This is a genomic window from Dehalococcoidia bacterium, from assembly GCA_022449765.1.
GTDB lineage: Bacteria > Chloroflexota > Dehalococcoidia > Lucifugimonadales > Australimonadaceae > UBA2963.
Genome location: JAKUPZ010000013.1, coordinates 1 through 49,743 on the forward strand (window position 1 = coordinate 1; position 49,743 = coordinate 49,743).

Here is a 49,743-nt window from a genome sequence, read left to right on the forward strand (position 1 = left end):
TTGACACCCACTATCTCAACTTCATCTCCTGGATGAATGGTTCCTCGCTCTACACGTCCAGTAACAACAGTACCTCGACCCTTGATTGAGAAAACGTCCTCAACAGGCATCAAGAAATCACCATCGCGTGGGCGTTCAGGAACCTCAATATATTCGTCAATTTGCTTTACTAATTCGAGAACACCAGCGTATTCAGGAGCGGAAGCATCTGTACTGGTTGACTCAAGAGCACCAAGTGCGCTCAACCGAACAATCGGAGTGTCATCTCCAGGGAAATTATACTTGCTCAGAAGCTCACGTATTTCTAATTCAACCAGCTCAAGCAACTCTTCATCGTCCATCATGTCACACTTATTTAGTGCTACGACGATCTTAGGCACTTCAACCTGTCGAGCAAGCAATATGTGCTCACGAGTCTGAGGCATTGGACCATCTGGGGCAGAAACTACAAGTATCGCACCATCCATCTGTGCAGCACCTGTAATCATATTTTTAATATAGTCAGCGTGACCAGGGCAATCCACGTGAGCATAATGTCGAGTTTCCGATTCATACTCAACATGAGAAATATTAATTGTTACACCACGTGCTTTTTCTTCAGGTGCGCTGTCGATCGAATCGAACGCACGAAAAGAACCTGTCCCCGCTGTGGCAAGCACCTTAGTGATAGCAGCGGTCAATGTCGTTTTCCCATGGTCGACGTGACCAATAGTACCTACATTAAGGTGGGGCTTATTCCGTTCAAACTTTTGCTTCGCCATCTAACTTTCTCCTCTATCGTTGCGACTTCATGAGTCTTTATCAACAATCTACTTATCTTTCCTACACTGCCTCTATATCATCGAATGGAGCCCACAATCGGACTTGAACCGATGACCTCGTTCTTACCAAGAACGTGCTCTACCGTCTGAGCTATGTGGGCTAATCGCCAGCCTGCCAACACCATGGTGTGGTGGAGGGAACAGGATTCGAACCTGTGTAGCCCGAAGGCGTCAGTTTTACAGACTGATGGATTTAGCCACTCTCCCATCCCTCCGCAAGGCCATTGCCTAGTTTATCACCCCAATCTCGTTCCAGACAAAGCCTGGAGCCCGAGGAGGGAATCGAACCCACAACCTGCCGATTACAAATCGGCTGCGCTAGCCGTTGCGCCACTCGGGCTAGGACGGCACTCGCAGAATTAAAAAGACGGCCCGAAGGCCATCCGTTGAATTATAATTTTTGGCACGCCACTCAGTCAATATTTACCTTTGTTTTAATATTTGAAAAAGTAGTAAAAGCATTTATATTGCCCAAAGACAAGGAGTAGCTATGAGACCAAGCCTCATTTTTCTAGGGCTATTTTCGATCTTAATGCTTATTTATTTCGCTCTATCAACTTTTGTACAAGCAAGCCATATTTTCCTATTACAATTAGCACTAATATTAGTGCTGTTAGTCATCACTCGATGGTTTCGGCATCGTAATCATTAAAATTAAAAATCGACATTTAAGGTGGTAACAACCTGATTAGTTACATCTAAGACGCGCACGGCATTATTCTTTGTATCAGCAACAAATATTTTATCTCCTGCTATCGATATCCCTCTCGGCTCGTTAAATCTTGCATCAGCAAAATTACCATCCCTAAATCCTTTTTGTTTCACCCCTGCAATTGTGCTCACTCCTTCAGTGGTTAAACCAATGCGCCTAATCTTGTGATTGTGAGTATCCGAAATGTAGAGTACTCCTCCATTTTCAGTAACTCCCTGAGGCATTCTTAACCTTGCCTCCGGCATCGCACCGTCAATGTCCCCCGAATCGAATTTAGCATTGCCCAATATTGTCCAAACTGCATGAGATGTGGTCAGATCAGCGCAACGAACTGCACTAGCAACGGTATCTAAGAAATAAATCACTCCATCTTCGTCTGAGGCAATTGCACTAGGGTCTAGAAGCAATGCTTCTTCTGGCGCACCATCCTTAAATCCTTGTACTCCTTGTCCTACAACTGCCTGAATCACACCGCTGTCTAGGCTATATGTCCAAATTTGGGACCTCCCATTCATTGAAATGTACAAATCTCTACCTATCAAAGTCATGTCCCATGGTGATTCCAAGTCGATCTCTAATGCTGGGCCGCCATCAACCCTTCCTCCCGCTGGAAAGCCAGTTCCCGCTATTGTGTCCACATTCGAAAATTCAAGATCGATCATACGGATCAAATGATTAGTTGTATCAGCCGCAAAAAGAATTTCTCCAAGCTGGACAAGTCCTTGTGGTTGACTGAATTGTGCTGTCTCAAAAGAACCATCAGACATTCCTTCAATTCCGTTCCCAATGAGTGTCTGGATCTCACCATCAAGGCTAGCTACAATTATTCGGTTATGCCCTGTGTCAGAAATAAACAATCGATCATTATCGAAGTCTGTTAACACATGTGTGGGAAATCGAAGATTCTGGTTATATTGCATATGGATTTCTCATTTGTTTTAAACCTACAGTCACCTTTCTAATTCTAATGTATATAATTAGCTAATGATTACCTATGAACCCGTCATTGGCCTTGAGGTCCATGCACAATTGAAAACCGCGAGCAAGATGTATTGTTCATGTGGCTCTGATTATCAAAATGCTGAACCAAACAGCAGGGTATGTCCTGTGTGCCTCGGTCTCCCAGGTGCTCTCCCTGTTATAAATCGTGAGGCAATTAAGTCCATTATTATGATTGGGCTGGCATTAAATTGCGATATCTCAGAACACAGTAAATTTGACCGAAAAAATTATACGTACCCAGATTTAATGAAAGGTTATCAAGTCTCTCAATATGACCTTCCTGTTTGTTTAGATGGATACATGGATATCAATGTTGATGGTATTGAGCGGCGTGTTGGAATCGAAAGAGTACACATGGAAGAGGACGTAGCAAAACTTAGCCACCATCTGGACTCTTCTACTGGAAAAGGCTATTCACTTGTAGATGTCAATCGTTCAGGTGTCCCTTTAGTCGAAATGGTTAGTAGGCCCGACATTAGATCAGCCGAAGAAGCGCGACAATACTTAATTAATTACCAATCCATATTAAGGTATTTAAATGTATCGACAGCAAATATGGATGAGGGTTCATTCCGTTGTGATGCAAATGTAAGTATAAGACCGAAGGGCGAAGAAAAATTTGGTACAAAAGTTGAAATAAAAAACATGAATAGCTTTAGATCTGTATTTCGAGCAATCGAATATGAATTAGTACGACAGGCAGAGCTTTTAAACGCTGGAGAAAGAATCAAGCAAGAAACTCGTGGGTGGCTAGAAGACAAAGGAGTCACTATTTCATTGCGTAGTAAAGAAGAAGCCAACGATTATCGGTATTTCCCCGAACCAGATCTTCCGCCCTTAAATATATCGAAAACTTGGGTAAGCGAAATTGCTAAAATCTTGCCAGAACTACCTGCTGAAAGAAAAGCCCGTTTTACGAGGCAGTACGAACTATCTGAATACGACTCTAACCTGCTAATTAGCACACCCATGCTTGCAGATTATTTCGAAGAATCTGTTGCTGCAGCAAAAGCCAATTTCGGATTAGGAAAAGGTTCTGCAAAATCCATTGCAAACTGGACAATTACTGAACTCTCTAAGCTTTCTAATGAATTCAATACAGAAATTTATGAATCTCTAGTCATTCCAAATCACCTCGCTGAATTAATTTCTTTAATCGATAATGGCACTATAGGGACGCCACAAGCAAAAATTGTTTTAGCTGAGATTTATTCATCCGGTGAAAAACCGACTGCTATAGTAGAAAAATTAGGGCTAGTTCAGATTTCAGATTCGTCAGAATTAGACTCGGTAGTTGATATTGTTATATCTGAAAATCCACAAGCAGTGGCAGACTACAATGCAGGTAAGGAAACCGCAGCAAAATTCCTTGTAGGTCAAGTAATGAAAGCTACTAAAGGAAAAGCAAACCCTGGTGTTGTGTCTAAAATAATAGTCGAACACTTAGAATCAATAAAAAATTAGATGGAGAACAATGAGTACTTATATTAGCTTTGCAGTAATTGTTGTCGTAGCCTTACTAATTGCAAGCATTTTGCTTCAAGTACGTGGAGCTGGCGGGGGCCTTTTTGGAGGAGGATCCATTGAGTCATTTCGTACTCGCCGAGGGTTAGAGAAAACCTTATTTCAGTTCACAATAGGACTTGCAGTAGTATTCGTAATACTTGCCTTATTACAATTAACCTACGCCTAAGTAAAATTTTCGTAATAGTCAGCTAAGCTGTTGATACCCCACTGCGGGGCAATCATGTCTGTAGCACTCAAAGCCAATCGATATGAATCGACATCAAATCCATGAGAACTCCTAAGCCGGCGCATTCCAACTTTTAATTGCTCTCTCCAAGTTAATGAGAATTTTATCGGGACATCCCCTAATTTTTCACTAGCAATTTCTGCTATTTCACCATATGAAAATATGTCAGGCCCACCGATATCAATGTCTTTTTGATCCCCAAGTAGAGTGTCCACTAAACACCTTGCAACATCAAACTCATCAATGGGGTTCGTCCTAGCTAGCCCCGTACCTACTATAGATATTTTATTTGAGTTTTCGCCTTTCTCAATAAGAGAACGGAGGCTGGCAAAAGTCGTAGTAGATCGAACTGTGAATGAATTAATTTTCGAATCGTTCAGTGCAGCAGCAAATGATTCGTGCGCTCTGATATATTCCAGTTTTCCTAAAAATCTACCGCCAAAAACGGAAATGTAACCAAATTTTTTCACGTTAGATTTTGTCGCTTCGTTGAGCAAATTTAGATTGCCCATCTCATCCACTGTTCGAAATGTTTCCCCTTTTGAAGACAATCTATTTGCAAAATTAAGAGGAGCTCCAGCACATGAAATAACATAATTTATTCCAGCGCAGGAACCTTCTATCCCATTAGCGTTTTGAATATTCCCTACAAAAATTTCCTCAGGACAAGAAGTCAACTGAGCAGGGTTCCTTACAAGTGCTCTCACTCTAATACCCTGATCTTGTAGTTGACGAACAACATGGTTTCCGATATTACCGGATGCACCCGCAACTAATGCTAAGGGAGGCGCTAATTTCTTCGCCATGTCGTCCCTTCAGCAGTATCGGTAATTTCTATACCTAGAGACATGATCTGATCGCGTACATTATCAGCCTCTGCGTACTTGCCAAGTGATCGTAATTCAGTTCTTTCCTGTATCAAGTTTTGAACAGTTACAGTAATTTCATCATCTACATCGCTTAAATTTTCTTCCAAGGTAAAGCCTAGAATGAGAGCTAATTCTTTAAGGATGCTCTGAGCGTTTGATAGTTTCTTTTCGCCTGATGATGACTCTCTATTAATCTCTCTCGCAAGATCAAACAATGCTGCAAGTGCCTGTGGGGTATTTAAATCATCATCCATTGCAGAGATAAAACGAAGTCGGTACTCAGTAGCATCTAAATCAGTTGAACTGTTTTCGTTTGATGAAAGAGAAATTGAATAACGTATCCGGGCTATAGCTTTCTCAGAAGCACTCAAAGACTGGTCAGAATAATACCCAGGGCTTCGATAATGAGCATTCAAAACAGAAAGACGAATTGCATCTGAAGAAAATTTCTGCAACGCCTCTCGTATCGTAACTAGGTTTCCTAAGGACTTGCTCATTTTTTCAGAATCTAAATTTAATAACCCGTTATGAAGCCAAAAATTTGCAAATGGGCTGGAATTTGTAAACGATTCGCTTTGGGCTATCTCATTTTCATGGTGAGGGAAAATAAGATCTTGACCTCCGCCATGTATATCAATTGAATTACCAAGGTATTTCAACGCCATTGCAGAACATTCAATATGCCAACCCGGTCTCCCGTTCCCCCAAGGGCTATCCCAAAATGGTTCATTAGGTTTCGCAGATTTCCATAAGGCAAAGTCCATCGGATGTTCTTTTTCGGTTTCTGAATCAACCCGGGCTCCTGCTCTCATTGTTTCAAGTGATCGATGGCTAAGTTTCCCGTAATCGAGGCTTTTACGTACTCTGAAGTAAACATCCCCATTAGATTCGTATGCCATGCCCGAGCTGACTAGTCCTTGTATGAGCTCAATAATCTTAGGAATTTCTTGCGTAGCAAGAGGGTAAATATCTGCAGGAATAATGTTTAAGTTCGACATGTCTTCCATATATTCCTGTATATGCAATTGACTCAGCTGCTCAACAGATATTCCCCGTTCGTTAGCTCGCGTAATTAATTTGTCATCTATATCAGTAAAATTCTGGACTCGTTGGACAGTAAATTCTTTAAATTCTAAGTAACGGTGTAAAACATCAAAAACTATATAGCTCATAGCATGGCCGACGTGCGCAGAAGAGTAAGGAGTTACTCCGCACACATAGATACGTACCACATCGCCATTTGGCTTAAATTCTCTTTTTTCTCCAGTCAAAGTATCCGAAAGTTTCAACATTTTTCATCTGTTATTGCAGCAATCGCAATCGAAAAAATTCCATCTCCTGATCCTGTATACCCAAGACCGTCTTCAGTCGTAGCTTTGATATTCACCTGCGAGACATCTATAAAAATAGATTCCGCTATGGCAATGCGCATTGCATTAAAAAATGGCTGAAGTTTTGGCAATTGAAGTGCAATTGTAGCATCGACATTCACAACCCTCCATCCAGAATCATGAAGCATTCTCAAGCTTCGGTTGAGCAATTCCATACTTGATATACCCTTCGGAACCGAGGACGAAGATTCAGAGAAGTGCATTCCTATGTCTCCCAGGCCTGCCGCGCCAAGCAAAGCGTCAATAATCGCATGGGCTAAGACATCTCCGTCACTATGGCCCTTAGGCCCTTTTTCAAATGGGATTTTTACCCCTGCTAAATAAAAATCTTCCCCTTGAACCAATTGATGTGCATCATATCCAATTCCGAAACGTGTGGTCATAAATATTTGCCCTTCGCTATTGCATTGGCAGCCACTAAATCATCGTCCGAAGTAATTTTAAAATTCCATCTGCTTCCTTCGAAAATTCGTACGCGCAAACCCAATCGTTCAACCATTGATGCATCGTCAGTTACGTCATCTGCAATCTGATAATGGGCATTCAAAAGTAAATTTTGCTTAAAAATTTGAGGAGTCTGGGTGTGATATAAGTTCTCTCTTTGAAGAGTGGATGATACAAATCCATTTCCATCAATAATTTTTGTAGTATCCACTGCGGGAAACGCCGCAACTGCAGAGCCCTCAGACTGTGCCAAAGTAATTCCCCTTTTTATCATGTCAATCGTTACAAAAGGCCTTGCCCCATCATGCACAATAACCCAATCGCATTCTTCAAGAACTTCCAAGCCATTTAAAACGCTATCCTGCCTCCGCTGTCCTCCGGGGATTATCTGTGTAACTTTATTCCATTTCATTTGTAATGCGATTTCATTTATTTCGGTTATATTCAAATCAGATGCCACAATGAGGATTGAATCTACCAATTCACATTTTTCAAAAACATCAACTGAATGCACGATCAATGGCAAGCCATTCAAATCGGCAAGAATTTTGTCGTTATTGCTCATTCGACTACTTCTACCAGCAGCAACAATTATTACTCGAACAGCGCCTATATTACTTTCGGTAGGATCGGTGGTCATTTCCATCGATTAATGCCAACTCCATCATTTTGAAGATTTAGAAAATTCCAATACATGATCATTTGCATCGACCCGAACAGTATCACCATCAGAATATTCGCCTGCAATAATTCTCTTAGCGATTTCATTTTCTACATGTCTTTCTACTGCACGAAGCAAAGGTCTAGCACCGTATACTGGATCGAATCCTTCTTCAACAAGCCAATCCTTTGCAGAGTCTGAAAGTTCAATACTTAGCAAGCGTTCTTCTAAACGAGTTTTCACCTTATCAACCATTAGTTCTACAATCTGATGTAAATGTTCACGACCAAGTGGGTGGAAAACAATAAAGTCTCCTATCCTATTTAAAAATTCAGGCTTAAAAGATTTTTTTAAAGCCTCCATTACCGTCTGCCGCTGTCTCTCTTCTTCAGAGGCTTTTTGCGCAGAGAGAAACCCCAATCCAGCTTTGTTGAATTCGGCGGTCCCAAGATTGCTTGTCAAAATAATAATTGTATTACTAAAGTCTACAAGCCGACCTTGGCCGTCAGTTAATCTGCCATCATCCAATAATTGCAGCAAAACATTAAAAACGTCCGGATGCGCTTTCTCAATTTCGTCAAATAAAACTACTCGATATGGGCGCCTACGAACTGCTTCAGTCAATTGACCTGCTTCTTCAAATCCGATGTAGCCCGGGGGTGCACCTATTAGGCGTGAAACTGTATGCCGCTCGCCATATTCAGACATGTCAATACGAACCATATTTTCTTCATCATCGAAAAGGTACTCGGCTAAGGATCTAGCAAGCTCAGTCTTACCGACACCTGTAGGTCCTAAGAACATGAATGAACCAACTGGTCTTTTGTTGTCCTTAAGCCCAGCGCGAGCACGACGAATTGCATCTGCTACTGCAATTACAGCGTTTTCTTGGCCAATTAGTCGCCTGTGCAGTCTATCCTCTAAGTGCAATAAACGATTTGTCTCTGCCTCCATTAACCGATCAGCAGGAATCCCTGTCCAAGTTGCAATTAATGCAGCGATATCATTTTCCCTTACAACCATGTCGGTGTGATCCCTGCCTAAAAATTCATTCTTCTTCCTAATAAACTCAGACTCTAAATTGACACGTTCCATTTTTATTTTTGCAGCTGCTTCATAATCTCCCCTTTGAGCAGCAGACTCTTCTTTCTCAAGCATGCTACGCAAATCTAAAGATTGGGTATTCAAATCAGGGGGCAAACTTTCGACATCTAATCGAAGTTTTGCTGCAGCCTCATCAATTAAATCGACAGCCTTATCTGGCAAAAGCCTTTCTGATATGTATCTTGAACTTAATTTTGCTGCAGCCACGATTGCTGAATCATCCAAAGAAACTTTGTGGTGTGCTTCATACCTTGGCTTTAATCCTCGAAGAATTTCAATTGCTTCATCCAATGCTGGTTCTTCAAGCCATATAGTCTGAAAACGTCTCGCAAGTGCAGAATCTTTTTCAATATATTTACGAAATTCTTCTGGAGTAGTTGCACCTATAACTTGTAGCTCTCCACGTGCCAACGCAGGTTTCATAATATTAGCTGCATCAATTCCCCCTTCGGATCCTCCAGCTCCCACCATTGTGTGTAATTCGTCAATAAAAAGGATTACATCTCTTTGGGCGTGCTTCATTTCATCAATTACAGCCTTTAGGCGCTCTTCAAATTCTCCTCTGAATTTTGCACCTGCAACGATCCCAGGCATATCTAAAGCAAATACTTTCTTACCTCGTAATGATTCCGGCACGTCCTTAGAAACAATTTGCTGTGCCAAACCTTCAGCAATCGCGGTTTTACCAATACCCGCTCCTCCTATAACCACAGGGTTATTCTTTGTTCGCCGGGTAAGCGTCTGCATCACACGCCTTATTTCCTTTTCTCGACCAATAACAGGATCTAATTTACCTTCTAAAGCCAATGCGGTTAGATCGATAGAGTATCTTTCTAAGGTTTGGTAATTACTATCTGCGCGAGGATCATTCAATCTGTGCCCTCCCCTAACTTGTTGTAATGCTTGATATGCAAGTTCTTTATCTACACCGATTTTCTTAAGTAGTCTCGCGGATTCACCTTTTTCATCCGACAAAACAGCAATAAATAGATGCTCCGTCCCTATGTATTGATCTCGAAATCTTTCAGCCTCCATTTTTGCATTGTCTAGCAACTCTTTTACTCTTGGTGTCGGATAAATTTGTGCTGCTTCTTTAGACAAGCTAGGAGTTCTCTCTAATAGTGAAGTAATTTCTAACTCTAATTCTTGAGTATTAATCTTTAGATAATTCAACATTTGTACTGGAACCCCTTCAGGGTATTCCAATAATGCCAAAACCAAATGCTCGACATCCCATTCTTGATGCTTACAACGACGAACAATTTCGAAACTGGAAGCAATAACCATTTGTGCTTGTTCTGTAAAATCTTCTTGCTTAAAAACCATCTTGTTCACCCAAATTGTGATTACTGGCTAGATACCATGTACTCAAGTTCACGAACCCTATATTCCAAGTTTGCTATATATTCCTGCATCCGAATAATCACCTCGACACCAGCAAGATTAATTCCCAAATCGTTGATTAATGATTTTATCCACCTGGCCCTGCGGATATCCCAAGGCGAAAACATCCTTATATTCCCTCTAGATCTTGCCGGATCAATTAATCCTATTCGTTCGTAATATCGAAGTGTCTGTGCGTGCACTCCAATCATCCTTGCAGCCACACTAATGACATAGCAGGGTTCATCCTCCTTAATTGATTCAATATTTACAAAATACCTTGTGCTTCTATTCAAAATATCTCCCTCGGCAGCAGATTAAAGTGCCCTAGCTTAACTGATCCAATTGCTCAAATAATTGCCTTTGCTCATCTGTAATATTTTGAGGCAAAACAACTTGAACACTAACCATTTGATCGCCAAATTCTGAAGGCTTAGACTTTATTGGCATACCTTTACCTTTTAATTTAAAGACTTGGCCATTTGGGGTTTCAGGGGGGATTCTAAGAGCTATTTTCTTCCCGCTAATTACCGGCACAAAGATTTCCCCTCCCAGAACAGCCTGTAAAAGGGTCATTTCCGTTTGAATCTTGAGGTTGTTACCAACCCGCGTGAAAAACCTATGCGCCTTTATTTGAATTTTGCAGTTTAAAAATTGCTGATTTTTTTGTGAACCAATTGCCAATTTGATTTTCTCTCCAGGCTTAATACCGGGAGGGATTTTCAATTCGTAGCGATTTGAAGAAATGTTAGAAAAAGGAGGGGTTTCTACAAGTTTTGTGGTGCCGTTATATGCTTCTTCCAGAGTGACTGAAATGTCTATTTCTTTTACTGAACGAGATGATGCTGGCCCACGAGTGTAGCCAGCATTAAAGGCTTGGCTGAATACGCTGTCGATAGAATCAAACGGATTAATATTAGATTGGTTTCTAGTCGTCCTAGCATCATTAAACCAAGTAAAAGGAGATTTCGACGATCGTGCTCTTGTAATGTATTCTGCCTGTCTCCAATTGTCCCCAAATTGATCATATTTGTGGCGAGACGCCGGGTCAGACAAAACTTGATATGCCTCATTTATTTCTTTAAATTTTGATTCTGCCTCGGAAGTATTCTTCGGGTTTACATCAGGATGGTATTGACGGGCTAATCGTCGATAAGCCGCCCTAAGCTCTTTTGCAGAGGCATCCTTACCTATTCCTAAAGTATCATAAAAATTTTCTGGCATAATTAAGCATTATATAACTTGAGTGTCTGACACTCAAGTTATATTAATTTACTTTTAAATTTTATGAAAAAAATATTTATTATTGATAGTACATCGCTCAACTTATATATTTTCTGAACTCTGTATTTTCCTTAAATTGGTGATCACTTTATCAATTTTTTATGTACCTTCCATTCATAACCCGGTGCTGTCTTTATTGACGATAGAAGTGGGGGCTGTTACGATTTTCGCATCCAAATGATGCCTTTTGACGCCAGTGCGAAGTAGGCGAACCGTCGCACTAGGTTGGTATTGGAATAGGGGGTTGCCATGGCGAATATCGCCGCATTACGTTGCAAAGAATGCTCACGTGAGTATCCCGTTGGTGCTTTCAATGTCTGTGATTTCTGTTTCGGACCATTAGAAGTGGTCTATGACATGGATGCTATTGCACAAGTAGCTAGTCGAGAACGAATCAAATCCGGACCTTTAAGCCTGTGGCGATACGCTGACTTCTTACCTGCTGATTACAATCCAAATATTGATATAAACGCAGGGTTTACTCCATTAATCAGGTCAAACGGATTAGCGAAAAAATTAGGCTTGGATGAACTCTGGATTAAGAATGATAGCGTTAATCCCTCCTATTCATTTAAAGACAGAGTTGTAGCTGTAGCTACAGCAAAAGCTCTAGAGCTTGGATTTGATACTATCGCATGTGCATCTACTGGAAATCTTGCGTGCTCCGTTGCAGCCCACGCCGCTCGTGCGGGAATAAAAGCTTATGTATTCATCCCTTCTGATCTTGAAAAAGGGAAGGTTCTTGGAGCTGCAATATACAACCCTACCATGATCGCAATCGATGGTAGCTACGATGACGTAAATCGACTCTGTAGTGAATTAGCTGATCAGTATCCATGGGCGTTTGTAAACATCAATGTACGTCCATTTTATGCTGATGGGAGTAAGACTCTTGGATTCGAAGTTGCAGAGCAATTAGGTTGGAAGGCTCCAATGCATGCTGTTGCTCCTTCAGCCTCTGGAGCTATGTTTACCAAAATCTACCAAGGGCTCAAAGAATTTGAGCAAGTTGGTATTATTGATAATGTCGAAACAAAAATGCATTGTGCCCAAGCTCGCGGTTGCGCACCTATTGCCACAGCTTACGAGGAAGGCAGGCTTGTAATACGCCCTGTCAAACCTGCGACAATAGCAAAATCTCTTGGAATTGGAAATCCTGCGGACGGATATTATGCTCTCAAGACAATTGAAGCGTCAGCCGGCTCAGCAGTTATCGCCGAAGAGGCTGAAGTTGCCGATGGTATAAAATTGCTGGCTGAAACTGAAGGCATCTTTACCGAGGGAGCTGGTGGGGTAGCCATCGCTGGATTAAAACGCCTTGTTGAACGGGGAGAGATCAAAAAAAATGAATCTACAGTCGTCTATATAACTGGAAATGGACTGAAAACAACTGAAATTGTTGAAGATGTAGTTAATCCTATTCACATAAACCCAACAGTCTCGGCTTTTGAAGAATCTGTAGGTCTTAAGGCATAGTATGAGTCCATTAAAGCGCGTACGTTTTACTTTCTTAGACAGGCTAATCAAAGAGCCCGTAATTTATCGCATGGGTCATGATTACAATATTATTACTAATATTAGACGTGCAGATGTGCAGGAAGGTGTTGGCTGGGTAATTTTAGAAATTGAAGGCGATGTAAGTGAAATTGAACGTAGCCTAGAATGGGTACGCTCACTTGGAGTGAGAGTAGACCCTGCTCTGGGCGATTTAGTCGAACCTTAGAGGAAAGAAAGTAGGTAAAATGAGCGTTATTGTTCGAATTCCAGGTCCGCTTCGAAAAATTACTGATGGAGCAGATAAGGTGGATGTAACTGCCGACAATTTGAAGGGATTGATACATGAATTGGATAAGCAATACCCTGGAATAAAAGACCGAATTTTAGATGAAAACGAAGATTTAAGATATTTCGTCAATCTTTATCTCAATAATGAAGACGTGCGTTTCTTGGATGGTTTATCCACTTCAGTCAAATCTGGTGATGAGGTCAGTATAGTACCTGCAGTTGCAGGAGGCTGTTAGACACCTAGGGTTACTATTTCAATGAGCCTCAACGAAAGCGATCCTGAATACAATGAGCGTGAGCTCGCCGAAATTGAAGAGTTAAATCGCCTAAGCGACCACAACCCCGAGATTACTAAAAGCAAGCTTTGGAGACGCTTAACTATTTTTGTAGCGGTAGTAATAGTTTGCTCACTTTTGCTTCCAATTGCAGCGCTGATATTTAATAGTAGCAATAGCACGACCAGCGGTCGGGATGAAGTTAGAACCTCGACCAATATTCCTACTCCAAATTTTGAACTCATTGATACCAATGGTCATTCGATCAAATTATCAACGGAACTTGAGAACAATCCCGTAGTAATTCTTATATTTTACCGAGGCTTTTTCTGAGGAGTTTGCCAAAGCCAACTCGTAGAGCTGGAAAAATACAAAGCACCCATCAAGGAAGCGGGAGGTCGACTACTTGCAATAAGTGTTGATGACTTATCGCAGGCTAAGGCTATGCAAAAAGCAACTTCTGCATCTTTCCCAATTTTATCTGATGCAGAAAAGAAAGTATCAAACGCCTACGGAGTTTATAATTTACTTGGTGATGGGGTAGCTGCCCCTTCAATATTTTTAATTTCAAAAGATAAGCTTATTGGTTACTACGTAGGCTCGCATATCAGCGATCGAATTGAAACAAGTGAATTATTAAAGATTTTGGAAGAGCATACTTTAAAAGGCCGTGACGCCTAGGTCTTGCTCAATTCTTTTAGCACCTGCAATACAATAGCCTGATCTACACCCTTATATGTCATCGCATGCCCAACAGCATCAAGAAGTACCCAGGAAATTTCTCCTGATAACATTTTTTTGTCTCTAGACATCGCAGCCTGAATGTCATCAATTGAAACATCCGTGTAGTTAACAGGGAGATCAAATCTTGTAATCAATTCGATAAGCCTATTGACTACCTCTATAGGAGTAACTGACAGGATTTCGCCAAGTTTTGCAGCCCCTATCATACCTATAGAGACAGCCTCTCCGTGTAAATAACGATCATAGCCTGCGGCCGCTTCCACACCGTGTCCTATTGTATGACCATAATTTAACAGTTGACGCAGTCCATATACTTCACGCTCATCGTTAGTTACTACATCGGATTTGATCTTAATATTCTTAGAAATAACGCTTGTAGTAACTTCGGGATCTAAACCAAGTAGCATCTCTAATTCATTTTCGTATATTTCAACTAATGTCTCGTCAAATGCAAAACCATGTTTTATAGCTTCAGCCCAACCTTCTTTCAAAACTCTTTGGGGCAATGTTTTTAAAGCAGCCACATCTGCTAATACCATAATAGGCTGATGAAAAGCCCCTATCAAATTCTTTCCAACTGGCAAATCTACACCAGTTTTTCCACCAATACTTGAATCAACCATCGCGGTTAAAGAAGTCGGTACATGTATGAGTTTTATTCCCCGCAGAATTGTTGATGCAACATACCCTGCTACATCACCTACCACGCCTCCGCCAACCGCAATCACAACGTCCCCGCGTTCAACGCGCTTACTTGCAAGCCATTCATAGATCGTCTCAACAGTCTTTAAATTTTTGCTTGCTTCACCAGCCGGGAATGTAAACAAAGTCATCTCTATACCGGCATTATGTAAGGATCTTTGAGCAGATCTTCCATATGGATGAACTACATTACTATCGCAGATAATATGAGCTCGGCCTTTTATTCCTAAACCATGGACATGGCTGCCTAATTGTTCTTCCAATATATTCCAGCCAACCACTACGGGGTACGAACCTGATTCGGCATTTACGACAGAAACGACATTAGGGGAGCCAGTCAGATTAAAGTAGTTACCATTTTTCCGCCATGCTCTTACTGCTTCGTTTGCAACCTGCCCCGTACTCATCTGATCTGTATGAATAGTCCAATGAGCTGACATATATAGAAATTGCCTCTCTGATTTTAATCCTCTGATCCGATTAATCGGATCAGAGGAACTGAGCAAGGGCCTAACCATTGCTTCAGCTCCATTTACTTCATGGATATTAGATAAGCGTTGATAAATAAGTTCGGGGCTGGCCTCAAGATTTATTACAAATCCTGTACTTTTCAGCAATTCAAGCGTACTTTCAGAGGTAACTGCTCCGGCTCCAGTAGAAATAACAATAGAATTAGTTTCATTGGATAATTCATTTATAACAAGGACTTCTTGATCTCGAAAAACTGATTCTCCATCTTCAGAAAATATCTTCTCTATTGATTTCCCTAATCGTAGAGAGATTAATTCGTCCACGTCCTTAAATTCCCAACCTAAGATATTTGCAATTACACGACCTGCAGAGCTTTTCCCTGTCCCTGAAAATCCAATAAGGAATATCCGTTTTTTATCGGTTGATACAGTCATGTGATCCTTATGAAGCTAAGAATTTATTTAGGCCCCACAGTTGCAATATACCCATGGTAATTTCGCATAGTCTCAGATAAATGATCGCCGCCAAATTTTTCCAAAAATGCCTCTGCTAAAACGAACATCAGCATACTTTCTGCGATGACACCACATGTTGGTACAAACGTGATATCACTCCGTTCGTAGTGCGCTTGAACCAAATCACCAGTTATTAGATCAACAGAAGGCAGAGGATTAATCATTGTAGCTATTGGCTTAACCACAGCCCTTACCACTAATGGTTCTCCTGTCGTCATTCCGCCTTCAAGACCCCCAGCATTATTAGTACGACGAGGCCAAGGTTTAACCCAGTTTCCTTGCGAATCTGATTCCCATTCCTTAAGCGGTTTTATAACGTCATGAACCTTCGAACCTCTTAAATCCGCCAGCTCAAAACCCTCACCAATTTCGACACCTTTGACAGCATTCACGCTTCCAATTGCTGCCATAATCTTGGTACTTAATTTTGTATCCCACTGAATGTGAGAACCTAAACCAACCGGAAGGCCTGTAGCTACAACCTCAATAACTCCGCCCAAGCTATCCCCTGCCTCTTGAGCATTATCAATCTCATCTATCATTTGTTTTTCTGCTTCAGGGTCTGAGCATCTTACAGGAGATTTCTCTACATTCGCCCAATTAATTACATTAGGCTTTCTAGCCTGTATTCCTCCTATATTAGTTACATGGCTATGAACTTCAACACCAAATTCTAATAAAAAAGCACGACAAATTGCGCCTATTGCAACTCTAGAAGTTGACTCGCGAGCCGAAGAACGTTCAAGAATATTCCTTGCGTCATTTTGTAAATATTTACTAATCCCCGGAGTGTCGGCATGACCTGGTCTCAACCTATGAATCGGGGTGACTTCTTCCTCCACTGCCTCTTTCGACATAGTAATAGTCCAAGGTTTACCATCTGGCCCGTTACCAGATAGATGGTCCTTATTCTCAATTAAGAGCGAAATAGGTGCTCCAGTCGTGGCACCATGCCTTACCCCTGACTGTACTACCGCGTAGTCAGTTTCTATTTTCATACGTCCCCCGCGGCCATAGCCTGCCTGTCGACGGGCCAGATCCAGACGAATGTCTGCCTCAGAAATTTTTATTCCTGCAGGCAAGCCCTCTAGTAAAGCGACAAGCCCAGGGCCATGTGACTCACCGCCAGTAAGAAATCGAAGCAATGTAGCTACCTCCAATAACAAGGTATATTCTATGATGAAAATGGTCGAGACGCCAAAGTTAATTTATGCGAGAATATTTGAATCGTTTCTTGCACGGAGGGTAAACAAATGTTGTCCACTACTGATAATCAAATTCTCACAAGGGTAAGCGCTGGTACGGTAATGGGTGATTTAATGCGGAGATATTGGATACCCGCAGTTTTTTCCAGTGAAATTGCGAAAGATGGCGTACCTCACCGAACCAGACTATTAGGTGAAGATTTATTAGTACTCCGCTTGACTAGTGGCAAAGTTGCTACTATGTCTCCATCGTGCCCCCACCGAGGAGCTTCCTTGTTCTTTGGTCGAAATGAAGAGGAAGGGCTACGTTGCGTCTATCATGGATGGAAATTTGACGAATTAGGCCAATGCATTGATATGCCTAGTGAACCTCCTGAAAGTAACTTCAAAGGAAAAGTCCGCCACGTTGCATACCGCACAATTGAGCGCAACGGCTTAATCTGGATATATATGGGACCAGAGCAAGATAACCCTCCTTCTCTTCCTGATCTTGAATGGAACCTAGTACCAGAAAATCAATGCTTCATGACCAAAAGAATTGCACAAAACAACTATTTCCAAACACTAGAAGGAGAAATTGATTCAAGTCATAGTGGATTCCTTCATTCAAGTTTTACTGATCCTTTCAGATTAACAACAAAACAAGAACAAGGCATGATCTATAAAATGAGGGATCGGCACCCACGATTTGAAGCCTTAGATACGGACTATGGCGTTTTGATTGGAGCAAGAAGGAATGCTGAGGTAGATTCATATTACTGGCGTATAACCCAATTCTTATTCCCCTTTCATACAATCATTCCTCCTTACGGGAATGACCCTTTATTCAGCGGGCATGCATGGGTTCCGATGGATGACGAAAATGTCATCGCCCTCTGCTTTACTTATAATCCAGTTAGGCCTTTAACAGAATCAGAATTGGATTACTTGCACCACGGTCGTCATGATGGCTTGCAAACTCTGCATCCTACTGTGGATGCTTTTTTGCCGGAAATACCAAACCGGCCGGAAGGAGCTTGGTGGCCAAAGCACCACATTGATAACGACTTCGACATCAATTGGGATTTACAAAAAACTACTTTTTATACTGGGCTACCTGGTACATGGGTGCAAGATTCAGGAATGCAGGAAACAATGGGACGGGTAGTTAATCGCGCTAACGAACACTTGGGAGTAAGCGATACAGCAATTATTCGCGCCAGAAGGGCCCTCTTAAAAGCCTCTAAGCTACTAAACGAGCAAGGTATAGAGCCAACATCAGTTAATGATCCTACTGTTTACAACATTAGATCGGCTGCAGTAGTAATACCAAAAGATGTAGATTGGGTCACTGCATCTGAAAAATATCGATCAGCAAATCCAACGAAAAATTTCGCTGCGATTTAAACGGGAGCTACTTCTTCTATATCATTATGAATTTCACCAGAAGATAGGGTTGGCATGACTATGTACCCTTCTCTGATAATGGAGTTTAATTCATCCATTTCAGGCGCTGTGCCTTCAATAGAACTTTCTCCTATCCAAAATTTATATGCTACCCATGCAGCTAATGTGGCATCTAGCTGGTCATTAGTAGGCAAGTCACTTGAGGCGAATTTGACTCCAAGCTGCGTCAGTAATTCTGCTCTCCTATACCTACCAGATACAGTACGCTTAGCTGGCAAGTTACCTTTTGATAAAATTTTCCATGCACCGCCAGGATAGACTTCAATAAGCGTTGTATCAGAGACCGGAACTCCATCTAATCCAAGAAGGCGAAATCGGCTACCACTAGTCACCAATTTATGAAATAAATTAACTGAACCCTGAATTAACCCCTGATAAGGCTTACCTTCTAGCTTAAGAAAATATGGAGTGCGACCGGGTGCATTCACAAGTTTTTCAGAAATTCGAACATTCGCATCTGGTTCGCCCGCCAAGCCTTGTGGACCATCAATGGCTAAGATAAAAGAACGGCCTAACGCAGGTTGAGGAATAATACTAGCTCCGTCTACGTTATAATCCCAAAGACCAAAATTGCAATTTAGGTCAGTATCAAGAATTGCATAATCACAGGGTCTTGAGCTAGAAGCATAAGGGTCGGTCAAATCTAATCCAATGAATACCTGGCCGCCGCCCAAATCTCTTATCCCTTCACCACGACGCATATACCTTCGCTTTCTCCATTTTGCAACATATCGAGTAGCTACAGCTGCAGCAATTATTGATGCGCCTGCAGCGGCATATACTCGAGGATTATTCCTAATACTCATGCCCATAGTCTATACAACGCAATTTATATTCATTAGTGGTTTCATGGGGGATTTTAATTGATCGTACGAGAGTCCATCCATGATTGGAGTATCACTGCTGCTGAAGATGAATCTACTTCATCAGTCTTAATAGCAAATTTTTTCTTTCGTGTTCGTTTTTTGTTTAATCGCTGTTCAACAATTTTATGCACGATAGAGGTGCTTAATCTTTCGTCTACCATCTCTACAGGCAAGCGCGTTTGAGATCGTAATATTTCAATAAATGAAATGACTAATTCCGCTTGAGGACCTACTTTTCCTGACATTGAATAAGGAACACCTACGACAATTACTTGCGCGTTAGTTTCTTCGGCTTTCCCAATAATGTAGCCTGCTGCGTCTGATGTAGAGTGGTTAATATATACATCTTGCGGAATTGCTAGGCCTATTCCTGTATCACCAATCGCAATACCAATACGCTTATCCCCAAAATCAATGCCTATTACTTGCAATTGGCAATTTGTCGCTTTGCAATATTTTCTGCTTCTGCCATGGCATCTTTCAATCTGGCTATATCTTTACCGCCAGCCTGAGCAAGCTTCGCTTGGCCTCCGCCACCGCCGCCCATAATTGGTGCAGCTCCTTTAACGATTAAGGAGGCATCGACGCCGAATGCAATTAAATCACCCGAAACCATCGAAATGAGAAATGGCTTTTTTTGGAAAACAGTACCCAGAATAATCACGGCAGAGCCTAACTTGTCACGAAGCCAATCTCCAGTTTCTCGCATCAAATCAGGCGTAGAAGAGTCTATTTCCGTAACAAGTAATGAGACATTTTCAATTTCATGCGCGAGCTGCAATAAATCTTCTGCTTCTTTTTTCAAATTCTCTTTGCGCTTCGAACTAGAAAATCTCTTAGCATCTTCGACTTGATCAAGCAGAGAATCTAAGCGAGGCAGCAAATTTGCTGATGTGGTACGGAGCTTGATCAAAACTTCATCAAGCACTTTCAATTGCGAATTCATCCATTCGTGACTAGCCTCCCCGGTAAGTGCTTCAATACGACGAATACCTGAACCTATGCTACTTTCTCCAATAATTTTCATGACCCCAATTTGGCCCACATAGTTGATGTGGGTCCCTCCGCACAGCTCAAAACTTACTGGGTTGCCAGATCCAATTTGGATTGTCCTTACGGTGTCTCCATAACGCTCATCAAAAAAAGCCAATGCTCCTTTTTGTGTTGCCTCATTGAAACTTGATTCACTCTTTATTACTTCTAAATCATTACGAATATTGCTGTTCACCGCATCCTCAATCAAAATTAATTCTTCAGGAGATACCGCAGCGATATGGGTAAAATCAAAACGCAACCTATCTTCAGCTACAAGAGACCCCGCTTGCCTAACGTGATTACCTAAAATATTTCGCAATGCCGAATGTAATAGATGTGTAGCAGTGTGGTTACGCGCAATACTTAATCTACGTTCAGGAATCACAGTAGCCTTTGTAATATCACCTAGTGCTACTTTCCCTTGGGAAACAATACCAACATGGGTAATGCGATCGGCATAAACACGTTGGGTATCTTTTATCTCGACGTTGAAACCTTCACCTTGGATAAAACCTATGTCACCAACTTGGCCACCACCTTCGGGGTAAAATGGCGTCTGGTCCAAAAAAAGTTCAATTTCATCTCCCTCAGAGGCTACTTCTGCAGAATTATCACCAATAAGAATTGCAACAACAGTAGCATTTATCTCAGTTGCGTTATAACCAAGAAACTGAGTAGAAGCAATATCTAAGCTTTCGTATATTTTTGACCTATCTTCAATACCCGAAAACTGAGAAGACGCTCGGCCACGCTGCCTCTGAGATTCCATCTCAGCATGAAATGCGTCAACATCAACAAAAATTCCATGTTCTTTTGCTATTTCTATTGTAAGGTCAAGAGGGAATCCATAAGTGTCATAAAACAAAAATGCATCCCTACCAGTTATAGATTCTCCCAAGCTTATTTTTCCCTCAAGCAGTGTCATCCCTGTAGCTAAAGTTTGGTCAAAGCGTAGTTCTTCAGCCTCGAGAGTATTGAGAAGAAACGCTTTATTTTGCAATAACTCAGGGTATATATTCCCAAAACGCTCGATTACCTCTACTGCAATTGACGACATAAATGGAGAATGAAGATTAAGCTTTCGAGCGTACCTAATCCCTCTCCTAATTAATCGACGTAATACATAACCCCTACCCTCATTTGAGGGTACTACTCCATCGGAAATCAAAAAAGCAACGCTACGAGTGTGCTCAGTGACGACTCTAATAGCGAAGTCTATTTCATCGTCCAATCCATAAGACTTTGCGGAAAGTTCTTCAACCTTCTGGCGTATGGGAAGAAGTAAATCTGTTTCATAAGCGGACGCCACACCTTGCATAATTGCAGCAACTCTTTCTAATCCCATTCCGGTATCGATACCGGGAGCAGGCAGCTTTACTCTCTCTCCGCTACTATTTTGGTAAAATTGAGGAAATACTAGATTCCAGATCTCTATGAATCGTTCAGTATCGTCTCCTGGCTTTAGGCCAGGCCCTTTATTTTCACCTATATCATAATGAAGTTCACTCGATGGTCCGCACGCACCTTCGTCTCCTGCCGGTCCCCAGAAATTATCTTCGTCTCCTAAAGTGACAATGCGGTCTTGAGGAATTCCAATTTTTTCGTTCCAAATATTGCCCGCTTCTTGATCACTGTAGTGAATGGTGACCCAAATTTTTTCGGGATCCAATTTAAGGACCTCAGTGACAAATTCCCATGCCCACTCTATTGCCTCTGATTTAAAGTAATCACCAATACTGAAATTACCAAGCATTTCAAACATAGTGTGATGAGTAAAATCACCAACTATGTCGATATCTGTAGTTCGAAAGCATTTCTGCGCAGAGGTTAGTCGAGGGCTTGGAGGATCTTGTTCACCTGAGTAATAGGGCTTAAAAGGAACCATGCCTGCAGAAGTTAACAACAAAGTCGGATCCCCCGCAGGAATGAGAGAGGAGCTTGGCATTTTTAAATGGCCGCGTTCCTGGAAGAAATCTAGGTACGCTTCACGTATTTGATCACCTGTAAGAGGTATCACCTCAGTCCAACTCCCTCTTTACTATCATTAAATTGCAGTTCATCAAGTCAAAATTTCTACTGATTTGAATATTTATTATACGTGAAACCGAAAAGTCCATAAATTAGGCGAGTTGCTAAATTGCAGGCTTAGGGCCTTCTAGGTTAGCGAGGTCTAGGTCCCCTGAAATAATTTTCCTTACAGGGTAGTTGATCTCAATTGCTTCCTGTGCAAAACGCGCATGGAGGCTTTTAATCAAATCGCTAGTCAGCATAAATGATCCAATTCTGTCGCGAGCTTGCAGATAAATCCAAAACTCTACATTAGAATCACCAAATTTATCGTAACCAAACCATGGAGCCTCTGTCTTCACTGCAAAATTACTTGAGTTGATGACATCGTGAGCAACTTCTAATGCAATACGATTTACTTCTTCTAAATCTGAATCATAACTTACGCCGCAAGTGACAATAGTATTAATCTTTGGGTCGGGACCGCTATAGTTCGTCAGAATAGTATCTGACATTTTTGAGTTAGGAATAAGTACATAATTATTAAGCCATGTTCTTATACGAGTACTTCTCCAGCCAATGTTGACAACGTACCCAGCCGGTCCCCCTTGAAGCTCAATATAATCACCGACAGAAATCATCCCTTCCGAAAGAACGTATGCCCCCGAAAAGAAATTACTCAAAGTCGGCTGTAATGCTAACGCCACAGCTAGTCCGGTAATTCCTAAACCACCAAGCAAAGGACTGATACTGATGCCTAAGGTATCAAGGATAATCAATCCACCTATAAGATAAATAGCGACTGACAAAAATCTTCGAATTATCGGTAAAATCGTGTCATCAAATTTCGAAGTCGTCCTAGGCGCAACGTTCAAAACATACCAACTAATGCTTACAGAGAGAACATTGGTCAATACCCTGGCACCAATGATCAGAAATGCAATCGTTGCAATTTTCCTATATTCATTCTGCCATTCTTTAGTATCAATATCTGGAAGTGCAGTTAACGCCAATAATAAGCCTAAGACTACGAAGAATAGCGCTCCTGAATATGAGATGGATTTAATAATCTCCGCCGCCAGTTTATGGGCCTTGCTTGAACCTAACCGCCTGCTCAAAAATTTAGTTACTAATAGGAAAACAATCGATATTAGAAGGAATGCAATTAATATTCCAGCACCTATTAGGCGCTGCGCCATAGAACTGTCGATAATCGAATCCAAAGACATGCCTGCTCCCAGCCCCACTGTACAGAGTAGAGTTCAAGGCGGGGAGGTCCTATGCGTGCAAGAAAAATCAATTACCAACACTTTATTATCTGAATATTATTGCCGCCCAAATTTCCATGTAGTAGCGTAATATATGGATGTAAGAATTTTCATGGAGTTGAAATCAATGTCCCTTTTAAACGCTTCTCCGAATAACGCTCGTTCGATTTACACTTTTCTCATTGTATTAGGGATTGTTGCTGCATTACTTGGTACTTGGAACATGGGGCGAATTTCATACGAGTATTACCTACATTTAAAGGATGTTGAATCACATCAATTAACCGGCTCCTCGAGTGACTCGCATCACTAGCACCGCTACACTCTATGTGTTCGCTGATGCGGTAAATATGTGTATTTTTGTACGAACTGGTTCAGGAAGCTATGGGCGATCAGCTTAAAAATCGAATAGCTATCGTAACCGGGGGTAGCCAAGGCATTGGAAAAGCAATCAGCACTAGCCTTGCCAATGCCGGAGCCACGGTTATTATTGCTAATATTCCATCCAAGCGTTCTGATGTCGAACAACTGGTATCTGACTTGAATGGCTCTGGCTTCCAAGCATTTGGGCATGAATTGGATGTTACCAATGTTCAAGATATTCATCGTGCCTTTGAAGAAATTGTTAGCACCCATAAAAAGATTGATATTTTAATAAACAACGCCGGTATACGGGCTTCATCCAGCGTACTAGAAGCTACGGAGGATTTATGGGACGCGGTTCAAGCTGTAAATCTTAAAGGTGTCTTCTTTGCATCACAGGCTGCCGCCAAGTACATGATTCGCCAAAACCATGGACGCATTATCAACATAGCTTCACAACTCGCAGTCACAGCTGCTCCCAATCGCTCAATCTATATTGCATCTAAAGGCGGCGTCATAGCAATGACTAAATCAATGGCACTTGAATGGGCGTCAAATGGAATAACTGTAAACGCTATAGGGCCAGGCCCTACAAATACTCCAATGACTTCTACACCTGATCCGAATAGAAGTGATGCCGATTTTCTAAAAAGATCACCTATAGGTCGAAGGCTTGAGCCAGAAGAAATTGCTGAAGCTGCAGTATTTCTAGCAAGTGATGATGCAAAGGCAATCAATGGGCATCATTTACTAGTTGATGCGGGCTGGAGTATCGGCTAGTAGCAAAGTCGATTTTTTTGTAAATGAAAGAAAAAGTATTCACTAATTTCGATAAAATTATTGCCGATATCCCTAATGGTAGCGTGATAATGATTTCAGGATTTGCCGGCCCAGGCACTCCTAGGAATTTAATTAATGCCTTAGCAAAAACAACCATTAAGGACTTAACTATTGTTTGTAATACCCCTGGGCGATGGGGCGATAGCAGAATGGATGCCGGCGCGCTAATACTTAATGGCCAAGTGTCTAAAGTCCTAACCGCTTTTACTTCTTCTCCTCATCCTTCTATCACATCTCCTTTCAATGACTTGTACCAGAAAGGAAAAATTGAAGCAGAATTAATAGCCCAAGGCACTCTCGCTGAGCGAATACGAGCTGCAGGCGCAGGAATACCAGCTTTTTATACGCCGACAGGCGTAGGTACTGAAATTGCCGTAGGGAAAGAAACTCGCTTTTTTGGAAGCCAAGAATATGTTATGGAAACCGCCCTCTGCGCTGACTATGCACTCATACGTTCTCGATATTCAGACGTCATGGGAAATACTCAATTCCACAGAACCCAAAGAAATTTTGGCCCCATTATGGCAAAGGCTGCCAAAACCACAATTATCGAAGTCGATGAGCCCATTCTAAATGCAGGTGAAATTGATCCTGACTTTGTTCATTTGCCAGGAATATTCGTGGATAGAGTAATCCATGTCGGAAAAGACGGGATTGCAGAAAGGCCGCCAGGAAATGAGTGAAAAGCGACCTTTAACTAGGCAAGAAATGGCAAATCGAATCGCAATGGAATTCCAAGATGGGAATGTCGTTAATCTTGGAATAGGCATACCGACTTTATGCTCAAATTATGTGCACCATAATAAAACTATTTTCTATCAATCTGAAAATGGACTGGTTAATTATGGACCTATTGCATTCCCAGGAGAAGAAAATCCTGAATTAGTCAACGCAGGCGGGCAATACGTTATAGAACTCCCTGGCATGGCTATTTTGGATCATGCAGATTCTTTTGGGTTAATTCGATCGGGGTATGTAGACATTACTGTACTAGGAGCATATGAAGTTGCCTCCAACGGTGACTTTGCTAATTGGAAACTTGCTAACGCTAAGGGAGGCAGCATTGGAGGTGCAATGGACCTTGCAGTAGGTGCAAAAAAAGTATTTCTTATACTTGAGCATACTACTAAAGAGGGGCAATCAAGACTAGTCGAGAAATGTACACTTCCAGTGACTGCTGTGGGTGTAGTAGGTTTAGTAGCAACTAATCTGGGCCTCTTCCAAATATCCGAGAACGGATTCGAGCTTATAGAAATTGCGCCCGGCTACACTATCAATGACGTCCAAGATCAAACCGAAGCAAATTTACTTATTTCTCCTAACCTGAAGTCTTTCTGCACACAGCTTGATTAGCGTTATCTGAAAACTTTACGAAGCAAAAACGGAGTTGAGAAAATCCGTAATAAGTGATACTCCTCTAATATCGATGCTATGGCCTAAATCAGGAAGTATATGTAATTCAGATTTAATCCCCACTTCCTGAAGAAAAGCAGCAGCTTGTTTAGAATTAGAACAATCCACAACCAAATCATTTGCTCCATGAATTAACACTGAAGGTGGAAAACTTTCCATTTCCGTTGCCAATGTATCCCCAGTGATCAAAGCCCCACTAATACAGACTATGCCTCCAAGTTGTTCCTTTCGCCTAGGGCCTAAGTGCATAGCCATCATGGATCCTTGAGAAAAACCGATTACGACACAGCGATCAGATCTTAAGCCATGGAACAGCAGCAACTGATCTATATACTGATTTATTAAATTTTCTGACTCCTTAATTTCCGTAATTTCACCTGAATTTAAATCGTTTATATCAAACCATTGAAACCCCAGGCCTCCAAGCTTATAAGGAGTAGGAGCGTCTGGAGAATAAAATGCGGTATTAGGAAATTGTCCCATTAAAAAGTCTGCAAGGCTGATCAAATCATTCCCGTCAGCGCCAAGTCCATGTAAAAAAACCACTATTGAGTCAACGGGGACTCCATTATTAGGTAACTTAAAATTTCCACTTAGTTTATTCATTGCCACATTTATTGCAGAAATTTTGTAGGAAGTACATTAAATCATGCATAATAGGGATATGTCAGAACCATTACAAAAGAATCAGTCACCGAGAATAACCCAAACAGCTGAAAATTACCTGCTTTCCATTGCCGTACTTCACGAAGATGGTGTGAATCCACATATCAGTGAATTAGCGGCCTATCTACGCCGGATACCAAAGGGCGAAGAAGTAGGCACAACATTAGCCTCAGTATCAGGAATGATCCAGCGTATGACAAAGGACGGCCTTTTAGAGATCACGAAGGATAAGCGTATTTTGCTAAGCCCAATGGGGATGAATTATGCAAAAAATGTTGTACGACGGCACCGTCTTTCCGAACGACTATTGGTTGATCTGCTAGATATACCCTTAGAGAGAGCGGAATCAGAAGCGCATAGTTTAGAACACGGAATTTCAGAAGAATTACTTTCAAAAATAGAGGAAAAACTCAATTTCCCTGAAACTTGCCCCTATGGTAGGCCAATTTACCGGCCTGAAGACATGGAAATTTCTACAACTGATGCAAACTCCATCAAATTAAGTGACGCTGTACAGGGAGACACCTACTCCATCGTTCGAATACCGGACGAAGATTACCCGCTACTCTCGTTCTTGGTTAGTAATAAAATCCTGCCAGGGCAGCAAATTCGGGTTGAGGAAAGAGCTGTCTATCGAGGGGTCATTGACATAACCCATAGTGAATCTAGCTTGTCTTTGGGAATGGATGTTGCAGGTCGTATCAGGGTAAGAGCAATCTAGTCAACTAAATCACTTTTAGCCTCAACAAAACGTATCGATAAAGAATTCACACAGTGCCGAGCATTAGTCTCAGTGAAGCCTTCCCCTAAAAAAACATGCCCCAAGTGACCGTCACAATTGCTACAAGTTATTTCAATTCTAAAGCCATCTGGGTCAGGTAACATTCGAACTGAATCTTCAATCTCTCGGTCGAATGCAGGCCATCCACATCCTGCATCAAATTTATAAGTGGATTGAAAAAGCTTTGCATTGCATCGCCTACAAATATAAGTACCATCTTTGTAAAAATTATCGTATTCACCAGTAAAAGGGCGCTCAGTCCCTTTATTTAAAATCACGAAGGCTTCCTCGTTCGTCAGGTCGTTATACATTTCAAACCTCAATCCTTAAATTCTGGTAATACCTGTTTTGCAAACCTATCCCATTGTTCATTTTGATTCCATGAGGCAAAGCGAATGATAACCGTATCTGCTCCAGCATCTGAGTACTCTTTAATTCTAGAAACAATATCTTGGGCTTTCCCCCAGGGGCCCCATGAGTTACCCCAATGATTAACATTGTAGTAGCTCATGAGAAAATCACGTGCCTCAGCCTCGCCAAAGGCTACATCGTCGCATAAATTTACAGTCATATAATAGACGTGCTGGAAAGTATCTAGTGTTTTCTTTTGCGCCAAAACTGCCTGGTCAACCTTGGCGCATACGGTTTGAAATTCTTCGGGCGAGTCTGTTATCCCAATTATACCGTCACCATGTAACGCTGCTCGCAGTATCTGTGCATCAGAACCCGTTTTGTTATGTGTTGCCAATAGGACAGGAATTCCGTCGTTTCTAGCAGGCTTGGGATCTAACGTGACGTCTTGCAAAGAAAAATGACTGCCGCTGTATGAAACATGATCTTCGGTCCAAAGACGTTTCAGTATTTCTACTGTCTCAGTAAATCTTTTTGCTCTCTTTGATGGATCTACATCCACTGAAGTCCAGTCTTTTTTTTGATCTGCATTAAATGCTCCACCGACTCCTGCTCCTATTACTACTCTGCCTCTTGAAAGAATATCTAAAGTTGCCAATGAATGCGCAAGGGTAACTGGGTTTCTTAATGCCGGTAATAAAACAGAAGTTCCTAATTTCACGCTAGACGTTCTAGCGGCTAAATACGACAAAGCGGTGATAGGTTCAAATCTAGGTTTTGAGACTAGGCTATCCCCGACCCAAATTGAGTCAAGGCCAGAATTTTCTGCTTCCTCTGCTAGTCTGAGCATCAAATCAGGAGCGGGGACTGTATTATCCCTTTGGGAAGACATCACTATTCCACGAGTACCAATTAGCAATCCAATTTTGGGTTTAGCCATACAATTCCTTTTGCGATAAAAGCCACAATTCCCAGGATTTTAAATCTCGATCCCATCCATGAATATTACTTGATGCCCATTCGTAATCAACTTTATTATCCAGATCGAAACCTACTCCATCTCTTTCCACAACCGCAAATTTTTTTCCTAAAGATTTAATAAACTCCCGATGCTTATTGAAGCTGCCTAATCCCATCATCGGCTTAATTGCACCTTCAACAGGTTGAAAAAAAGCATTAGTCCCACCTTCGCTCGACGCTGGAGAGCAAACGTGGCTACAGTAGTTATCGCTCGCTCGAACAATTTCTAATATATCCTCAGCCATCAATAATGGTAGATCTGCAGGCAAAATTAGTGTAGCTGAAAACCCTTTTCTTTGAGCGTCACGAATCGCAACCCATAGTGAGTCATTCAAATTCGTTGCTGCATCTTTCTCTAATTCAAGTTGATGTTCCCGAACTATCTTCTCTATGATTTTATCTCCTCCTAAAACGGTACATGAGCTTGGGCCTAAGGCATCTTTTGAAGCCTTTATTACTTGGTTCAACATCATCAAAACAAGAGACTCACGAGTGTGGCTCTCTAGAACGGAAACAAGCCGACTCTTTGCTTTGTGCAAAGGTTTTATGGGGATAATTATCTGTAGCATAAGAAAAGTAACGTTGGATTACTTGTATTCGTCCAAGATTTTTAAGATTTCTTGCGCGAGAGCTACCTTCTCACTTTCAGAATTCATAATTGTTGGCAAAGCAATAGCAGAGATGCCTAAGGCCTCGATATCATCAATATCTTCCGCATCAGCCTCATCAATAATCAGCGTATCGCAAACTTTTTCGTACAACATAGCAAGTCCTCTGTTCGATGATTCCAGTCCCAATTCTTTCATCATTTTAGAGGCAGGACCGCGCACAGCATTTCCTCCAATAATTGGACTTACTGCAACCCTCGGACCATTAAAATTTTCTATCATGTTACGGATAGATTGGATTGCCAATATTGGTCCAATACTTAATAAAGGGTTAGAAGGGCAAAAAATAATTGCATCTGCCACATTGAAAAAGGAAATTAACCTGTCAGGAGGTACAGCAAGTTCAGTTCCTGCAAAACTTATTTCCTTTGTTATAGGTTCACACCTATTCTTCACAAAATATTCCTGGAATGAAAGCTCGCCAATATCCGTATGAAGCTTGGTTTGTATGCGACTGTCCGACATAGGGATAATTTGATGTTTGACGCCAAATTTAGAAGCGATAGCAGTAGTTATTTCTGACAATTTCATCCCTGATTGAAGAGATGCAGTCCTCCATATATGCAAACCAAGATCTTTATCACCGAGGTTAAACCACGTATCTGAGCCTAATTTACCCAAGACACTTAGAGCCTGAAATGTATCTCCTTCTAAACCCCATCCTTTGCTTTTATTAATTAAACCTGCCAACGAATAAGTCATAGTGTCAATATCAGGGGATATATAAAGTCCATGAAAAAATTCATCGTCTGCAGTATTAACTAAAATACATAAATTTTCTGGGGGCAATATTTTTGAGAGGCCTAATGCTAATTTTGATCCTCCTACACCTCCAGCTAATGCAACTATCTTAGGCATGATTTCTCAATTACCCTACTTCGTGCCAATAATTTCAGGTAAAGTCGGCCCCATGAGCGACGGTGAACGTTGGCCTTCATAGCGGAACTCCGCAAGCTTAACAAGTTCCAAATAGGAGCCAAATTTCTCTGGATTATTTGCAGCTAAATCCAGAGGCTCCGCTTCATCAGGCTCTTCCTCATAAACCTGTATTGGCTTATATAAAGTGTTACGTTGTACAGGGGTTTTCCCGATATCTCTAATTAATCTTCTTAATTCTGATGGAGGGATCAGTTGTCCGTACGCTGCGCCCGCAGCAGTTGAAATACTTTCATTAATCAACGTTCCACCTAAATCATTACACCCTGATTGCAGCAAAATTTGAGAAAGTTTTGGTCCTTCCTTAACCCAAGAGCATTGAATATTATCAATCCAGCCATTGAGCATTAAACGAGCGATTGCATGCATACGCACAACTTCTGCTCCGGTAGCACCTGGCCTCAGGTCATTATTCATTTTTTTTGCAAACATTGGTGCTTCTTCGTGTACAAAACTTAATGGGACAAACTCTGTAAACCCCCCTGTGGATTTTTGGATGTCTCGCAAAGTGGACAAATGCTGCGCACGATGATCGTTAGTTTCTATGTGCCCAAACATTATTGTACTTGTAGTAGGTATCCCTACTGAATGGGCAGATGTTATAACCTCAATCCATTGCTTAACTGTTATACGACCAGGCGCAATTTTATCCCTGATTGGTTGCACAAGTATCTCTGCTGAAGTACCCGGAAGCGAGCCAACTCCGGCATCTTTTAATCTAATTAAATATTCTTTTATAGAACATTTAGAGCGTATCGCTCCATACATAACTTCTTCAGGAGAAAAGCCATGAATATGCAAATCTGGGAAATCATTTTTGATCGATGCCGCTAAGTCCGAGTACAAAGATCCATCCATTTTTGGTGGCAAGCCTGCTTGGATGCATACCTCAGAGGCTCCTAATTCAACAGCCTCTTGGACTCTACGAAGAATTTCATTTAAAGGAAGAAAATATCCTTCTTCCTGCCTGAAATCTCTGCTAAAAGCACAAAATCCGCACCTTTTGATACAGACGTTAGTGAAATTAATATTCCTATTTATTACATATGTAACTTGGTCTCCATTTACTGATCCGCGTATCTCATCAGCTGTCATCATCAGAGCTGAAAGCGCAGGGCCTTCTGCTTCGAATAGCCTAGATCCTTCAGGAATTGAAATCTCTTTACCAGTAAGTGCGTTATCTAAAATACGTGCTATATCCAAAGGTATTTTGCTAAGCATTGTTTCTGTGCTTAACCGAAGATTGGGGAAATCTCCATCCGAGGGAATATTTACTAACATATTTCCATTTCCTTTTTTATATAGCCTTCTTCATCAATAAGTTGTTTGATTCTCTGATGCATAGGCCCTGATCTACTATACCGCGAGTTAAAAATGTACTCAGGATAAAGAGCCGTACGTTCTCGTAGAGTAAATTCAGCTCGTGAGGTAATTTCTCTTAATTCGTTTATTTGAGGCCATGCGGCTTCCGGATTAATAAAATCTATTGTCAGAGGAGATACTCCGCCCCAGTCGTTAATACCGCAATCTAAATATGATCCATAATCTTTCAGGTTTAAATTAGGAGGAGCTTGGATATTCATTTCAGGCCCTAAAATTAAACGAGCTACCGCCAGTGTCTTCAGCATATCTACAGTATCTGGTTCGACTGATTTGCCCATACGAGTAGATTTTTTTGCACGGAAATTTTGAATTATGACTTCCTGAATATTGCCCAGTCTTTTCTGTGTATCTCTTATTAGAATTAAGGAATCTATTCTTTCCAATAGAGTTTCTCCGATACCTAACAAAATTCCCGTAGTCATTGCCATGCCGATTTTAGAGGCAACTTCGATGGTATTAATTCTCATACCAGGATCTTTAGAAGATGTTTGATAATGAGCTTCACCGAAGTCGTGCAATCTAAGGCTAGTACTTTCAAGCATGATACCCATGCTGGCGTTCCATTCTGCGATTGGAGCCATTTCATCTTCGCTTAATATGCCGCAATTTGTATGTGGGAGAAGCCCTGTTTCTTCAAAGACTAATTTTGACATTGCTGCAACATATTGTGGAGTAGAGGCAAAACCCATTTGATTAAGAGTCTCAAGCATCTCGGGGTGTCGATATTCTGGATGATCACCTAAGCTAATAAGCGCTTCTTTACATCCTAAATCTGCAGCTTTGCTTGCAATTGAAACTACTTCAGTGGCAGACATAGTGTGTGCGCCTTTTTGGTTAGGACCTTTGACAAAAATACAATATCCGCAACGGTCTCTACACAAATTTGTTAAAGGGAGAAAAACTTTCGGCGAAAAAGTAACCTGTCGTTTAGGCCTTGAAGAATCATTTACCTTAGTAGCAAGCTCTAATAAAAGATGAAGTTCATCGTTTTTACACGATATAAGCCTAAGTAATTCATCACGAGTGAACGAGTAATCAGTTACTACACGTGAAACAATAGGGTAAATTGAGTCCAGATCCTGAGACACACTCGCTCCTCTCTACGTGGGATTTCCATGCAGGATGAGACACGATGGGTCTCGACAAACAGATATTACTATCATTAACCAAACAATCAAATATGGTGATGAAAATTAATTTTGCAATATTTCTCAAATTTATAGCTTTAAGCATCCTAGGATATTCGTGCCTCTCGTCTATCAAATATTTATCTGGAGAAATAAACGATACTTCAACGCTTCTTTGGGTTCTAACAACAATGGTTATCCCATGGTTCACTGGCTTAATCTTTCCTGTAAGTCTTCATGTATTTACTCAACGCATAATGGGGGTATTAATCGGGGCATTTACGGCGATAATTCCAATTTTCTTTACTGGAATCAATTTAGTTCCCGAGGCTCAATTTTTTCCGCTAATGGGTGTCATGGGTGGAATAAATGGGTATATCTGCCTACCTGTTGGACAAAGCCTTAAAAAAACAAAAAAATAGAATAAATATTGACGACCGCTCTTGTACCCGCTAGCCTCAATTTAAATAAGGGTACGGGGGGAACCTATGACCAGCATTCTTTCAGCTTCAAATCAGGTTATTGATCTATCTGGCGAAGTCTTAATTTCGGCTGATTCGCACGTAATGGAAGAACCTGACCTTTGGGATTTAAATCTACCAGATAGCTTGAAAAGTGATGTTCCGTCGTTCCCTCCTAGACCCAAGACTGGTACCGCAATGGCTGACCAGCGACCAGGAGGTTATGACCCTAAGGAAAGAATCGCTGAAATGGAAACTGACGGAGTATCAGCTGAGGTTCTATACCCTACTTTGGGCCTTAGGCTTTTTAGCCTCGATAGTCCAGAGGCGCAAGAGGCGTGCTTTCGAATATATAACGATTGGCTGATCAATTATTGCGCTACTTCTCCAAAACGACTAGTCGGTATCCCTTGTATTTCTACCTACAACATAGACAACGCTATACGGGAATTACATAGAACCCATGAAGCAGGTCTATATGGCGCATTAGTATGGCAAGTCCCGCATCCTGATATCCCTTTCACGGGGGAGCATTATGATCGGTTTTGGGCTGCTGCTCAAGAATTAAACGTACCAATACATCTGCATATCCTAACTGGATTTGATTATAGTTCTGAATCAAATTTTGCTTCGCGGCAAGCTGATCCATTATTAGGTCATCGTGGCTCCGTAAATTTAAAATTACAAAGCGTTACGAACTCACTTTTCGATTTGATTTTCACTGGTGTTTTTGAAAGATTCCCAAAGCTAAAAGCTGTCATAGTAGAAAGCGAAATTGGATGGATACCTTTTGTTTTGCAGCAATGGGATTATTACTACAAAAGATTCCTCGGTCAAAGAATTGTTCCGATAACGATGCCACCAAGTGAGTATTTTTATAGAAATATATTTGCAACTTTCTTCAATGATGCGGTCGGAGGTCAATTGCTCTCGTGGTGGGGGCAAGATAATTGCATGTGGTCTACAGATTACCCACATCCAAATTCACCGTGGCCAAACTCCCGAAAAGTTCTTGAAGAAAATTTAGGGCACTTGCCGTTAGAAACTCTAAGAAAACTAGTTAATACAAACGTACGAAAAATTTATCCGATTGGGTAAATGCAGAGCCATGAATCGGTTAGATTTCAGGAATTATCCCACGAGTAATTTCTTCATGTTGTAGAGTGCTTGAGGCTTTAGCCCGAAATGACCTCACTCTGTATTTGTCACCCCGATTGATAATGACTGGGATCGTCCCTTCCATTAGGTCAACGGCTGCTTGCATTAATTTCTTTCGCGCATTTTCTACTGCAGCATCATTTGAACTAAGCATTTCATGAGTTCGATCAACAATTGATCCCATGCTTTCCTGACATGCTATTGCCATTTCAAATGAAGTCGAAAATCTAGATGCAAATTCGTTGGTCCGCTGCTGGTTGGGAGCTAGGAAACCATTGCTTCGATTGAGCTCTCGCTTATAAGAATTTTTCATTAATTTTGGATGGATCCGCTTACCTTGCCTTATTTCCGTAAGCAATTTTTTACTTAAAGGTTTCCGAGGACTATAAGTTACTGGAAATGCCATTGTATTTTCATTATCTACAGGAACCCATGCCACTCCTTCATAGATGCCCGTCCTATCAACGACTGAAGTTGTGTAGAACGGCATCATCCATTGGGTAATATGTAACGCGGCATTACTCTTTTCTGACTCCAAACCTGTTCCCACTAACAATCCATATTCAGTACTTTGAATCTTTACATCATGCGCAACTTCTTCACCCATGGGATCTTCAGGGCCAATTGCACCAGATTCTTTCAAGGCTTGAACACGAGCTGCGTCCAACCCACCTTCCATGGCCTGCATGTAATTACATTCAACCAAAAAACGAGAGAGAAATCGATGCTCTTGAGGTACGCGGGTCCATTCAAACTCTGGAAGCTCAGGAGTATTTTTTGCAGACCCGATATAAGCCCATAGAAGCCCGCCATATTCAACTAACTTATGAGCTGAGGCTTTTACTTCATTCCAAATTGGACTGTCATCAGGTTCCAGAGGCAAGTCCAAAATATTTCCTTCAACATCAAATTTCCAATAGCAACGTGCACAACGAATTCCGCCTTCCTCGACAACACCAAATGCAAGATCTGCCCCTCTGTGAGGGCAGCCAGCATCAAGCAGGCCTAATCGACCATCGGAATCTCGAAACGCGACTAAATATTCTCCGAGGGCACGAACTCGAATCGGAGGCGAGTCCGGTACCGGCAATTCATCACTTAACAGCACAGGAAACCAAAAGCATCTAAACAAATCTCCCATTGGTGATCCAGCTTGGACCAGAGTTAGTAAATCGTTGTCTTCTTTTGATAGTGCCATTTTATTATTATAAAGGAGGAGTTACTTGCCGGGACCGGATCCTACTAAATCTTCCCCAGAAAGATGTTCAACAGTCACCCCCGTCTCAGCAAAAGTGCGAGTTACTGTTGTCGTTGCATAAATCCACATTATTTTCATTGTCCCTTTTCCGGTATTGCGAAAACAATGGACAATATTTTTTGGGATAAATGTTGTGTCCCATAATTTGACAGATCTCACAATGCCATCTATCTCACACTCTCCTGATCCTTGAAGAACAGTAACCATCTCTTCCACATTATGAGAATGCAAAGGTACTTCCAATCCTTCGGGGAAACTACTAATTCCAGCTGTAAAAGAGTCAGTCCCATCCATTTTGCCAACCAATGGAAATGATTCGGCTCCATTCCCACGTGATACAGGGATTTGCTTTGCAAAATCTATAAATTTTACTTCTGCCATAGTATTACCTATCTCCTAACTCTGTTATGACATCTACAACGGCGAGCTTGCCATTGTTAATAACTTCGCTTACAGCCCGCTCCAAAGCGCTTCGAAGTTGCGAGGGGTCGTCAATTGGGCCTTCTGCCCATGCTCCAAAAGACCTAGCCATTGCAGCAAAATCTACGTAAGGATCATCAATATCTATCCCTATGTTCTTATTCTCATCTGGTCTACCTCTTACTTCCGCCATCAGTCCCTGGTGACCTAAATCATTGCCATAGGTACGATTGTTGTACATTACCACTAGCATGGGGATTTTATGATGCACGCCAGTCCAAACAGCAGAGGGAGTAAAGAGGAAGTCACCATCAGATTGAATATTTATTGTCAGTCGATTTTTCCCCTTATTCGCTAACGCAACTCCTAAGGCATGGCCAAATCCCATACCCAGGCCGCCTCCCCCTCTCGAATCGATCACTTGATATGGCTCTTTATAGTCCCATAACCTTTCCGTCCATCCTCGCAAATTCCCATTACCTAAAACCCAATCTTTATCTTTAATTACTTCCCAAAGCTCTGAGGCAAGAAATGGTAATGCTATTGGAGATTCCGCAGATCTATTTTTAACGATTTCTCTGAAAGACTCATGCGATAAATTATGCATTGATTCGATAATTTGAAAGCGTTCATGAAATTCACCAGAGCGATCAACCCCATCATCTAAACGCCTTTCAACCAATTCGACCATTAATGGAAGTGCGACTTTAATATCAGCTTGAACCGAAAGTGATGTTGGGTATAAGCCTCCATAATCGTGAGTCCAACTCCTTATGGAAAGTTGGCGCAATGAGATATCAATCAAGCTCGCGTCTGGTTTAAGCAAGTGTTCTAGGCTTCTTGACCGATAATCCTGACCAGTAAGAGATTGCTGTAAATCGTAAACATCTAGGGCAAGAACCACATCGGCTTCTTGAAGCAATTGCTTCTTTGAGTAAGTCGCATTCAATGGGTGATTAGTCGGGAAATTATATAAATCTCCTCCTGAAATAACTGGTATTGATAGCAATTCTGCCAATTTAATCAGGCTTTTTGCAGCTTCGGGAGCTTTCCCTATAAAGTCAGCCAAGACTACTGGATTTTTAGCTGAAACTAATAAATTTACAGCTTCTTCCATCGCATTCAAATCAGCTTGGAAGTTAGTAGGCTTAGGGAATGAAGAAACGTTTGGAAGTTCGATTGGCTCGTCAATTTTTTCTTCCTGCGTAGCAACATCAAAGCAAATATATACAGGGCCTTCTGGTGCACTAGAGGTAATATGATAACCTCGGATAAGCGATTCAATAGATGAGCCCACACTAGCAGGCTGATCGTCCCATTTTACAAAGTCACGTATAGCATTTCCTTGAACATTTGCTGTATGTATCCAGTCAATCCAAGGCCTTCGGCCATCTGCAGCCATCGGGCCTGTACCACCCAACACCAGCATACTTGAACGATTAGCCCATGCATTGTAAATCGCCATGCTTGCATGTAGCAGGCCTACAACATTGTGAACGTATGCCGCCATTGGTTTGCCTGCGGCTTTACCGTATCCATGCGCGATTGCAACTGCGATTTCTTCATGAGTGCAAAGGATCATTTCCGGGTTTTTATTACCCAAGAAATTAACTATAGAGTCATGTACTCCACGGAATGTTGCGCCTGGATTAAGAGCTACATATTCAATCCCTAAATCACGCAAAACCTCGACTATTACATCTGAACCCCATTCAGCTTTACTAAATCGAACATCATCTTGTGATTCCATGTAGATTTACCTCTGAAATGCTAAATTGCAGAACGCCCTTCAAAACGTTCGCGCCATCTAGGGATAACTTCTTTGTTAAACACGTGCTCTGGAATTTGACCTTTCAAAGCCTTTAATACGTCTTCAGTCGCCCATTCAATACCAGGGCCAATTCCAGCACCATAATTATGGGCTGCAACATGAGCAGATAATAAAACTCTATCGTCCATTTTTCTCAAAGGACTATCCATCGGTAGAGGCTCCACTTCAAATACGTCAAGCCCAGCACCTGCTATGACTTCGTTTTCCAAAGCTCTAATTAAGGCAGGCTCATCTACAGCGGGACCACGAGAAGTATTCAAAAAGACTGCACTAGGCTTCATTAATCCAAATTCCCTATCGCTCATCATATGATATGTCTCTGTATTCAAAACCACATGAAGGGAGACAACGTCTGATTCCATAAGCAACGTTTCCAAATCCACTCGCTGTACATTGGCGTGTATAAATCTATCAATTGGTTGATATGGGTCATAGGCAATAATACGCACTCTCCATGGTGCTAACATCTGAGCAAAACGACCACCAATTCGTCCAAGTCCAATAATACCTATGGTCAAGCCTGGATACCCATCTTCTCTGCTTCCAATATGCGTAGCAGTAAGTTCTGGAGTCCTCCAATCCGTGCTTGTCTTAAGTGCATGATCTCGCTGCCTAACTTTTTTGAGCATCGTAAGCATTTGGGTCATGGTTGTTTCAACAACTCCTCCCCAATTTGCTTCCGTCGGAGCATGCGTGACAATGATCCCCAAATCTGTTGCCGCATTCACATCTATTTCGTCAACACCAATTGAATATTTTGCAACGATACGCAAGTGCTCCGAAGCTGACATTACGGAGCGGTCGATTTTACCGCCTTTGATTGAGGTACCTACCAAAGCATCAGCCTCGTTAGCCATGCTAGCCAATTCATCGGTTGTATTCCCTGTTGGGTCGGACCACGAAGCTTTTCCTAAGACAACTTCACAGCCAATTTCTTCAAATTTCTTATAACTTTGTTCGTCTCCTGGGGCAAAGACTACTACCTTTGGTGCTGCCATATATCCTCCGTATAGGCGTCATTATGCGACACAATGCGCACAAAGCAAAGATTGGTGAGAATTATGAACGATTGCGCCCGCGGCGATTTTGGTTTTCTGCTGAACCTCGCGAATTATCCCTAGATGAAGCTCGGAACTCTTCAGCAATTTGTGGATTCTCGCGCAATAAAGACTGTAGTTCTGATCGAAGCTTTGCTTGATCACCGTCAGCATCATCGATAGCTGTGCGAATTTTCGCAGCAAATTCCGGATTATTTTCTGCTATCTGCTCAAGCCTAGCCTCAATATTTCCTCGAGCTGGTACATTGGCGTTGCCAGTTTCATCAAGTTCAGGCTCAATATTTTGTTGCTGAACTTGGCTAGTGTCTTTGAAAATCTCAGCAGTGCCCCAGCCAAAAGCCAGTCCTGCAAATAACATAATTAATGCTGCTATTAAAAATCGCATCTATCTTCACCTTACCTTAATCATTCGTAACGAAGAGCTTCTATTGGATGAAGCTTGGCTGCTCTACTTGCGGGGTAAATACCGAAAAATAATCCAATAGCTGCAGATACAACAAGCGCAAGAACTGCTATATCTCCACTTAGTACGGTAGATACCTGAGTCCCCGCCAAAGGTAAGCCATTTAATAATTGAGAGGCCAATACCCCAAATGCAACACCGAGCAAACCGCCCACTAAGCTAATGAGCACCGCTTCAATGACAAACTGGGATAATATGTCCCGACGAGTGGCTCCCATTGCTTTACGAATACCAATTTCTTTAGTGCGTTCAGTTACAGATACAAGCATGATATTCATTATTCCAATACCACCGACAATCAATGAGATGCCTGCTACTGCTCCCAGAAAAATAGTCAAAGTCGCCGTAGTTTCTGCAAGAGTGTCGATGACTGCCTGTTGACTAGCAACCGTAAAATCGTCTTCGTCAATGACCCTATGGCGAAGTCTTAAAATCGTAGTGACTTCCTCTGCTGCTATCCCAATGAGTCCTTCCGTCGCCTTGACATTAATTGTGGTTACTGGGATATCTCCCTTTAAATTCAAGTTTCGAATAACTTTGTGATGAGCCGTTGAAATAGGGATTAGAAGCCTGTTGTCTTCGTTGCCTAAAGCACTTGCACCTTTACTTGCCAAAACCCCTACCACACTAAATGGAATCCTGCTGATCAGAATTTCAGAGCCAATTGGTTCCCGTACACCAAATAAATCTTCTTTGGCCTGCGACCCCAGGACCACGACATTGTTTTTCCCCAAAACATGCGCAGGTGAAATAAATTCTCCTGATGCAATTGTAAAATTTCGTATTTCTGCGAAATCCGAAGTAACCCCAAAAATTGGTACGTTATGCTCTTGTTCGCCAAACACAGCAACTGTATTAGATTGGACTTCAGGCGCAACTTTTAGAACGGAAGGAGCGAATACAGGATCAGCTAATGCTAATGCATCATCTAACGTTATTTCTCCTCCATTTACAGAGCGAACAAACAATAAATTAGTCCCTAAAGATTCAATCCTTGAAGTTATCGATTCTTGAGCACCTTTGCCAACTGACATCAGCGCAATTACAGCCGAGACGCCAATAATGATGCCTAGTAAAGTAAGCATCGTCCGTAGCCTATTGCTACCAATCGAGGACCATGCGGTCTTTATTAGCGATACAAATGTCACTTTTCACCCTCGGCCGATAAGATCACTTGGCGCTCTACAGGTGCATCTTGAACAATTCTCCCGTCACTAAACGAAATTATTCGCTGTGTATACAAAGCTACGTCATTTTCATGTGTAACTATGATGACAGTAAGCCCCATCTCTTTGTTAAGCCTTTGAAGTATTGCCATTATTTCTGTGCTCGATCGTGTGTCTAGTGCACCTGTAGGCTCATCTGCTAAAAGCATTACCGGTTCTTTAACTAAGGCTCTTGCTATAGCTACTCTCTGTTGTTCTCCCCCGGATAATTCCATAGGTCTATGCGAGTACCGATGACCAAGACCCACAGAGTCTAATGCTGCCATTGAACGATCTTTCACATACGAAGATTTTCTATACAAAAGTGCGAGCTCGACATTTGACAATGCACTGAGGCGTGGCAATAAGTTGTAGTTCTGGAAAACAAAACCTATTTTAGAACCACGCAATGATGCTAAAGAATCGTCATTCAAACCGCTAATTTCTTCACCGTCCAGAGAGTATGTGCCCTCTGTAGGAACATCTAAACATCCAATTATATTGAGAAGAGTAGATTTGCCAGAACCAGATGCGCCCATAATGGAAACCATCTCCCCTCTTTCAACAGATAAATCTACTCCGTTTAGCGCAGGAACTTGTAAAGTTCCAAGCGTATACGATTTCCTGAGGTTACTAATCTCAATAATTCCCAAGATCAATTCCCTCTGTTGCCGGAGCCGCCACCGCGGTTACTACCTCGGCTACTACCTCGACCAATCAAGCCTCTAAACCCGCTTGATTGAGTATTTGCAGATGCTGGTTCAGGCATAATTACCCTGTCTCCTTCAGTTATGCCTCGCTCAATTATTACCCAAAAATCATCACTGGGACCTAGGCGCACAGGTCTTTCCAAAATACTATTTCCTACCATCACTCTCACAGTAGGTGCTACAAAGCTTCCTGATATAGAAGAAGTTGGAACAATCAGTACGTCTCGGTACTCTTCCAACACGATATCAACCGTTGCCGTAAGTCCTTCTCGAACAACAATATTTGATGGCACAGTCATTTGAATTTCAACGGGAAAGGTCACTAGGTTGTTTTGACCGTTAGATGCGGTTCCAATGCGTTTAATAGAACCATCAAATTGACGTTCTGGTAATGAGGTCATCGAAATGACTACAGGCATACCAGACTTTAATGGCAGGACATCAATTTCATCGACAGAGCCATGGATTTCTACAACTGATGTATCTACTAATTCGATATATGTATTTGCTTGATTCGATCGATCACCCGAGTTCATTGAAACCAGATCAACGGTTCCTGAAAATGGTGCCACTAAGTTGGTATTTTCAAGTTGAGTAGAAAAATCAATAAGTGCTTTTTCTTCGTAATTTAACTTCGCACGAAGAAGGGCTAGGTCAAAGTTATCAGGCTCAGCTTCAATTTCAATTAATTTACGTTTTGCATCCTCAAAATTTGCAGAAGCCAATTTGACATCCGCATCTGCTTTCGCCAGTTCCAATGGCTCTAGAATCAATAGAGCATCAAGAGCTTCTATTGCTTTCGCATGTTCTTTTCTGGCTTTGTCTACTGCTTGCTGGGATTTCACGATATTTTTTGAAGTTGATAAATTAATAGAATCTAGTTCCTCAACAGCGTCACTTACCTGCTCCCACGCGTCATCAAATTCCTTGCTCGCACATACTCCTTGAAAAGGAGCTCCATCGGGGCAAATACCTTTTACTAAGCCTGGGTAAAGAGACAACCATGAATACACGGTGACTTCATTCCAGGGCGTCAATGGGTCATCAATTGGTGTAGAGTTTGAGCTTGTATTACTTAAAACATCTCTATTTTCAAATAATTGATTCAAATTAATTTGGTAATTATCAAGTAGGGTAGTAGGGTTCAGGGTTAATTCTGGCTTAGTTAATTCAATCCCAAGCCATCTCCTGAAAGTATCTAAATATTGCGTTCGATTAGTTTCCAATACTTCTTTTGCATTAATTATTTTGGCCTCAGCATCATTCTCGACAGACGCTAATTCCACAATAGAATTTTGGTGCACTTGTTCTAATCGAGCTGCATCCAATCGAGCATCAGTTATTTCCTGCTTATCTTTTACTTTTAATTCTGCCAACGTGTCTTGCTTTTGCTTGAGTAAGAGCTCTGTGCGCGCGACAGCTTCAAGTGATTTTGCGTATTGCAATACATCAGGGTCATCAAGAGCTATTTGCAAGGCATCTTTTGCATCACTGACTTTAACTGCAGAGTCAGCAATAGATTTCTCAATCTCGACACGTGTCATTACGTCAATATCTGCAAGTTTTTGCCCTAATTTTACAAAATCACCTTCTTCTACAAAAACATTTGCAACATCCCCCGTTATATCAAAAGATAGCTCCTCTCTTATTGGAAAAACTACGCTACCGCTAACTGATACATAGTCACGCAAATCGCCTAAGCGTGCAGTGATTAACTGCTCATCTTCAGCTAATAGTGAACCAGGGTTATTATTCCCATCCGAATAATAAAAATACGAAACTAAAGCAGCTCCACTAAATATCAAAAGTAAAACTATGAGCTGCCAAGCACGGAACGAGGCTAACTTTAATTGTGTAAATTCTATCATTTAATTACCAACTAATTAGATTAAAGTTATTATAGAATCGCACAAATCCCAAGAGGTGAACATATGGCCAACGAAAATACGCAAAACACGTTTGATACCGGACGGTTAGCAGTACTACTGATTGCTCCGTTTGCTTCTATCTCGTTTTCATTACTATCAATTATTTCTGGGCTCCTACCTGATGGAGATACGATAGATATGGTGCAGGGAACGTTATTGTTTTTCAGCGGATTGTCGGGCTTTATGTCCCTAGTTATAGGCATGACTATTCTGATAACTCAACTTGTGCGGAATAACCTGAATGCAAGGAACGTTGCCTATTTTATAGGCGCCTGGTTTATTTCAGTTTTGGTGTTTATTTTTGCCACCACACTAATGTGAAGAAGGTTTATCGATGGCCCACAATCTGCGTGCCATCGATAATGATTGATATCAAACTAATCCATCGTAGATATAATTTCGGTTAAATCCTCTTTGCAATGAGAGGTATGCTTCCTTATCAAGAGTCGGTTTGAATTCCTTCATTATTGATGATGCTTGAGCTGGATTTGAAAGCAGATCAAAAGCAGTCAACGCCATTGCGGCTGCTGGGTCTACGACAGCAGCCTGATAATCATCTACTATGAAATCTGCTCCATGCACAGTCCCGGAACATCCAGCAGCGTAAGGTTGGATCGTAGGGATAATATGAGTCAAATCCCCCATATCCGTAGAGCTGCCACGAGGGGCACCCCGTTTCACGTTATTTACACCTACAATTGTTTCGGCGTTTTGCCGATAGATATCAAAGAAATTTTCATTAACCAGCATAGGTAGGTATGCTGAAAAAGTTGTTAACTCCACTTTAGCCCCCACTGCGAGAGCTCCTGCCTTTAGGGCACGCTCCACCTTAAAATCTGCGTCTGCTATAGCCTCCAAAGTACGCCCTCTAACAAACATTTCCATGCGTACATTAGCTGGTACTGCATTCACTACATCTCCACCGTGAGTGATTATTGGGTGCACTCTAATGCTATCCGAGTCTTGAAAGGTCTCACGATTTGCGTTAATTGCAGATATTGCAATTTGTGCCGCCTGAAGCGCATTTACTCCTTTATGAGGAGAACTCCCTGCATGTGCCTGCACACCTATAAACCTTGCTTCCTTAGCAATAGCTCCATTGTTTATTGAGCCATAAGCTATTTTCCCTTCAGATACGTTTGAACTCGAGTGTGTAAGCATCGCCATATCAATATCATCAAAAACGCCGAGCCTCACTAGTTCAGCCTTACCCCCCATGAATTCAAGTTCGCCTTTTCTCACTAGCGATTGTCTATACTCAAGTTCTATATATTCCTCTGCCGGTACGGCCAAGAAACATACGTCTCCATGCAGGTATTCTCTGATGTCAGGGTCAGAAAGAGCCCCAGCAACAGCAAGCATTGAGCCAATTTGAGTATGATGCCCACAAGCGTGGGCAAAATTATTGTTTGGGTCTGCGTATGGGTGTCCAGGTACTATTAATGAATCTAATTCGCCCATAATTGCAATCCGTGGTCCCTTTTGCTTTCCTGCCAAGTCAGCCCGTGTTCCTGTTATTGCTAGTCCATCCTGATGAGGGAGTCCAAGATAATCGAAAAATTCGTGTACGAGATTAGCTGTACGAAATTCACGAAATCCAGTTTCGGGGTTTTTTAAAATATCCTGTGCAAGATCCACCACTTTTGAGGAATGGCGAGCAATAATTTGAAGGATATGCTTTCTTATTGTTTCTTCTTTCATATTAATAATTACTCTTTACTACCTAGCGCATCATTGACGCTATATGCGCGGAATGCCATTACAAAAATAGTCAAAGCAACGAGAATAACTGCTGCACCTAACCCATAGGACCAGCTGAAGCCTAAATTAGCAACCATCGGAAGCGCGAAAATCGGACCGATACCCGAACCAGCATCAGAAAAAGTTGCATACCTCCCTAAGATTTTCATCCTGTGCTTTGGCGGTGCGACAACTGCAATTGAAGCATTTAAGGATACTAATAGTCCTGTGCTGGAGAAAAATATAAGCGTAAACGAAGGAATAACTACCCATACGATAGGCAATATTGCAACAGTAGTTAAAGCTATTCCAATAATGGATAAGGATCCTATTATCACCACATGACGGCCAATCCGATCCGAAATGTATCCTGAAATAGGGCCTAGCGTTAAATCCCCGAACCAGCGAATCGACACAAGTAATCCGCTGAGGGTTCCTACTCCAACTACAAATCCCAAAATCACTGCCTCTTCGCCCACGATCACACGAACTAAATAGCCTGCTGTTGAGACAACTAAGCCTGCAACAATCATCCAAGCCACAAATGCTACAAAGTATAAATTCCTTATAAACCACATTCGTGAAATTATTACGTTTGTGGTCTCTAAGTTCGCTTGTACGCTACTATCGGCCCCTAATTTTCCGGAGAATGAAACGAGAGGTAGCAATCCGAAAGCGAAAATGGTAATTATCCCTAAAACAAGAAAAGCATTCCCTGCTCCACTGTAATCAGCAATAAACCCGCCACCTATCACTGCTATGAGGCTGCCTCCGCGTGAAAAGCTTTGCAAAAACCCCATCAATTGACCTGTATTACCGCTCTTACTGTTCTCAATAACTGCAAGATAGCCACCCATCCGAATCAATGACCAAGCAATTCCCCAAACCCCGTGAGCGATAAATAAAGCCCAAAATCCCTTCGTAAGTCCATAACTCAAAGTAGTGATAGCGGCAAGGCCTATAGAGAAGGCAAAAGGTTTGAAGAAGCCAAATCGTTCATAAGCAGAGCTAGCCCATCCATTTGATAATATCCGGATAAAGCGATTTACCCCTAAAATAAGACCTGCACCAGTTGGTGTAACTGCAAAAACCTCAAGACGTGAAGGTAATAAAACGTAGAGTGCTGCATCACCCATCAGGCAAATGGATGTTATAAGTGCTACAAGAATTACAGGTCTTGGTGCACGCATTTAAGCTTTATCTCTATGCCATTTATTTGTAAGTATTGGGAAAAGTATCGGCATGAGCAATGCGAAGCCGAAAAACATTGCTGACGCAACCCAGAAAGAATCTTTCAATCCAATATTAGATGCTAAAAGCCCAAAGGCAGCCGGCACTATAATCTGAGCTATGCCCCAATATAACCCGACGTAAGCCATTGCAATGCCTCTCTCTTCCTGTGAACTATATGTAGCAGCAGTAAGAGGATACAAAGGACCTAATAGGCCATAAAGGGTACCGTGAGCCAGCATCAAAAGCCCCATGGCAATCAACGCTGTGCCACTAAATAAGAATAAAAGCATTACGATTCCCATAAAGAAAAGTGCTAGTACGTAGAGGTTTTTTTGCCCAGTCCTTGCAACAATTCTTCCAAAAATTATGCCTATTCCAACACTGCCAACTAACCCTGCAGTTCTGATAAACCCTACTAAAGTTTCACCATTACCAAGCTCTCTTAAATATGGGACTAGCAAAATTACAGGTATGGCCATAGCAGCCGATGCTACAAATGCTGTAAAACCCGCCATTACCATGCTTGGACTTTTCATCATCGAAGGAATCGGTGCTAGTACTTGCGTAAATCCACGCTGGTCTTGCTTCCTTGGAAGCAATGGCAACGCTAAAGAGCCAATAACACCACTAAGGCCTAGTACAGTTAGCATGCTCCAAGCCACCCCGTAGCCGAGTAGCTCGGCAACGAGTCCAGCAAACAACGCTCCAACCATTTCTCCAGAAGTCCTTGAGCTACTCATTCTGCCCAGTAGTATTCCTGCTTTAGAAGGGTTGATTCTACTGCAGTAAGATTGTGTGGCCGTCCAGTAAGTAGCTCGGGATATACCAAGCAATGTCTGGCCTAAAATGAGAGGCCAAAAAGTACTAGCTATCCCAATTATGGCTGCACCTAAAGCCATCGTTGCAAAACTGATTAAAAGGACCCAGCGTTCTCCAAATCTGTCAGAAAGAGCTCCTGCAATAAGTCTTAAAAATAATCCAAGTACAGCTTGAGATGCGACAATCATACCTAGTTCATCTAAATCAAAACCAAGGTGTAGTGCGTATAAGGGTACAAGTATAAGAGTGGCACCCAAGCCAATATGATATGTAAACCCTGCAAGGTAAATGAGAAAAGTAGCACGGAGTTCGTTCTGCGGACTTAAACCCTGGGGTATAGCCATACCATTAGACATAAAATGAAATCTCCATCAACGAGTTAAGCTTCCATATACTGAATCAGGTTTGACCGCAATAATTGTACGCTTTTCTTGACCCATTACTTGCCCAAATTCATCATCAGATTGGCTCGGGGTTCTTCCCATGGATATATAAACTTCTTTCAAGTGTTTTACATGGTTTTCGATATCAGCCTCTAAGTAATTTTCCGGCCAATGATAAATGGTAGCCGTACCTTCAATTGTTACGTAACGACGTGTATCAAGATTTATCACCGTAACTGTGGCACGTCCTGTTCTCTCTATATTTTTGACTTTGATCGTACGTCCTCTTGAAATCCAACAGAGCTCTCCATTAACCATGCCTGTCGTAACCACTGTAGATTGAGGCTTTCCTGTCTTATTCACTGTAGTAGCTACGGCTGTATGATTCTCAGTTAATAAAGGCATTGCTTCTGCTAGTTCCATATATTGCCACCCGAAAGTTTCTTGAAGGGATTGTATATTCTGAAATCAAATAGGTACATCGAATTTACGTATCAACACATTTACACGTGAATGTTCAATGTCTTATGTTGTAAAATCGCTTAGTGCGTATTACTACATGCCAAGCACCAAACAGTGATCACATCGTCCTTGGTCTCCATGAGTACCTTAAAGACCAATTGGGTAAACCACTTGAACTCGTGATAGATATGCCATGGCAAGACCGTGCAAAAATGCTCTATGACGGGGAAATAGATATCGCATGGATATGTGGGCTGCCATACACAAGGCATACTGATGCAGGTACCGCAGCATATGAATTGCTAGCAACACCTGCCCGCAATGCAAAACGCTACCTCAATAGACCAGTTTTTTTCTCTGATTTAGTAATACGTGCAGACAGTGACGCTCAAGTACTTACTGACCTACGGGGTGCTACTGTTGCATATAACGAGCCCGAGTCATTCTCAGGCTACACTGCACTACGTGCTCATATTGCGTCGATTGATGAGCACGAGTTGTTTGACAAGGTTTATGAAGCAGGCTCTCATGAAGAAGCATTGGAATTAATAAAAACTAGCGTCGTTGATGTAGCTGCCATTGATAGCACAGTACTTGAAATGCAAGAAGCAATAAACCCATCAAGTGTGAGAGGACTCAAAGTTCTTCGCTCTCTTGGACCATATCCTGGCCCTCCTCTTGTCATTAGTAAAAGATTACCGAAGAGCATTCGGGAAACGATTCGCACGGCAGTACTAAACATGCATAATAATTCTTTAGGTCGGCAATTATTAGAGCAAGGGATGCTTTCAAGGTTCATGGAAGTGAATGATAACGATTACGACATTATACGTAATTTAGACCAAGTCAGTCGCCAAGTAACAGATTGGAGCCACCGAACGCATATGAATAATCTACCATCATTGAATGAGTTGAGGGGGTAGGAAGAAATAATTAGTTCTGAGTTATTGCTTAGTCGGTGAATAACTTCCATCTGGAATGCGTGTTGGAAGTTTGAATCCATGATTGTTTAATAAGTCATATGCTTTAACATCACGAATTTTTAATTCTTCTTTTGTACAAATTGACCACTCTACATTGGGGCACTTGTTTGTGATTGATGGATCTAATGCTCCAATATTGGCAACAGTTATCCAATAAAAGTATTCGTGAACTTGGCATCCATAGGGACAATCAAAATATCTATACCAAGCTTCCGCTGGATAAACTTTAGGTGCTTCTTCGAAGTAACCTCCACGTGCAGCATCCACTGCTTCTGTAAGAAGGCTATCTCTGGGGTCATCGTACTTATCATTGAAATATTCAGGATAGACTCTGTACCAT

Annotated in this window: 52 protein-coding genes and 3 tRNA genes; 17 read left to right on the top strand and 38 right to left on the bottom strand. The window is 41.7% G+C overall.

What is annotated here, in order from left to right:
• The 5 genes from MK127_06530 to MK127_06550 form a co-directional block, all read right to left on the bottom strand.
• On the bottom strand, window positions 1-761 hold a 761-nt coding region (locus MK127_06530), incomplete at its 3' end, for a GTP-binding protein (GenBank protein ID MCH2532449.1).
• A gap of 85 nt (window positions 762-846) precedes the next feature.
• Window positions 847-922 (bottom strand) — tRNA-Thr (locus MK127_06535).
• Window positions 923-950: 28 nt separating this feature from the next.
• Window positions 951-1,036, bottom strand: a tRNA-Tyr gene (locus tag MK127_06540).
• Window positions 1,037-1,085: 49 nt separating this feature from the next.
• Window positions 1,086-1,161, bottom strand: a tRNA-Thr gene (locus tag MK127_06545).
• Between the two features lie 314 nt (window positions 1,162-1,475).
• A complete protein-coding gene (locus MK127_06550; GenBank protein ID MCH2532450.1) occupies window positions 1,476-2,453 on the bottom strand; it encodes an alkyl hydroperoxide reductase in 978 nt (325 codons plus the stop codon).
• Window positions 2,454-2,517: 64 nt separating this feature from the next.
• Between MK127_06550 and gatB the strand changes: the two genes are divergently transcribed.
• Complete coding sequence (gene gatB / locus MK127_06555) at window positions 2,518-3,999, top strand: Asp-tRNA(Asn)/Glu-tRNA(Gln) amidotransferase subunit GatB (GenBank protein ID MCH2532451.1); 1,482 nt, start codon at window positions 2,518-2,520, stop codon at window positions 3,997-3,999.
• 10 nt (window positions 4,000-4,009) lie between these two features.
• Complete coding sequence (gene secG / locus MK127_06560) at window positions 4,010-4,228, top strand: preprotein translocase subunit SecG (GenBank protein ID MCH2532452.1); 219 nt, start codon at window positions 4,010-4,012, stop codon at window positions 4,226-4,228.
• Here secG and MK127_06565 read toward each other — a convergent pair.
• The 7 genes from MK127_06565 to MK127_06595 are packed head-to-tail and all read right to left on the bottom strand — an operon-like array spanning window position 4,225 to window position 11,364.
• Entirely contained in the window at window positions 4,225-5,094 is an 870-nt protein-coding gene (locus MK127_06565) for an NAD(P)H-binding protein (GenBank protein ID MCH2532453.1), read from the bottom strand. The genes secG and MK127_06565 overlap by 4 nt on opposite strands.
• Window positions 5,079-6,446, bottom strand: coding sequence for a cysteine--tRNA ligase (gene cysS / locus MK127_06570; GenBank protein ID MCH2532454.1), 1,368 nt, complete (start codon window positions 6,444-6,446; stop codon window positions 5,079-5,081). The genes MK127_06565 and cysS overlap by 16 nt, the downstream gene beginning before the upstream one ends.
• Window positions 6,443-6,931 (bottom strand): 2-C-methyl-D-erythritol 2,4-cyclodiphosphate synthase, encoded by a 489-nt coding sequence (ispF, locus tag MK127_06575; GenBank protein ID MCH2532455.1) that lies wholly within the window; start codon window positions 6,929-6,931, stop codon window positions 6,443-6,445. The genes cysS and ispF overlap by 4 nt, the downstream gene beginning before the upstream one ends.
• Window positions 6,928-7,632 carry a 2-C-methyl-D-erythritol 4-phosphate cytidylyltransferase gene (gene ispD / locus MK127_06580; protein MCH2532456.1) on the bottom strand — a complete coding sequence of 235 codons (705 nt, stop codon included), beginning with the start codon at window positions 7,630-7,632 and terminating at the stop codon, window positions 6,928-6,930. The genes ispF and ispD overlap by 4 nt, the downstream gene beginning before the upstream one ends.
• 24 nt (window positions 7,633-7,656) lie before the next feature.
• On the bottom strand, window positions 7,657-10,083 hold the full coding sequence (locus MK127_06585; GenBank protein ID MCH2532457.1) for an AAA family ATPase: 2,427 nt from the start codon (window positions 10,081-10,083) through the stop codon (window positions 7,657-7,659).
• A gap of 20 nt (window positions 10,084-10,103) precedes the next feature.
• Window positions 10,104-10,436, bottom strand: a complete 333-nt coding sequence (locus MK127_06590) for a MerR family transcriptional regulator (GenBank protein ID MCH2532458.1) — start codon at window positions 10,434-10,436, stop codon at window positions 10,104-10,106.
• A gap of 31 nt (window positions 10,437-10,467) precedes the next feature.
• Window positions 10,468-11,364, bottom strand: coding sequence for a J domain-containing protein (locus MK127_06595; protein ID MCH2532459.1), 897 nt, complete (start codon window positions 11,362-11,364; stop codon window positions 10,468-10,470).
• Window positions 11,365-11,673: 309 nt separating this feature from the next.
• Between MK127_06595 and thrC the strand changes: the two genes are divergently transcribed.
• Genes thrC through MK127_06620 form a run of 5 tightly spaced genes read left to right on the top strand, consistent with a single transcriptional unit; the run spans window position 11,674 to window position 14,165 of the window.
• On the top strand, window positions 11,674-12,900 hold the full coding sequence (thrC, locus tag MK127_06600; GenBank protein MCH2532460.1) for a threonine synthase: 1,227 nt from the start codon (window positions 11,674-11,676) through the stop codon (window positions 12,898-12,900).
• A 1-nt stretch (window position 12,901) separates the two neighbouring features.
• Window positions 12,902-13,147 carry an NIL domain-containing protein gene (locus MK127_06605; protein ID MCH2532461.1) on the top strand — a complete coding sequence of 82 codons (246 nt, stop codon included), beginning with the start codon at window positions 12,902-12,904 and terminating at the stop codon, window positions 13,145-13,147.
• A gap of 19 nt (window positions 13,148-13,166) precedes the next feature.
• Window positions 13,167-13,445, top strand: a complete 279-nt coding sequence (locus MK127_06610; GenBank protein ID MCH2532462.1) for a MoaD family protein — start codon at window positions 13,167-13,169, stop codon at window positions 13,443-13,445.
• A 21-nt stretch (window positions 13,446-13,466) separates the two neighbouring features.
• Window positions 13,467-13,817 (top strand): hypothetical protein, encoded by a 351-nt coding sequence (locus MK127_06615; GenBank protein ID MCH2532463.1) that lies wholly within the window; start codon window positions 13,467-13,469, stop codon window positions 13,815-13,817.
• Window positions 13,818-13,865: 48 nt separating this feature from the next.
• Window positions 13,866-14,165: a peroxiredoxin family protein gene (locus MK127_06620; protein ID MCH2532464.1), complete on the top strand. Its 300-nt coding sequence runs from the start codon at window positions 13,866-13,868 to the stop codon at window positions 14,163-14,165.
• Here MK127_06620 and aroB read toward each other — a convergent pair.
• Both aroB and aroC read right to left on the bottom strand, forming a co-directional pair.
• Complete coding sequence (aroB, locus tag MK127_06625) at window positions 14,162-15,835, bottom strand: 3-dehydroquinate synthase (protein ID MCH2532465.1); 1,674 nt, start codon at window positions 15,833-15,835, stop codon at window positions 14,162-14,164. The genes MK127_06620 and aroB overlap by 4 nt on opposite strands.
• 23 nt (window positions 15,836-15,858) lie before the next feature.
• Window positions 15,859-17,061, bottom strand: coding sequence for a chorismate synthase (gene aroC / locus MK127_06630; protein ID MCH2532466.1), 1,203 nt, complete (start codon window positions 17,059-17,061; stop codon window positions 15,859-15,861).
• A gap of 108 nt (window positions 17,062-17,169) precedes the next feature.
• Between aroC and MK127_06635 the strand changes: the two genes are divergently transcribed.
• A complete protein-coding gene (locus MK127_06635) occupies window positions 17,170-18,507 on the top strand; it encodes a Rieske 2Fe-2S domain-containing protein (GenBank protein ID MCH2532467.1) in 1,338 nt (445 codons plus the stop codon).
• Here MK127_06635 and MK127_06640 read toward each other — a convergent pair.
• From MK127_06640 to MK127_06655, 4 genes are all read right to left on the bottom strand, one after another.
• Window positions 18,504-19,373, bottom strand: a complete 870-nt coding sequence (locus tag MK127_06640; GenBank protein MCH2532468.1) for a DUF429 domain-containing protein — start codon at window positions 19,371-19,373, stop codon at window positions 18,504-18,506. The two genes, MK127_06635 and MK127_06640, sit on opposite strands and share 4 nt — an antisense overlap.
• Before the next feature lie 53 nt (window positions 19,374-19,426).
• Window positions 19,427-19,864 (bottom strand): Holliday junction resolvase RuvX, encoded by a 438-nt coding sequence (gene ruvX, locus MK127_06645; GenBank protein ID MCH2532469.1) that lies wholly within the window; start codon window positions 19,862-19,864, stop codon window positions 19,427-19,429.
• Window positions 19,855-22,485 carry an alanine--tRNA ligase gene (gene alaS / locus MK127_06650; protein ID MCH2532470.1) on the bottom strand — a complete coding sequence of 877 codons (2,631 nt, stop codon included), beginning with the start codon at window positions 22,483-22,485 and terminating at the stop codon, window positions 19,855-19,857. Before alaS ends, ruvX begins: the two co-directional genes overlap by 10 nt.
• Window positions 22,486-22,600: 115 nt before the next feature.
• Window positions 22,601-23,704: a mechanosensitive ion channel family protein gene (locus tag MK127_06655; protein MCH2532471.1), complete on the bottom strand. Its 1,104-nt coding sequence runs from the start codon at window positions 23,702-23,704 to the stop codon at window positions 22,601-22,603.
• 166 nt (window positions 23,705-23,870) lie between these two features.
• Between MK127_06655 and MK127_06660 the strand changes: the two genes are divergently transcribed.
• The 4 genes from MK127_06660 to MK127_06675 are packed head-to-tail and all read left to right on the top strand — an operon-like array spanning window position 23,871 to window position 26,299.
• The gene (locus tag MK127_06660) at window positions 23,871-24,056 is read left to right on the top strand and encodes a hypothetical protein (protein MCH2532472.1); all 186 of its coding nucleotides are present in this window, start codon (window positions 23,871-23,873) and stop codon (window positions 24,054-24,056) included.
• A 47-nt stretch (window positions 24,057-24,103) separates the two neighbouring features.
• Window positions 24,104-24,886: a 3-oxoacyl-ACP reductase FabG gene (locus MK127_06665; GenBank protein ID MCH2532473.1), complete on the top strand. Its 783-nt coding sequence runs from the start codon at window positions 24,104-24,106 to the stop codon at window positions 24,884-24,886.
• A 23-nt stretch (window positions 24,887-24,909) separates the two neighbouring features.
• Entirely contained in the window at window positions 24,910-25,629 is a 720-nt protein-coding gene (locus MK127_06670; GenBank protein ID MCH2532474.1) for a 3-oxoacid CoA-transferase subunit A, read from the top strand.
• Window positions 25,583-26,299, top strand: coding sequence for a 3-oxoacid CoA-transferase subunit B (locus tag MK127_06675; protein MCH2532475.1), 717 nt, complete (start codon window positions 25,583-25,585; stop codon window positions 26,297-26,299). The genes MK127_06670 and MK127_06675 overlap by 47 nt, the downstream gene beginning before the upstream one ends.
• Before the next feature lie 15 nt (window positions 26,300-26,314).
• On the opposite strand, the gene MK127_06680 is transcribed toward MK127_06675, so the two are convergent.
• Entirely contained in the window at window positions 26,315-26,965 is a 651-nt protein-coding gene (locus MK127_06680; protein ID MCH2532476.1) for a dienelactone hydrolase family protein, read from the bottom strand.
• A 58-nt stretch (window positions 26,966-27,023) separates the two neighbouring features.
• Here MK127_06680 and MK127_06685 point away from each other — a divergent pair, with 58 nt between their 5' ends.
• Entirely contained in the window at window positions 27,024-27,746 is a 723-nt protein-coding gene (locus MK127_06685; GenBank protein ID MCH2532477.1) for a metal-dependent transcriptional regulator, read from the top strand.
• On the opposite strand, the gene MK127_06690 is transcribed toward MK127_06685, so the two are convergent.
• Genes MK127_06690 through cofG form a run of 6 tightly spaced genes read right to left on the bottom strand, consistent with a single transcriptional unit; the run spans window position 27,743 to window position 33,252 of the window.
• A complete protein-coding gene (locus MK127_06690) occupies window positions 27,743-28,117 on the bottom strand; it encodes a methionine-R-sulfoxide reductase (GenBank protein MCH2532478.1) in 375 nt (124 codons plus the stop codon). The two genes, MK127_06685 and MK127_06690, sit on opposite strands and share 4 nt — an antisense overlap.
• An 8-nt stretch (window positions 28,118-28,125) precedes the next feature.
• The gene (locus tag MK127_06695; protein MCH2532479.1) at window positions 28,126-29,097 is read right to left on the bottom strand and encodes an LLM class flavin-dependent oxidoreductase; all 972 of its coding nucleotides are present in this window, start codon (window positions 29,095-29,097) and stop codon (window positions 28,126-28,128) included.
• Window positions 29,090-29,746, bottom strand: a complete 657-nt coding sequence (gene cofC / locus MK127_06700; GenBank protein ID MCH2532480.1) for a 2-phospho-L-lactate guanylyltransferase — start codon at window positions 29,744-29,746, stop codon at window positions 29,090-29,092. Before cofC ends, MK127_06695 begins: the two co-directional genes overlap by 8 nt.
• An 18-nt stretch (window positions 29,747-29,764) precedes the next feature.
• Window positions 29,765-30,703 (bottom strand): 2-phospho-L-lactate transferase, encoded by a 939-nt coding sequence (cofD, locus tag MK127_06705; protein MCH2532481.1) that lies wholly within the window; start codon window positions 30,701-30,703, stop codon window positions 29,765-29,767.
• 15 nt (window positions 30,704-30,718) lie between these two features.
• Window positions 30,719-32,002 (bottom strand): 5-amino-6-(D-ribitylamino)uracil--L-tyrosine 4-hydroxyphenyl transferase CofH, encoded by a 1,284-nt coding sequence (gene cofH, locus MK127_06710; protein ID MCH2532482.1) that lies wholly within the window; start codon window positions 32,000-32,002, stop codon window positions 30,719-30,721.
• 53 nt (window positions 32,003-32,055) lie between these two features.
• A complete protein-coding gene (gene cofG / locus MK127_06715; protein MCH2532483.1) occupies window positions 32,056-33,252 on the bottom strand; it encodes a 7,8-didemethyl-8-hydroxy-5-deazariboflavin synthase CofG in 1,197 nt (398 codons plus the stop codon).
• A 98-nt stretch (window positions 33,253-33,350) separates the two neighbouring features.
• Here cofG and MK127_06720 point away from each other — a divergent pair, with 98 nt between their 5' ends.
• The gene (locus tag MK127_06720) at window positions 33,351-33,713 is read left to right on the top strand and encodes a hypothetical protein (GenBank protein ID MCH2532484.1); all 363 of its coding nucleotides are present in this window, start codon (window positions 33,351-33,353) and stop codon (window positions 33,711-33,713) included.
• Between the two features lie 66 nt (window positions 33,714-33,779).
• Window positions 33,780-34,850, top strand: a complete 1,071-nt coding sequence (locus MK127_06725; protein MCH2532485.1) for an amidohydrolase — start codon at window positions 33,780-33,782, stop codon at window positions 34,848-34,850.
• A gap of 19 nt (window positions 34,851-34,869) precedes the next feature.
• Here MK127_06725 and MK127_06730 read toward each other — a convergent pair whose 3' ends face one another.
• From MK127_06730 to MK127_06765, 8 genes are all read right to left on the bottom strand, one after another.
• Window positions 34,870-36,108 (bottom strand): Rieske 2Fe-2S domain-containing protein, encoded by a 1,239-nt coding sequence (locus tag MK127_06730; protein MCH2532486.1) that lies wholly within the window; start codon window positions 36,106-36,108, stop codon window positions 34,870-34,872.
• A 21-nt stretch (window positions 36,109-36,129) separates the two neighbouring features.
• Window positions 36,130-36,549: a cupin domain-containing protein gene (locus MK127_06735; GenBank protein ID MCH2532487.1), complete on the bottom strand. Its 420-nt coding sequence runs from the start codon at window positions 36,547-36,549 to the stop codon at window positions 36,130-36,132.
• A 4-nt stretch (window positions 36,550-36,553) separates the two neighbouring features.
• Window positions 36,554-38,338: a thiamine pyrophosphate-dependent enzyme gene (locus MK127_06740; protein MCH2532488.1), complete on the bottom strand. Its 1,785-nt coding sequence runs from the start codon at window positions 38,336-38,338 to the stop codon at window positions 36,554-36,556.
• Window positions 38,339-38,358: 20 nt separating this feature from the next.
• The gene (locus MK127_06745; protein MCH2532489.1) at window positions 38,359-39,417 is read right to left on the bottom strand and encodes a hypothetical protein; all 1,059 of its coding nucleotides are present in this window, start codon (window positions 39,415-39,417) and stop codon (window positions 38,359-38,361) included.
• Window positions 39,418-39,478: 61 nt separating this feature from the next.
• Window positions 39,479-39,862, bottom strand: coding sequence for a hypothetical protein (locus tag MK127_06750; protein ID MCH2532490.1), 384 nt, complete (start codon window positions 39,860-39,862; stop codon window positions 39,479-39,481).
• Window positions 39,863-39,882: 20 nt separating this feature from the next.
• Window positions 39,883-41,025: an ABC transporter permease gene (locus MK127_06755; protein MCH2532491.1), complete on the bottom strand. Its 1,143-nt coding sequence runs from the start codon at window positions 41,023-41,025 to the stop codon at window positions 39,883-39,885.
• A gap of 59 nt (window positions 41,026-41,084) precedes the next feature.
• Window positions 41,085-41,792 (bottom strand): ABC transporter ATP-binding protein, encoded by a 708-nt coding sequence (locus MK127_06760; protein MCH2532492.1) that lies wholly within the window; start codon window positions 41,790-41,792, stop codon window positions 41,085-41,087.
• Window positions 41,793-41,800: 8 nt separating this feature from the next.
• Window positions 41,801-43,723, bottom strand: coding sequence for an efflux RND transporter periplasmic adaptor subunit (locus MK127_06765; GenBank protein MCH2532493.1), 1,923 nt, complete (start codon window positions 43,721-43,723; stop codon window positions 41,801-41,803).
• A 63-nt stretch (window positions 43,724-43,786) separates the two neighbouring features.
• Between MK127_06765 and MK127_06770 the strand changes: the two genes are divergently transcribed.
• Complete coding sequence (locus MK127_06770; protein MCH2532494.1) at window positions 43,787-44,104, top strand: hypothetical protein; 318 nt, start codon at window positions 43,787-43,789, stop codon at window positions 44,102-44,104.
• Between the two features lie 51 nt (window positions 44,105-44,155).
• Here the strand turns inward: MK127_06770 and MK127_06775 are convergent, their stop codons facing one another.
• The 4 genes from MK127_06775 to MK127_06790 are packed head-to-tail and all read right to left on the bottom strand — an operon-like array spanning window position 44,156 to window position 48,381.
• Window positions 44,156-45,484, bottom strand: coding sequence for an amidohydrolase (locus MK127_06775; GenBank protein ID MCH2532495.1), 1,329 nt, complete (start codon window positions 45,482-45,484; stop codon window positions 44,156-44,158).
• 8 nt (window positions 45,485-45,492) lie between these two features.
• Entirely contained in the window at window positions 45,493-46,713 is a 1,221-nt protein-coding gene (locus MK127_06780; GenBank protein MCH2532496.1) for an MFS transporter, read from the bottom strand.
• Entirely contained in the window at window positions 46,714-47,931 is a 1,218-nt protein-coding gene (locus MK127_06785; protein ID MCH2532497.1) for an MFS transporter, read from the bottom strand.
• A gap of 15 nt (window positions 47,932-47,946) precedes the next feature.
• Window positions 47,947-48,381, bottom strand: a complete 435-nt coding sequence (locus MK127_06790) for a pyridoxamine 5'-phosphate oxidase family protein (protein MCH2532498.1) — start codon at window positions 48,379-48,381, stop codon at window positions 47,947-47,949.
• Window positions 48,382-48,503: 122 nt separating this feature from the next.
• On the opposite strand from MK127_06790, the gene MK127_06795 reads away from it, so the two are divergent.
• Window positions 48,504-49,343, top strand: coding sequence for a PhnD/SsuA/transferrin family substrate-binding protein (locus MK127_06795; protein ID MCH2532499.1), 840 nt, complete (start codon window positions 48,504-48,506; stop codon window positions 49,341-49,343).
• 21 nt (window positions 49,344-49,364) lie between these two features.
• On the opposite strand, the gene MK127_06800 is transcribed toward MK127_06795, so the two are convergent.
• Window positions 49,365-49,743, bottom strand: a 379-nt coding sequence (locus tag MK127_06800) for a hypothetical protein (protein MCH2532500.1), incomplete at its 5' end; no start/stop codon positions are given.

Coding starts and splice junctions, on each gene's coding strand:
- MK127_06550 (MCH2532450.1), bottom strand. CDS start 2,453: ATGCAATATAACCAGAATCTTCGATTTCCCACACATGTGTTAACAGAC.
- gatB (MCH2532451.1), top strand. CDS start 2,518: ATGATTACCTATGAACCCGTCATTGGCCTTGAGGTCCATGCACAATTG.
- secG (MCH2532452.1), top strand. CDS start 4,010: ATGAGTACTTATATTAGCTTTGCAGTAATTGTTGTCGTAGCCTTACTA.
- MK127_06565 (MCH2532453.1), bottom strand. CDS start 5,094: ATGGCGAAGAAATTAGCGCCTCCCTTAGCATTAGTTGCGGGTGCATCC.
- ispF (MCH2532455.1), bottom strand. CDS start 6,931: ATGACCACACGTTTCGGAATTGGATATGATGCACATCAATTGGTTCAA.
- ispD (MCH2532456.1), bottom strand. CDS start 7,632: ATGACCACCGATCCTACCGAAAGTAATATAGGCGCTGTTCGAGTAATA.
- MK127_06585 (MCH2532457.1), bottom strand. CDS start 10,083: ATGGTTTTTAAGCAAGAAGATTTTACAGAACAAGCACAAATGGTTATT.
- MK127_06595 (MCH2532459.1), bottom strand. CDS start 11,364: ATGCCAGAAAATTTTTATGATACTTTAGGAATAGGTAAGGATGCCTCT.
- thrC (MCH2532460.1), top strand. CDS start 11,674: ATGGCGAATATCGCCGCATTACGTTGCAAAGAATGCTCACGTGAGTAT.
- MK127_06605 (MCH2532461.1), top strand. CDS start 12,902: ATGAGTCCATTAAAGCGCGTACGTTTTACTTTCTTAGACAGGCTAATC.
- MK127_06610 (MCH2532462.1), top strand. CDS start 13,167: ATGAGCGTTATTGTTCGAATTCCAGGTCCGCTTCGAAAAATTACTGAT.
- MK127_06615 (MCH2532463.1), top strand. CDS start 13,467: ATGAGCCTCAACGAAAGCGATCCTGAATACAATGAGCGTGAGCTCGCC.
- aroB (MCH2532465.1), bottom strand. CDS start 15,835: ATGACTGTATCAACCGATAAAAAACGGATATTCCTTATTGGATTTTCA.
- MK127_06635 (MCH2532467.1), top strand. CDS start 17,170: ATGTTGTCCACTACTGATAATCAAATTCTCACAAGGGTAAGCGCTGGT.
- MK127_06640 (MCH2532468.1), bottom strand. CDS start 19,373: ATGAGTATTAGGAATAATCCTCGAGTATATGCCGCTGCAGGCGCATCA.
- MK127_06655 (MCH2532471.1), bottom strand. CDS start 23,704: ATGTCTTTGGATTCGATTATCGACAGTTCTATGGCGCAGCGCCTAATA.
- MK127_06660 (MCH2532472.1), top strand. CDS start 23,871: ATGTCCCTTTTAAACGCTTCTCCGAATAACGCTCGTTCGATTTACACT.
- MK127_06670 (MCH2532474.1), top strand. CDS start 24,910: ATGAAAGAAAAAGTATTCACTAATTTCGATAAAATTATTGCCGATATC.
- MK127_06675 (MCH2532475.1), top strand. CDS start 25,583: ATGTCGGAAAAGACGGGATTGCAGAAAGGCCGCCAGGAAATGAGTGAA.
- MK127_06680 (MCH2532476.1), bottom strand. CDS start 26,965: ATGAATAAACTAAGTGGAAATTTTAAGTTACCTAATAATGGAGTCCCC.
- MK127_06685 (MCH2532477.1), top strand. CDS start 27,024: ATGTCAGAACCATTACAAAAGAATCAGTCACCGAGAATAACCCAAACA.
- MK127_06690 (MCH2532478.1), bottom strand. CDS start 28,117: ATGTATAACGACCTGACGAACGAGGAAGCCTTCGTGATTTTAAATAAA.
- MK127_06695 (MCH2532479.1), bottom strand. CDS start 29,097: ATGGCTAAACCCAAAATTGGATTGCTAATTGGTACTCGTGGAATAGTG.
- cofC (MCH2532480.1), bottom strand. CDS start 29,746: ATGCTACAGATAATTATCCCCATAAAACCTTTGCACAAAGCAAAGAGT.
- cofD (MCH2532481.1), bottom strand. CDS start 30,703: ATGCCTAAGATAGTTGCATTAGCTGGAGGTGTAGGAGGATCAAAATTA.
- cofH (MCH2532482.1), bottom strand. CDS start 32,002: ATGCTTAGCAAAATACCTTTGGATATAGCACGTATTTTAGATAACGCA.
- MK127_06720 (MCH2532484.1), top strand. CDS start 33,351: ATGAAAATTAATTTTGCAATATTTCTCAAATTTATAGCTTTAAGCATC.
- MK127_06725 (MCH2532485.1), top strand. CDS start 33,780: ATGACCAGCATTCTTTCAGCTTCAAATCAGGTTATTGATCTATCTGGC.
- MK127_06730 (MCH2532486.1), bottom strand. CDS start 36,108: ATGGCACTATCAAAAGAAGACAACGATTTACTAACTCTGGTCCAAGCT.
- MK127_06735 (MCH2532487.1), bottom strand. CDS start 36,549: ATGGCAGAAGTAAAATTTATAGATTTTGCAAAGCAAATCCCTGTATCA.
- MK127_06740 (MCH2532488.1), bottom strand. CDS start 38,338: ATGGAATCACAAGATGATGTTCGATTTAGTAAAGCTGAATGGGGTTCA.
- MK127_06745 (MCH2532489.1), bottom strand. CDS start 39,417: ATGGCAGCACCAAAGGTAGTAGTCTTTGCCCCAGGAGACGAACAAAGT.
- MK127_06750 (MCH2532490.1), bottom strand. CDS start 39,862: ATGCGATTTTTAATAGCAGCATTAATTATGTTATTTGCAGGACTGGCT.
- MK127_06755 (MCH2532491.1), bottom strand. CDS start 41,025: ATGCTTACTTTACTAGGCATCATTATTGGCGTCTCGGCTGTAATTGCG.
- MK127_06765 (MCH2532493.1), bottom strand. CDS start 43,723: ATGATAGAATTTACACAATTAAAGTTAGCCTCGTTCCGTGCTTGGCAG.
- MK127_06770 (MCH2532494.1), top strand. CDS start 43,787: ATGGCCAACGAAAATACGCAAAACACGTTTGATACCGGACGGTTAGCA.
- MK127_06775 (MCH2532495.1), bottom strand. CDS start 45,484: ATGAAAGAAGAAACAATAAGAAAGCATATCCTTCAAATTATTGCTCGC.
- MK127_06780 (MCH2532496.1), bottom strand. CDS start 46,713: ATGCGTGCACCAAGACCTGTAATTCTTGTAGCACTTATAACATCCATT.
- MK127_06785 (MCH2532497.1), bottom strand. CDS start 47,931: ATGTCTAATGGTATGGCTATACCCCAGGGTTTAAGTCCGCAGAACGAA.
- MK127_06790 (MCH2532498.1), bottom strand. CDS start 48,381: ATGGAACTAGCAGAAGCAATGCCTTTATTAACTGAGAATCATACAGCC.